General features: G+C 62.2%; 42 protein-coding genes and 1 pseudogene. 14 read left to right on the top strand and 29 right to left on the bottom strand.

What is annotated here, in order from left to right:
- Positions 1-362: pseudogene (locus tag BFP93_RS29455) on the bottom strand (diguanylate cyclase); the annotation flags it as partial.
- A gap of 127 nt (positions 363-489) precedes the next feature.
- Entirely contained in the window at positions 490-1,515 is a 1,026-nt protein-coding gene (gene sohB, locus BFP93_RS26820; RefSeq protein WP_065895597.1) for a protease SohB, read from the bottom strand.
- A gap of 192 nt (positions 1,516-1,707) precedes the next feature.
- Here sohB and BFP93_RS26815 point away from each other — a divergent pair, with 192 nt between their 5' ends.
- On the top strand, positions 1,708-2,418 hold the full coding sequence (locus BFP93_RS26815) for a histidine phosphatase family protein (protein WP_065895596.1): 711 nt from the start codon (positions 1,708-1,710) through the stop codon (positions 2,416-2,418).
- A 56-nt stretch (positions 2,419-2,474) separates the two neighbouring features.
- Positions 2,475-2,789, top strand: coding sequence for an SCP2 sterol-binding domain-containing protein (locus tag BFP93_RS26810; protein ID WP_005788868.1), 315 nt, complete (start codon positions 2,475-2,477; stop codon positions 2,787-2,789).
- 260 nt (positions 2,790-3,049) lie between these two features.
- Here BFP93_RS26810 and BFP93_RS28975 read toward each other — a convergent pair whose 3' ends face one another.
- Positions 3,050-3,673: a hypothetical protein gene (locus BFP93_RS28975; RefSeq protein ID WP_065895595.1), complete on the bottom strand. Its 624-nt coding sequence runs from the start codon at positions 3,671-3,673 to the stop codon at positions 3,050-3,052.
- 37 nt (positions 3,674-3,710) lie between these two features.
- The gene (locus tag BFP93_RS26800; RefSeq protein WP_065895594.1) at positions 3,711-6,362 is read right to left on the bottom strand and encodes an MGH1-like glycoside hydrolase domain-containing protein; all 2,652 of its coding nucleotides are present in this window, start codon (positions 6,360-6,362) and stop codon (positions 3,711-3,713) included.
- A gap of 243 nt (positions 6,363-6,605) precedes the next feature.
- Here BFP93_RS26800 and BFP93_RS26795 point away from each other — a divergent pair, with 243 nt between their 5' ends.
- The gene (locus BFP93_RS26795) at positions 6,606-7,982 is read left to right on the top strand and encodes a 2-oxoadipate dioxygenase/decarboxylase HglS (protein WP_065895593.1); all 1,377 of its coding nucleotides are present in this window, start codon (positions 6,606-6,608) and stop codon (positions 7,980-7,982) included.
- 62 nt (positions 7,983-8,044) lie between these two features.
- Here the strand turns inward: BFP93_RS26795 and BFP93_RS26790 are convergent, their stop codons facing one another.
- Entirely contained in the window at positions 8,045-8,269 is a 225-nt protein-coding gene (locus tag BFP93_RS26790) for a DUF465 domain-containing protein (RefSeq protein WP_065888320.1), read from the bottom strand.
- Between the two features lie 175 nt (positions 8,270-8,444).
- Between BFP93_RS26790 and tkt the strand changes: the two genes are divergently transcribed.
- Positions 8,445-10,502: a transketolase gene (gene tkt, locus BFP93_RS26785; RefSeq protein ID WP_065895592.1), complete on the top strand. Its 2,058-nt coding sequence runs from the start codon at positions 8,445-8,447 to the stop codon at positions 10,500-10,502.
- A gap of 602 nt (positions 10,503-11,104) precedes the next feature.
- Here tkt and BFP93_RS26780 read toward each other — a convergent pair.
- The 6 genes from BFP93_RS26780 to BFP93_RS26755 form a co-directional block, all read right to left on the bottom strand.
- A complete protein-coding gene (locus BFP93_RS26780) occupies positions 11,105-11,986 on the bottom strand; it encodes a LysR family transcriptional regulator (RefSeq protein WP_065895591.1) in 882 nt (293 codons plus the stop codon).
- A gap of 196 nt (positions 11,987-12,182) precedes the next feature.
- Positions 12,183-12,800, bottom strand: a complete 618-nt coding sequence (gene ycaC, locus BFP93_RS26775; protein WP_065888317.1) for an isochorismate family cysteine hydrolase YcaC — start codon at positions 12,798-12,800, stop codon at positions 12,183-12,185.
- Between the two features lie 22 nt (positions 12,801-12,822).
- The gene (locus tag BFP93_RS26770; protein WP_065895590.1) at positions 12,823-14,661 is read right to left on the bottom strand and encodes an amidohydrolase; all 1,839 of its coding nucleotides are present in this window, start codon (positions 14,659-14,661) and stop codon (positions 12,823-12,825) included.
- Positions 14,658-15,248, bottom strand: coding sequence for an antibiotic biosynthesis monooxygenase (locus tag BFP93_RS26765; protein ID WP_065895589.1), 591 nt, complete (start codon positions 15,246-15,248; stop codon positions 14,658-14,660). Before BFP93_RS26765 ends, BFP93_RS26770 begins: the two co-directional genes overlap by 4 nt.
- 94 nt (positions 15,249-15,342) lie before the next feature.
- Positions 15,343-16,146, bottom strand: a complete 804-nt coding sequence (locus BFP93_RS26760) for a hypothetical protein (protein ID WP_256095241.1) — start codon at positions 16,144-16,146, stop codon at positions 15,343-15,345.
- 319 nt (positions 16,147-16,465) lie between these two features.
- Complete coding sequence (locus BFP93_RS26755; RefSeq protein WP_065895588.1) at positions 16,466-17,374, bottom strand: LysR family transcriptional regulator; 909 nt, start codon at positions 17,372-17,374, stop codon at positions 16,466-16,468.
- A 204-nt stretch (positions 17,375-17,578) separates the two neighbouring features.
- Here BFP93_RS26755 and BFP93_RS26750 point away from each other — a divergent pair, with 204 nt between their 5' ends.
- The gene (locus tag BFP93_RS26750) at positions 17,579-17,977 is read left to right on the top strand and encodes a helix-turn-helix domain-containing protein (RefSeq protein ID WP_065895587.1); all 399 of its coding nucleotides are present in this window, start codon (positions 17,579-17,581) and stop codon (positions 17,975-17,977) included.
- Between the two features lie 58 nt (positions 17,978-18,035).
- Entirely contained in the window at positions 18,036-20,807 is a 2,772-nt protein-coding gene (locus tag BFP93_RS26745; protein ID WP_065895586.1) for an ATP-binding protein, read from the top strand.
- Here BFP93_RS26745 and BFP93_RS26740 read toward each other — a convergent pair.
- Both BFP93_RS26740 and BFP93_RS26735 read right to left on the bottom strand, forming a co-directional pair.
- Complete coding sequence (locus BFP93_RS26740) at positions 20,754-22,205, bottom strand: winged helix-turn-helix domain-containing protein (protein ID WP_065895585.1); 1,452 nt, start codon at positions 22,203-22,205, stop codon at positions 20,754-20,756. The two genes, BFP93_RS26745 and BFP93_RS26740, sit on opposite strands and share 54 nt — an antisense overlap.
- 150 nt (positions 22,206-22,355) lie before the next feature.
- The gene (locus BFP93_RS26735; RefSeq protein WP_065895584.1) at positions 22,356-23,306 is read right to left on the bottom strand and encodes a GlxA family transcriptional regulator; all 951 of its coding nucleotides are present in this window, start codon (positions 23,304-23,306) and stop codon (positions 22,356-22,358) included.
- A gap of 181 nt (positions 23,307-23,487) precedes the next feature.
- On the opposite strand from BFP93_RS26735, the gene BFP93_RS26730 reads away from it, so the two are divergent.
- The gene (locus tag BFP93_RS26730; protein WP_065895583.1) at positions 23,488-24,210 is read left to right on the top strand and encodes a pirin family protein; all 723 of its coding nucleotides are present in this window, start codon (positions 23,488-23,490) and stop codon (positions 24,208-24,210) included.
- A 120-nt stretch (positions 24,211-24,330) separates the two neighbouring features.
- Here the strand turns inward: BFP93_RS26730 and BFP93_RS28970 are convergent, their stop codons facing one another.
- The 3 genes from BFP93_RS28970 to BFP93_RS26715 all read right to left on the bottom strand — a co-directional run bounded on the left by BFP93_RS28970 (position 24,331) and on the right by BFP93_RS26715 (position 27,787).
- Positions 24,331-24,657 (bottom strand): hypothetical protein, encoded by a 327-nt coding sequence (locus BFP93_RS28970; RefSeq protein WP_176717587.1) that lies wholly within the window; start codon positions 24,655-24,657, stop codon positions 24,331-24,333.
- Between the two features lie 63 nt (positions 24,658-24,720).
- On the bottom strand, positions 24,721-26,073 hold the full coding sequence (locus BFP93_RS26720) for a Fic family protein (protein ID WP_065895581.1): 1,353 nt from the start codon (positions 26,071-26,073) through the stop codon (positions 24,721-24,723).
- 85 nt (positions 26,074-26,158) lie between these two features.
- The gene (locus BFP93_RS26715) at positions 26,159-27,787 is read right to left on the bottom strand and encodes a pyoverdine maturation tyrosinase PvdP (RefSeq protein WP_065895580.1); all 1,629 of its coding nucleotides are present in this window, start codon (positions 27,785-27,787) and stop codon (positions 26,159-26,161) included.
- A gap of 142 nt (positions 27,788-27,929) precedes the next feature.
- Between BFP93_RS26715 and pvdM the strand changes: the two genes are divergently transcribed.
- From pvdM to BFP93_RS26700, 3 genes are read left to right on the top strand one after another with little or no spacing between them, the layout of a single operon-like run.
- On the top strand, positions 27,930-29,291 hold the full coding sequence (gene pvdM / locus BFP93_RS26710) for a pyoverdine-tailoring dipeptidase-like protein PvdM (RefSeq protein ID WP_065895579.1): 1,362 nt from the start codon (positions 27,930-27,932) through the stop codon (positions 29,289-29,291).
- Positions 29,288-30,556 carry a pyoverdine-tailoring periplasmic protein PvdN gene (locus tag BFP93_RS26705; RefSeq protein WP_065895578.1) on the top strand — a complete coding sequence of 423 codons (1,269 nt, stop codon included), beginning with the start codon at positions 29,288-29,290 and terminating at the stop codon, positions 30,554-30,556. The genes pvdM and BFP93_RS26705 overlap by 4 nt, the downstream gene beginning before the upstream one ends.
- A gap of 28 nt (positions 30,557-30,584) precedes the next feature.
- Complete coding sequence (locus BFP93_RS26700) at positions 30,585-31,457, top strand: dihydropyoverdine dehydrogenase (RefSeq protein WP_065895577.1); 873 nt, start codon at positions 30,585-30,587, stop codon at positions 31,455-31,457.
- A gap of 284 nt (positions 31,458-31,741) precedes the next feature.
- Here BFP93_RS26700 and BFP93_RS26695 read toward each other — a convergent pair whose 3' ends face one another.
- Positions 31,742-33,073: an APC family permease gene (locus BFP93_RS26695; RefSeq protein ID WP_065895576.1), complete on the bottom strand. Its 1,332-nt coding sequence runs from the start codon at positions 33,071-33,073 to the stop codon at positions 31,742-31,744.
- Positions 33,074-33,375: 302 nt separating this feature from the next.
- On the opposite strand from BFP93_RS26695, the gene BFP93_RS26690 reads away from it, so the two are divergent.
- Positions 33,376-34,650 (top strand): glycoside hydrolase family 68 protein, encoded by a 1,275-nt coding sequence (locus BFP93_RS26690; protein ID WP_065895575.1) that lies wholly within the window; start codon positions 33,376-33,378, stop codon positions 34,648-34,650.
- A 222-nt stretch (positions 34,651-34,872) separates the two neighbouring features.
- Here the strand turns inward: BFP93_RS26690 and BFP93_RS26685 are convergent, their stop codons facing one another.
- The 10 genes from BFP93_RS26685 to BFP93_RS26640 all read right to left on the bottom strand — a co-directional run bounded on the left by BFP93_RS26685 (position 34,873) and on the right by BFP93_RS26640 (position 43,917).
- Complete coding sequence (locus tag BFP93_RS26685) at positions 34,873-35,502, bottom strand: LysE family translocator (protein WP_065895574.1); 630 nt, start codon at positions 35,500-35,502, stop codon at positions 34,873-34,875.
- Positions 35,503-35,918: 416 nt separating this feature from the next.
- A complete protein-coding gene (locus BFP93_RS26680; protein WP_065895573.1) occupies positions 35,919-36,521 on the bottom strand; it encodes a hypothetical protein in 603 nt (200 codons plus the stop codon).
- Positions 36,521-37,219, bottom strand: a complete 699-nt coding sequence (locus BFP93_RS26675; protein WP_065895572.1) for a hypothetical protein — start codon at positions 37,217-37,219, stop codon at positions 36,521-36,523. The genes BFP93_RS26680 and BFP93_RS26675 overlap by 1 nt, the downstream gene beginning before the upstream one ends.
- Before the next feature lie 95 nt (positions 37,220-37,314).
- Positions 37,315-38,076, bottom strand: coding sequence for a phosphate ABC transporter ATP-binding protein PstB (gene pstB, locus BFP93_RS26670; RefSeq protein WP_065888298.1), 762 nt, complete (start codon positions 38,074-38,076; stop codon positions 37,315-37,317).
- Between the two features lie 76 nt (positions 38,077-38,152).
- Positions 38,153-39,046, bottom strand: coding sequence for a phosphate ABC transporter permease PstA (gene pstA, locus BFP93_RS26665; protein WP_065895571.1), 894 nt, complete (start codon positions 39,044-39,046; stop codon positions 38,153-38,155).
- Entirely contained in the window at positions 39,043-40,011 is a 969-nt protein-coding gene (pstC, locus tag BFP93_RS26660) for a phosphate ABC transporter permease subunit PstC (protein ID WP_065888296.1), read from the bottom strand. The genes pstA and pstC overlap by 4 nt, the downstream gene beginning before the upstream one ends.
- 74 nt (positions 40,012-40,085) lie before the next feature.
- The gene (pstS, locus tag BFP93_RS26655; RefSeq protein ID WP_065895570.1) at positions 40,086-41,114 is read right to left on the bottom strand and encodes a phosphate ABC transporter substrate-binding protein PstS; all 1,029 of its coding nucleotides are present in this window, start codon (positions 41,112-41,114) and stop codon (positions 40,086-40,088) included.
- Between the two features lie 204 nt (positions 41,115-41,318).
- A complete protein-coding gene (locus BFP93_RS26650) occupies positions 41,319-42,080 on the bottom strand; it encodes an SDR family oxidoreductase (protein WP_065895569.1) in 762 nt (253 codons plus the stop codon).
- A 29-nt stretch (positions 42,081-42,109) separates the two neighbouring features.
- Positions 42,110-42,937, bottom strand: coding sequence for a DMT family transporter (locus tag BFP93_RS26645; protein ID WP_065895568.1), 828 nt, complete (start codon positions 42,935-42,937; stop codon positions 42,110-42,112).
- Between the two features lie 74 nt (positions 42,938-43,011).
- Complete coding sequence (locus BFP93_RS26640) at positions 43,012-43,917, bottom strand: LysR substrate-binding domain-containing protein (protein WP_065895567.1); 906 nt, start codon at positions 43,915-43,917, stop codon at positions 43,012-43,014.
- A 221-nt stretch (positions 43,918-44,138) separates the two neighbouring features.
- Here BFP93_RS26640 and BFP93_RS26635 point away from each other — a divergent pair, with 221 nt between their 5' ends.
- Positions 44,139-44,429, top strand: a complete 291-nt coding sequence (locus BFP93_RS26635; protein WP_065895566.1) for a type II toxin-antitoxin system ParD family antitoxin — start codon at positions 44,139-44,141, stop codon at positions 44,427-44,429.
- A 2-nt stretch (positions 44,430-44,431) separates the two neighbouring features.
- Complete coding sequence (locus tag BFP93_RS26630; protein WP_065895565.1) at positions 44,432-44,788, top strand: type II toxin-antitoxin system RelE/ParE family toxin; 357 nt, start codon at positions 44,432-44,434, stop codon at positions 44,786-44,788.
- A gap of 111 nt (positions 44,789-44,899) precedes the next feature.
- On the opposite strand, the gene BFP93_RS26625 is transcribed toward BFP93_RS26630, so the two are convergent.
- Together BFP93_RS26625 and BFP93_RS26620 are read right to left on the bottom strand one after the other, a co-directional pair.
- Positions 44,900-46,075 carry a sensor histidine kinase gene (locus tag BFP93_RS26625; RefSeq protein WP_370671684.1) on the bottom strand — a complete coding sequence of 392 codons (1,176 nt, stop codon included), beginning with the start codon at positions 46,073-46,075 and terminating at the stop codon, positions 44,900-44,902.
- Positions 46,076-46,095: 20 nt separating this feature from the next.
- A complete protein-coding gene (locus BFP93_RS26620; RefSeq protein ID WP_065895563.1) occupies positions 46,096-46,785 on the bottom strand; it encodes a response regulator in 690 nt (229 codons plus the stop codon).
- A 233-nt stretch (positions 46,786-47,018) separates the two neighbouring features.
- Between BFP93_RS26620 and BFP93_RS26615 the strand changes: the two genes are divergently transcribed.
- Entirely contained in the window at positions 47,019-48,239 is a 1,221-nt protein-coding gene (locus BFP93_RS26615; protein ID WP_065895562.1) for an alginate lyase family protein, read from the top strand.
- Positions 48,240-48,412 lie beyond the last annotated feature (173 nt).

The raw sequence follows: 48,412 nt of genomic DNA, 5'->3' as shown, positions 1-48,412 counted from the left end.
CCCGCCGCAATCAAGCGATTGGAAGACATCAGCCAGCCGCCCTGCTGGTCGTAGATGGTGATGCCGCTCAGTTGCGGCATCAGCGGCTGTTGTCGACGGATCAACGCGTTGATGCGCTCGATCTGCGCCGGGCCACTGCCTTCGGTTTCCAGGCGCTCGACCAGCCCCAGCAACAGCAGCGCGCTTTGCCGCACGATGCCTTCGGTGTAGGTGTTGAGCGCCTGGGTCAGGTTCAAGCCATGCACGTCCACTTCCGCCAGCGCCCGCTCACGGGAAGACAGGACTTTCCAGATCGTCAACGAAGTCAGGGAACAGCCGATGACCAACAGCAAAAGCATCACAAGACGGGTATCACGCTTCACGTCAGCACCTTAAGGAAGCCTGGTAGGTATTCCAGCCATCATTCGAACGTCGGTACTCACAGCGGCCACCGGTTCCGGTGGCGCACGCATACAAGCGGACTGAAGGCCCGCCCCCATTGAGCAGCCTTTACCAGAACCGCTGCTGGGTCAGCCGGCTCCACCAGGTCAGCAACACCCGATCCACCGAACCACTGGCCGCCAGCCCTACACGCTCCTGCAGGCTTTTACGCTCGGCATAGTGCAGGTGGAACACCTCGGCCGTCTTGGCCTTGGTCGCCAGGTATTCGTCGCTGGTTTGCAGTTCGTCGACCAGTTGTTTATCGAGCGCTGCAACACCCAGCCACACTTCTCCGGTCGCGACGTCATCGATGGCCAGCTGCGGGCGATAGCGCGACACAAAGTTCTTGAACAACTGATGGGTGATGTCCAGGTCTTCCTGGAACTTTTCGCGGCCCTTCTCGGTGTTTTCGCCAAACACCGTCAGGGTGCGTTTGTATTCGCCGGCGGTCAGCACTTCAAAGTCGATGTCGTGCTTTTTCAGCAGGCGGTTGACGTTGGGCAACTGCGCCACCACGCCGATGGAGCCGAGGATGGCAAAGGGTGCGCTGATGATCTTCTCGCCGATGCACGCCATCATGTAGCCGCCGCTGGCCGCGACCTTGTCGATGCACACGGTCAACGGCACGCCCGCCTGGCGGATACGCGCCAGTTGCGACGACGCCAGGCCGTAGCTGTGCACCATGCCGCCGCCGCTTTCCAGGCGCAGCACCACTTCGTCTTTTGGCGTGGCCAGGCTTAGCAATGCGGTGACTTCATGGCGCAGGCTTTCGGTGGCCGAGGCCTTGATGTCACCGTCGAAATCCAGCACGAACACCCGCGGCTTGGCCTCAGGCTTGTTCTTGCCCTGCTTTTTCTCGGCTTTGCTTTCGGATTTGCGCAGGGCCTTGAGCTGGTCCTTGTCGAGCAGCGACGATTCGAGGCGCTCGCGCAGGCCCTTGTAGAAATCGTTCAGCTTGCTGACCTGCAATTGGCCGGCGGCTTTACGACGCCCTTTGCTGCGCAGGGCCGCGAAGCTGATCAACACCACCAGAATAGCGACCACCAGGGTGACGGTCTTCGCCAGAAAGCTCGCGTATTCGGCCAAAAAATCCATATGTCTCCTTAAGAATGCACTGCGCCAGGCGCGGATGGCCCAGCATACCGGCGCCAATGCCTGCGGACCAGTGCCCAGACCGCCAGCAGCGCACCTCTAACGGACTTTTAAAACAAGCGTATGTTTTTTCATTGACAGCTCGCGGGCATCCTCATAACCTCGCCAGACTTTCAACGTACCGGGAAAACGGACGTGGGCAGCATCTATCTGATTCGACATGGCCAGGCCTCCTTCGGTGCAGACGACTATGACGTCCTGTCGCCCGTCGGCGTGGAACAGGCCCAGGTACTCGGTCGCCACCTGGCAGAGCTGGGGCTGACGTTCGATCGCTGCCTGTCGGGCGACCTGCGCCGCCAGCAGCACACCGCCACCGCCACGTTCGATCAATACCGCGCCCTCGGCCTGCCGGTTCCGCCCCTGGAAATCGACAGCGCATTTAATGAATTTGACGGCGAGGCGATCATTCGCGGCCTGCTCCCCGACCTGCTTGGCGAGGAACCCGACGCCGTGCACATCCTGCGCAATGGCGCGCAGAACCGCAGCGAATTCCAGCGCATCTTCGCCCTGATCATCGAACGCTGGCTGGCCGGCACCTACGATCCACCGGGGCTGGAAAGCTGGCTGGGTTTCGTGGAGCGTGTGCAGGGTGGCCTGCAACGCATTCTGGAAGCGGCCGACAACAGCGACAAAATCGCCGTGTTCACTTCCGGCGGCACCATCACCGCCCTGCTCCACCTGATTACCCGAATGCCGGTCGCCCAGGCGTTCGAACTGAACTGGCAAATTGTTAACACCTCGCTCAACCAGCTGAAATTCCGTGGTCGCGAGGTGGTACTGGCTTCCTTCAACAGTCATGCCCACTTGCAGCTGTTGAAGGCGCCGCAGTTCATCACTTTCCGATGAACTGCGGCCAACCGTGACCCCAAGGTCACTGGACTCCACCCTAAAGGATCGAAACCATGACTGACGTAGCCAAAGCTGTAGAAGCAATGAAAGCCAAATTCAACCCAAGCGCTGCCGAAGGCCTGGACCTGGTATTCGGTTTCCGTATCGACGACACCAAGAATTTCTCGCTGGTGGTCAAGGACAAGACCTGTGAACTGCAGGAAGGCGAAAACCCGGACGCCCAAGTGACCCTGGTCATGGACAGCGAAACCCTGGAAGGCATCGTCGACGGTTCCACCGACGGCATGCAGGCCTTCATGGGCGGCAAACTGCGCACCGAAGGCGACATGATGCTGGCGATGAAACTGAGCGAGTTGTTCCCTTCCTGATCACCCAGGTTGTAACGCGCCTTAAACGAAAAATCCCGCCAATGGCGTAATGTTGTTCAGTCAAGGCTTTTTGTAGGAACGAGGGGGGCGCCTAGCTCTTGCTCGCGAAAAACTCACAGGCGCCGCGTTTATTCAGGACGCACGCGTTATCGTTGACGTTTTTCGCGAGCAAGCTCGCTCCTACACGGGGCGATATACGCTTGACTGAACGGCTTACGCTGAAGGCGGGATTTTTTCATTTAAACGCACAGGCCCGGCTGTCAGCCACCTGCGGCGGCGTCGACCTTTTTGAACTGTTCCAGATCCCGTGGCTTGCCCTCGGTACCGTACCGGTTGATGAGACGCCCCTCCCCCGGCTTCAATTGGAACTCCCCGGACTCCACATCGCGGCCGATCACCAGCACATACTTGTTGCGCCCAACGCGCACATAAACATTATAGAAATCCACCAGCTGATCCTCAGTGATGAAAATACTGTAGGCATAACGCGCACGACGGGCCAGGTTGGGCCACTGCGCCTCCAGTACAGCGACATCCCCGTCCTCACCCACGATGTCCATCGCACGAATGGCTTCTTCAACCAGGGCGTCATTGGCATCGGCGCTTATGGCCACAGGTTTGAGCCGGGTCATCTTGCGCACCGAATCAGGGTCCGCTCCCCGTACTTCGTCGTCCAGCGACAGTGTCACTGACTCGAGACGGTACGTACCGTTTTTGACCCATTTGGAGGCATCGACGCTTTCTGAATCCTGACAGCGCAGACACGCTGCCCTCATCGAGGCCGCACTGGCGCTGCCGACAGACAGGCAGGAGACCAATACACCGGCGCCCAGCAAGATGCCCAAGCGGCTGGCCGGACTTGAAAGGGTGACGCACTTAAGCATGATCTACATCCATGTAAGGTTGGGGGGGTGGGCAAATCTACCTGATTGATGCCTTGAGCGGAACATTGAGCAACAACGCCACCAACGCACTCCACCCCGTCTGATGCGACGCCCCCAGGCCACGCCCGGTTTCGCCGTGGAAATACTCATGGAACAACACCAGATCGCGACTGGCCGGGTCCGCCTCCAATTGCGCATACCCCGCCATCGAAGGGCGCAGGCCGTTTTCATCGCGTAGAAACAAGCGCGTGAGGCGCTGGCTGAGGCTGTTTGCCACTTCCTCAAGGGACGCCAGATAACCGCTGCCAGTGGGGTACTCCACCGAGAAATTATCCGCATAGTAGCGGTGAAACTCGCGCAGCGATTCGATCAGCATGTAGTTCACCGGCATCCACAACGGCCCGCGCCAATTGGAGTTGCCGCCGTACAAGCGTGAGTCGGACTCGCCGGGCTGGTAGCGCGCACACAGGATGTCGCCGTTCATCTTCAGCGCCAGCGGCTGTTCGGCAAAGGCCTTGGATAACGAGCGCACGCCAAACGTCGACAGAAACTCATGGTCATCGAGCATGCGCCGCAGCAGGTCCTTGGTGCGCTCGCCACGCAGCAAGGCGAGCAACAGGCGGTTGCCCTGCCCCGGTTCGTTCCAGCGCGACACCAGCTTGGCCAGGTCCGGCCGGTGTTTCATAAAACCCAGCAGTCGCTCACGCAGGCCTTGCAGCCCTTCGTGCTCGCGCTGCTCCAGCACCAACACGGCAAACAATGGCATCAGGCCGACGATGGAGCGCAGCCGCACCGGCTCGTTCTGGCCGTCCGGGCGGTGCAGCACATCGTAGAAGAACTGGTCCTGCTCATCCCACAAGCCTTCGGCGCTGTCGTCCACGCGGTTGATCGCGCCGGCGATGTACAGGAAGTGCTCAAAGAACTTCACCGCGATATCCACGTACACCCCATTGCGCTTGGCCAGTTCCAGGCCGATGCGCATCAGGTCCAGGGCATACGCTGCGACCCACGCGGTGCCGTCGGCCTGATCCAGCTGGTAGCCGGGCGGCAAGGTGGCCGAGCGGTCGAACAAGGCGATGTTGTCCAGGCCCAGGAAGCCGCCCTGGAACAGGTTGCGGCCCTCGGCGTCCTTGCGGTTGACCCACCAGGAAAAATTCAGCAGCAGCTTGTGGAAAATCCGCTCGAGAAAGTCCATGTCGCCCACGCCGGTCAGCGCCTTGTCCTGCTGATACACGCGCCAACTGGCCCAGGCGTGTACCGGCGGGTTGGCGTCGTCGAAACGCCATTCATACGCCGGCAGCTGGCCATTGGGGTGCATAAAGCGATCTTTAACCAGCAACAATAACTGTTGCTTGGCATACCCCGGATCAATCAGCGCCATTGCCACGGCCTGGAAGCCCTGGTCCCAGGACGCGTACCACGGGTATTCCCAGGTGTCGGGCATGGACAAAATGTCGAAATTGGACAAGTGCCGCCAATGGGTATTGCGGATGTGCAGGCGCTCGGGCGGCGGCGCGGGTTGGGCCGGGTCGCCGTCGAGCCACTGGTTTACATCAAAGTAGTAGAGCTGCTTGGACCACAGCAACCCGGCCAGGGCCTGGCGCTGCACATTGCGCGCGTCAGCATCGGCAATGCCTTGCTGCAAGGCGGCGTAGAAGTCGTCCGCCTCTTGGCGGCGCAGCTCGAACAGCTTGCGTGCATTGACCTCGGGCGCGTCCACCGGCGCAAACCGCAGGTACAGGGTTTTGCTCTCCTGGCCCGCCAGTTCGAGGCTGAAACGCGCGGCGACCTTCGTGCCCGTGTCGCGGCGAATTGCCGAGTCCGCGCCGCCCACCACATAGTCGTTGATGCCATCCTTGAACGGCCCCGGCGCCGGTTGCCCATCGAGCTTGGGGAGGTTGCTTTCGTTTTCGCAGAACAGCCACTCCAGCCCGTCCTGGCCCCAGGCGCTGAGGTGACGGTCAGTCAGCTCATGATGCCGGGCCAGCACCCGCTCACCGTCCAGGCGCAACTGCGGCTTGGGCGCGTCAAAGGTCCAGCTCCAGTCATTGCGCGCCCACAGTTGGGGCAACACCTGCACACGCGTCGGCTGGTCCGCGCGGTTGTGCACGGTGACGCGCATGAAAATATCGTCAGGCTGATGCTTGGCGTATTCGACCGTTACATCACAGTAGCGGTTGTCTTCGAATACGCCGGTGTCGAGCACTTCGTACTCGGCATCCTCAAGCCCACGGCGGGCATTTTCGGCGATCAGGTCGGTGTAGGGAAACGCCGCATGGGGATATTTGTAGAGCATGCGCATATAGGCATGGCTGGGCACGCCGTCGACAAAAAAGTACAGCTCCTTGACGTCTTCTCCGTGGTTGCCCTCGGCGTTGTTGAGGCCGAACAGGCGCTCCTTGAGGATGCTGTCACGCTCGTTCCACAGCGCCAAACCCAGGCACCAGCGTTGCGCCTTGTCGCTGAAACCGGCCAGGCCGTCCTCGCCCCAACGGTAGGCGCGGCTGCGGGCGTGTTCGTGGGGGAAGTAGGCCCAGGCGTCGCCGTCGGCGCTGTAGTCCTCGCGCACCGTGCCCCATTGGCGTTCACTCAAGTAAGGCCCCCACTCGCGCCAGCGTTCGGCATCCTCTGTTGCCAGCCGCCGGCCTTCGAGGGTGTCGAGTATCGGGTGTGTGGGTGTGGCCGTCATTGAGTGCTCCATCGCCTGCCGGATGAGCAGCAGTGTAGAACCCAATGACGCCCGGATGCACATGAAGACTCAGGCGGGCCTGGTCGGCGGTGCCGGTGTGTTTGCCCGATTGTGGTCATGTTCATCTCATCTCATTCATTTGCAGAATGAAGTCCAGAGGATTCTTCGTTTGCAAGCCGGCGTGGCGCTCAACAAAATCGGGACAAGGCCACTTTTGTCATCCCAGCCATCAGGAATTTTTCTATGCACGCCACTGCACATGTCAGCCCCGACGAGATCCGCAAGGGCTTTTCCAAGGCGATGTCCGACATGTACCGGGATGAAGTTCCGTTGTACGGTGCGCTGCTGGAGCTGGTGGCGCAGACCAATGCCCACGTGCTGGAGAGCGACCGGGGCCTGGCCGAGCACCTGCACCGTACCGGCGAAATCCAGCGCCTGGGCATGGAACGCCACGGTGCGATCCGCCTGGGCACCGCCGCCGAACTGGCGACCATCAGCCGCCTGTTTGCCGTGATGGGCATGCAACCGGTGGGCTACTACGACCTGACACCGGCGGGCGTGCCGGTGCACTCCACCGCCTTTCGCGCCGTGCATGAGCAGTCACTGCAAGCCAGCCCGTTCCGCGTGTTCACCTCGCTGCTGCGCCTGGAGCTGATCGAAAACCCCGCGCTGCGCAGCTTCGCCGAAACCGCCCTGGCCAAGCGCTCGATCTTCACCCCAGGCGCCCTGGCGTTGATCGAGCAGGCCGAAACCGACGGCGGCCTCGATGCCGAGGATGCCGAGGCCTTTATTCGCCAGGCGCTGGAGACTTTTCGCTGGCACCACAGCGCTACCGTCACGGCCGAACAGTATCGGCAACTCAGCGACCAGCATCGACTGATCGCCGACGTGGTGGCCTTCAAGGGCCCGCACATCAACCACCTCACCCCGCGCACCCTGGACATCGATCAGGTACAGGCCGCCATGCCCGCCCACGGCATCACCCCCAAAGCCGTGATCGAAGGCCCACCGCGACGCCATTGCCCGATCCTGCTGCGCCAGACCAGCTTCAAGGCCCTCGATGAACCCATTGCCTTTACCGATGCCCAGGGCAGCCACAGCGCGCGCTTCGGTGAAATCGAACAACGCGGCGTCGCGCTCACGCCCAAGGGCCGCGCCCTGTACGACCAGCTGCTGAATGCCGCCCGCGATGAACTCGGCGCGGCACCCAACGAGGCCAATGCCGCGCGCTACGAGCAATTGCTGGAGCAACACTTCCAGGCATTCCCGGACAACCACACGCAGATGCGCGAACAAGGCCTGGCCTACTTTCGCTATTTCCCCAGCGAAAAAGGCCTCGCAGCCCGCGGCCAGCCCGAATCACCGCGTACGCTGCAGGCCTTGCTCAGCGCAGGGCACGTGGAGGTGGAACCGCTGGTGTACGAGGACTTCCTGCCGGTGAGCGCAGCGGGGATCTTCCAGTCGAACCTGGGCGATGCCGCGCAGAGCCACTACGCGGCCCATTCAAACAAAGCCGAGTTCGAAAAGGCGCTGGGCCGCAGCACGATTGACGAGTTGCAGTTATATGACGAAACGCAGCAGCGTTCCGTGGAGGCGTGTGTGAGAGCACTGCTGGTATAAAAAAGCTGCCGGTATAAAACGCTGCAGATATAACCAGAGCGTCCACCGGCAGCGATTTTTGCTTAACCCAACTTCGCGACAATTTCGTCTTTGATCAGCAACCGTTTCTTCTTCAACTTCTCCACGTCCTCATCACTGGCGCTTGCCGATTCCGCCTTCAGCACCTCCCCGTCGGCAGCGTCGTATTGCGTAAGCAGCGAGTCCAGCCGTTTGTCCCCCGCCCTGCGCTCGTGGACAACTTCCTTGCTCAACCCCAAGTCCTGATACAGGTCGTGTTTCACTGGCATGACTTACCTCCACAAGTTGATCAATGGCCTACCCCTTGAAGCTAGCCCATTGACCGGGGTGTTGTCATGTTTGCAGTCGATACAGCCCCGTTCGTCGCAACCCTGGCGATGGGATCAAACCTTTTGGCCTGCCCTGCCCTCCACTGTAGATCGCCACTCGAGGGAGACCGGTTTCATGAATCACACCGCAACCGCCGCCGACACGCAATGCATCAACACTATCCGCACCCTGGCCATGGATGCCGTGCAGAAGGCCAACTCGGGCCACCCCGGTACGCCGATGGGTCTGGCCCCGGTGGGCTATACGCTGTGGAGTCGTTTCCTGCGCTATCACCCGGAGCATCCCGACTGGCCCAACCGTGACCGCTTTGTGTTGTCGGTGGGGCATGCGTCGATGCTGCTGTATTCGCTGCTGCACCTGGCCGGCGTGGTGGAGATCGACGCCCACGGCAAGCGTTCCGGCGAGCCGGCGGTCAGCCTGGACGACATCAAGCAGTTCCGCCAGATGAGTTCCAAGACCCCGGGGCACCCCGAGTACCGCATAACCACCGGCGTGGAAACCACCACCGGCCCCCTGGGCCAGGGTTGCGCCAACAGCGTGGGCATGGCCATGGCCGAGCGTTGGCTGGCCAAGCGATTCAACCGCGACGGCCAGGTGCTGTTCGATTACGACGTCTACACCCTGTGCGGTGATGGCGACATGATGGAAGGCATCAGCAGCGAAGCGGCGTCAATGGCCGGGCATTTGCAGCTCGATAACCTGTGCTGGATCTACGACAACAACACCATCAGCATCGAGGGTCACACCGAACTGGCCTTCAGTGAAGATGTGATCAAGCGCTTCCAGGCGTATGGCTGGCACACCGTGCATGTCACCGATGCCAATGATCTGCAGGCATTGAGTGTGGCGCTTCAAACCTTCAAGGCCAATACCGGCGCACCGACCCTGATTGTGGTCGACAGCGTGATCGGCTACGGCTCGCCGCACAAACACAACACCGCCGCCGCCCATGGCGAGCCGTTGGGCGAAGACGAAATTCGCCTGACCAAGGCCGCCTATGGCTGGCCTGAGGACGCCAGCTTCCTGGTGCCCGATGAAGCGCGCACAACGTTGCGCGATGCACTCGTTGAGCGTGCCGAGCCGCTGTTCGCCGAGTGGAACCAGACCTTGGCCGCCCTCGACCCGCAACGCGCCGATGAGCTGCAGCGCATGCGCGCCGGGGAAATGCCCGAGCACTGGCAGGCCGACCTGCCGAGCTTTGCGGCCGATGCCAAGGGCGTCGCCAGCCGCGCATCAGGCGGCGAGGTGCTGAACGCCTTCGCGCAGAATATTCCCTGGTTGCTGGGCGGTTCTGCGGATCTGTCGCCGTCGACCAAGACCAACCTCACGTTCGACGGCGCAGGCCGTTTCAGTGCCGACGACTACAGCGGGCGCAACCTGCACTTCGGCATACGCGAGCACGCCATGGGCGCGATTGCCAACGGCCTGGCGCTGTCCTACCTGCGGCCGTACACCTCGACGTTCCTGGTCTTCAGCGACTACATGAAACCGCCGATCCGGCTCGCGGCGATCATGGAGCTGCCGGTGGTGTTCGTGTTTACCCACGACTCCATCGGCGTGGGCGAAGACGGCCCGACGCATCAACCCATCGAACACCTGACCCAGCTGCGCGCCACCCCGGGCTTGCTGACCCTGCGCCCGGGGGATGCGAATGAAACCCTTGAGTTGTGGAAGGTGGCGCTGGCGCAAACCCATCGGCCAAGCTGCCTGGTGCTGTCGCGCCAGCCGCTGCCGACCCTGGACCGCAGCCGCTACGCGTCGGCCGCAGGTGCGGCCAAGGGCGCCTATGTGTTGGCGGGTGCGGACAAGCCCGAGGTGATCCTGCTCGCCACTGGCAGTGAAGTCAGCCTGGCGGTTGCGGCCTATGAACAACTCACCGGCGAAGGCATTGCCGCGCAGGTGGTGTCGATGCCCAGCTGGGAACTGTTTGAAGACCAGGATCAGGCCTACCGCGACAGCGTCTTGCCGCCGACCGTGAAAGCCCGCGTGGTGGTCGAGCAGGCCGGCCCCCTGGGCTGGGATCGCTACGTCGGACAGGCCGGGGCCAAAGTGGTGATGAACAGCTTTGGCGCCTCGGCGCCGCTGGCGAAGTTGCAGGAAAAGTTCGGCTTCACCGTGGAAAATGTGGTGGGGTTGGCCAAGCAGCAAATCCAGCACAACCGGGCGGAATAAACCGCGCCAATGCGCAGGGGGCTTGCCCCCGATAGCGAAGTGTCAGTCACGGATGATGTGACTGATGCACCGCCATCGGGGTATAGGTATCTACACAACGTTTCAGACCGTAGCAGCCGACGGTAACCACGATGCGAAGCGAGTCGCTCTTGATCTTGATCTGCTTTTGATCTTAGGCGCCCCGTTAAACCACGCTGGCCGAACGCAGGCTTGAATCCGTGGGTAACCCGGCAGGACGCCGGGTTAGCCGCACTGGGCCAGGGATGGCCCATTGCGGCGGCCCACGGATTCAAGCCTGCGTTCGGGCACACCGAGCATTAGCGAGGTGCCGAGTGGTGGGGCAAGAGCGTTTTGCTTACTTTTGCGCTTTTCAAAAGTGAGCCGCTGTAAAAGCGGAACCCATAGCAGCCGTTACCGCAGAAACGGATATGTACTCGGTCCAATCCAGCATCCTGGTCGGCTCAGAGGCCGCCATCGGGGCCAAGTCGAATCGTCGCACCGCCCCTCCCACATTTGCACCGGGATCGACACAGCATAGCGGTCGGCTCCAAGGCCGCCGTGCCTTGATCTTGGGCGCCCCGTTAAACACTGCGGGCAGTCGCTCAGCAACCGCCGGCCAGGCGTTCGCGCAGGAACTCGACCAGCGCCTGCACCGGCCGCGAACTCTGCCGGTGCTGGGGGTACACCGCCGACAAGGTCAGGGCTTCGGGGGCGAACGCGTCCAGTACGCTGACCAGGCGGCCGTCCTTCAACGCATCGCCGACGATAAAGGTCGGCAGGTAGGTCACGCCCAGTCCGGCAATCGCGGCGTCGCGCAGCAAATCGCCGTTATTGACGCGCATGCGCCCGCTCACATGCAGCGCTTGCAGCTTGCCCTTGAAACGCCATTGCACCTGGCGACCGTGCCCGTAGGGCAGGCAATCGTGATCGGCGAGGTCATCGGGTTTGTGCGGCGTACCGCGCAGGGCCAGGTAGTCGGGGCTGGCGCAGTAGACGCGCGGGATGCTGGCAATACGTCGGGCGATCAAGGTGGAATCTTCCAGGGTGCCGATGCGCAGTACCAGATCGTAGCCTTCACCGATCAGGTCCACCGGGCGGTCGCTGAGGTCGACTTCCACCGCGACTTCCGGATAGCGCTGCAGGAACAACGGCAGCAGGCACCCCAAATGCGCCATGGCAAACGACAGCGGCGCGCTGAGGCGAAGGGTGCCGCGCGGTTCACTGTTCTGGCCGGCGATACCCTGTTCCACTTGCTCGACGTCACTGAGCAGGCGCAAGGCCGATTCGTAGTAGCTCTGGCCCAGCGGCGTGACATCCAGGCGGCGCGTGGAGCGATTGAGCAGGCGCACACCGAGGCGGTCTTCCAGCTGGATCAGGCGGCGGCTGACGAACTGCTTGGACAGGCCCAACTGCTCGGCGGCCGCAGTAAAACTGCCGGACTCCATGACCTGGCAGAACAGGCGCATGTCTTCGAAGGGGTTCATTGTCGCTTCTCGGTGGACGATGGGCTGTTTTATAACCGGTCAGTGACCACACCACAAACCCAATGTGAAACACAATCAAATGTGGGAGGGGGCTTGCCCCCGATGGCGGTGGTTCAGACACAGCAACTGTGACTGTTGCACCGCTATCGGGGGCAAGCCCCCTCCCACAGGGATTATCTACAGCTTTGAGACCGGGTTACTTGGCCGTGAACGCCGAGTAGCTGTTCATCAGGTTGCGGTAGTTGGGGATGCGCGGCGACAGCAGGTTGGCCAGGCCTTCCATGTCGTTGCGCCAGTCAACCTGCAGCTCGCAGGCCACGGCGAACCAGTTCACCAGTTGCGCACCGGCAGCGGTCATACGCGCCCAGGCTGCTTGTTGCACGGTTTCGTTGAAGGTACCGGAAGCGTCAGTAACCACGAACACCTCGAAGCCTTCATCGAGGGCGCACAGGGTCGGGAACGCGACGCACACATCGGTCACCACACCGGCAATGATGATCTGCTTGCGGCCGGTGGCCTTGACGGCCTTGACGAAATCTTCGTTGTCCCAGGCGTTGATCTGGCCAGGGCGAGCGATGTACGGCGCATCAGGGAACAGTGCCTTGAGTTCCGGCACCAGCGGGCCGTTGGGGCCGGCTTCAAAGCTGGTGGTCAGGATGGTCGGCAGGTTGAAGAACTTCGCCACGTCGGCCAGGGCCAGCACGTTGTTCTTGAATTCGTTGGGGGAGAAATCCTGCACCAGTGAGATCAGGCCGGTCTGGTGATCGACCAGCAGGACAACCGCGTCGTCTTTGTTCAAGCGCTTGTAAGTCATGGGTTAACTCCGTTGGTGTTGGTTAGAAGGCAAAGCACGAGCAGCCGAACGCGCCCCAGAAGCCCTGGAAGTCGCTGACCGGCACGCTGGAAAAACGGGCTTTTTCATGGCGGTGGGCATGCACGCCGCAGGGGCCGCTGCACTGGTGTACTTGAGCTTGCAGCGGTGAAGTCGGCCGCCAGTGCCCCGGCACCTTGACCACCGGCGACCAGTCCGGCAGCACCGGAACCCGTGGCGGTGCGTAATCGTCGAAGTCGCCGGCGCCATATACCACCTTGCCGCCGACCACGGTCAGTACCGACTCGATCCACTTGATGGCTTCTTCGTCGACGCTGAAAAAATCCGCCGACAACGCTGCAACGTCGGCCAGTTGACCGACCTTGATCTGGCCCTTCTTGCCCTGCTCGGACGAGAACCAGGCGCTGCCGTGGGTAAACAGCTCCAGTGCGGTGAGGCGCGGCAGGCCCTCGGCGTGCAGCTCCAGGCCACCGACGGTGCGGCCGCTGACCATCCAGTACAGCGATGTCCACGGGTTGTAGCTCGACACCCGCGTGGCATCGGTGCCCGCGCCTACCGGTACGCCTTCAGCGAGCATGCGCTTGATCGGCGGCGTCGCTTCGGCGGCCTTGGCACCGTAGCGCTCAACGAAGTATTCGCCTTGGAACGCCATGCGGTCCTGGATCGCAATACCGCCGCCGAGGGCACGCACGCGCTCGATGTTTTTCGGCGTGATGGTTTCGGCGTGGTCGAAAAACCACGGCAGGCCATTGAACGGAATGTCACGGTTGACCTTCTCGAACACGTCGAGCATGCGCGAGATGGATTCGTCGTAAGTGGCATGCAGACGGAACGGCCAGCGCTGTTCCACCAGGTGGCGCACCACCGGTTCCAGCTCCTGCTCCATGGTCAGCGGCAGGTCCGGACGCGGTTCGAGGAAGTCTTCGAAGTCGGCGGCGGAAAACACCAGCATCTCGCCGGCACCGTTGTGGCGCAGGTAGTCATCGCCCTGATGCAGGGTGACGCTGCCGGTCCAGTGCTTGAAGTCGCTGAGCTCTTCCTTGGGCTTCTGGGTGAACAGGTTGTAGGCGATGCGCACCGTCAACTGCTGGTCCCTGGCCAGTTGCTCGATCACCGCGTAGTCGTCGGGATAGTTCTGGAAACCGCCGCCGGCGTCGATGGCGCTGGTCAGGCCCAAGCGATTGAGCTCACGCATGAACTGGCGGGTGGAGTTGACCTGGTACTCCAACGGCAGTTTCGGGCCTTTGGCCAGGGTCGAGTACAGAATCATCGCGTTGGGCCGCGCCACCAGCATGCCGGTGGGGTTGCCGTTGCTGTCACGCACGATCTCGCCGCCCGGTGGGTTCGGCGTGTCCTTGGTGTAGCCGGCCACGCGCAACGCCGCACGGTTGAGCAAGGCGCGGTCGTACAGGTGCAGCACGAATACCGGCGTGTCCGGCGCGGCCTGGTTGAGTTCTTCAAGGGTGGGCATGCGCTTTTCGGCGAACTGGAATTCGTTCCAGCCGCCCACCACGCGCACCCATTGCGGCGTGGGGGTGCGGTCGGCCTGGTCCTTGAGCATGCGCAGGGCATCGGCCAGGGACGGCACGCCTTCCCAACGCAACTCGAGGTTGTAGTTCAGCCCGCCGCGGATCAGGTGCAGGTGCGAGTCGTTGAGGCCGGGAATCACGGTACGGCCCTTGAGGTCGATGACCTCGGTGGTGCTGCCGCGCAGGGCCATGGCTTCACCGTCGGTGCCCACGGCGACGAAGCGCCCGTCACGAATGGCGACCGCGCTGGCGCGAGGGTTTTCCCGGTCCACGGTGTGGAACTGGCCATTGAACAGAATCAGATCGGCGTTCATGGGGTTTCCTTTACAGAGGCTTCAAGCCAGGGAGCGAACAGGCGAGTGGCCGCCGGCATCAGCAGGTAAACCACCAGCAGCACGATGGTCAGGGTGACCAGGAAGGTGGAGACCACGTAGTTGGACAGAAACGGATGCAAACGCAGGATCGGCCCCCAGATAAACGGCAGGAGCAGGGTTTGCGGCAGGATCACACACAGGCTCACCACCGCCTGCTTCCAGCGCGGCGGCTTGGCGGCTCCGTCGGCCTGGGGGGCGAACCAGAATTCATTGGCGGCGCCGACTTCAGTCTGGTCGCCGTCGGCCAGCATTGGCGCCGCTTCATCGATCAGGGCCTGGCGTTGCGGGGAGTCGAGCCACAACTCCAGGGCGTCGGTGGAGCGGTAGCGCAGTACGCAGGTAAACAGGGCCATGCCGCTCTGCTGGCTGCGCACGACGTCAACGCCAAGGTGGCCGGGGCGTTCACCGGCGGTGCGGACGATGCGGCGCAGCCAGGCTTCGTACTCGGTTTCACGGCCGGGCTTGACCCGGTGCTTGACGACCAGCGTGACGACTTCGTCGGGGCTGATGTTGGGTGTTGGGTCCATGATGGGTGTTTCCCCCCGGTGCATTTAGCGATGGGGGGAGTGTGCTGGGCAAAGGCGGTGGAGAATTGAATGTATGTGCTGTTTGCCGCGACGCTCAGCCTGGCTTTTGGTAACCGACGCCCTGGAAGGAGAACTTGAGCGCCTTACCCTCGCCGTTCACTCGAGTCACTTGCAGATCGCCGGTGATCGAATTGCGGAACCGACCATACAATCCCTCGCTCTTGACTGAACCCACCTTGATATTGCCTTGGTCATCCGTGGTGAAAGGCGCGGAAAAGCTGCCTGCGGTCGGCGCTATCTGCGAACTGCGATCGATCTCCTTACCGTAGTGTTCGACGAACCCGCTATAGCTCGTGGTCAAGCTGACCTTGCGATCGACGTAAAGGTCTTTGACGTGTTGCCTGGGCCCGAGATGCTCGGGGTCCGTGACGTCCTGGATATACCCGCTCAACCGCTGCGGATTCTGCGGGTCTTGCTCCACCGTGAGGTTGTATTGATGACCGAACGTGAAATCCACCGTTGTACTGTTGCTCGCCCCCGGGCCACCGTCCGCGTCGCAACTGCCGTCCGGAGCGGTAAAGTGCGACCCGAACCCGGAAAACGGCACCTGCGCCTTGCCGTCCTCCCCTGGCTGCAGCCCGATATACCCGTCGCCGAGGGAATTACCCTGTGCGTCATTAATGCCGAACTGCATCGCGTAATAAATCCCCGCAGGCTCGCTAGGGGTTCTTTGCGGGCCCGCGCCAATACTGATTGGAAAAGTAAGGTTGCTCACCCCCTGGCCTGATCCGGGAACCGTGTAGGAAACGAGGTACATCCCATCGGGTGCTGAGGCCTCCTTCTTAATCTCCAGACGCGGATCGCTCACCCTGTCCAGTTTTGAGGTCTCGACAGTCACCGGCACAGCCCCCGGCGTGGAGACGACAGAGCGGGTTGAGCCCGCGACGCCAGCGCCCGAATCAGCGCTCGCGGGTATTGACTCCGGGTGCCGCGACGCCGAAGCGGGCGCGTCATGACCCGGCTGTGGTGTAACCGGTGGAATAACCTGTGGCCTCTGAGAGATATACATAGTCGCTACCCGCCCCTGCTTGAAAGTTGACCCATGGTAGGCGGGCCAACCCCAGGCGGGCAGCCGGAAAAAGCGTGCGCATCGTTAGGACTTTGCTGTATGTCGAGGCCGGCCAGGTGAGACCGCGTTCGGCGCCGGGGCTGAACCGCTAAACCTCTGCGGCCATATGTTGCGCAATCTTGCCCCGCAACCAGCGCTCGGCCGGGTCATTGTCATGCACCCCGCTCCACACCATCGACAGCTCTGCCGCATCAATCGCGAACGGCGGGTCTTCGGCCCGCAGGCGGGTGCCCTCGGTCAATGCACACGCCGCGTAATCGGGCACGGTCGCGATAATCTGCGAACCGGCCAGCAATGCGCGCAGCCCGCTGAACTGCGGCACCGCCAGCACTACCCGCCGCGAACGGCCGATGCGTGCGAGGTCCAGGTCGATATTGCCGCTCAAATCACCCGAGAACGACACCATGGCATGGGGCCTGGCGCAGTAATCGTCCAGGCTCAGCGGCGCCTCGCCATCATCGCCGCGCAGCACCTTGCAGGGAATATCGCGCAGCTTCCTGCGCTTGGCGTTGGCCGGCAGTTCGGTGGTGTAGCTCACCCCTACCGAGATTTCACCGCTGGCCAGCAACGACGACATCAACAGGTAATTGGCCCGGCGCACCACCACGATGATGCCGGGTGCTGCTTCGCGCAGGTGACTGAGCAAGGGCGGAAACAGCCCGAACTCGGCGTCGTCGGACAGGCCGATGCGAAACACCGCGCAGCTGGTGGAGGGGTCGAAATCCTTGGCACGGCTGACGGCGCCCGAAATGGTGTCCATGGCCGGTTGCAGTTCCTTGAGTATCGCCACCGCCCGTGGCGTGGGTTCCATGCCGCGACCGTTGCGCAGCAGCAACGGGTCGTCGAACAAGTCACGCAGGCGGCCCAGTGCCGCGCTCACCGCCGGCTGGCCCATAAAGAGTTTCTCGGCGACCCGGGTCAGGTTCTTCTCGAACATCAGGGCTTCGAAAATCACCAGCAGGTTCATGTCGACGCGGCGCAGGTCGTTGCGGTTCATGGCGGTATCCAGACGGTTTGCAGGGGGTCAGGGAAGCACGCCCGCAACGCTCGCGATTGCACACCTGTGCTGTCTTTTCCCCGCCGGCACCTGGCGAAATTAACAACGATTAACTCGTCAGCCAGGCGGTCCGGCAACAAGATGAACGGCGTCTACACTGCATCCATTCAACGGGAAAGCTCCCATCGACTGCGGATATTTGTCATGGCCCGACTCGAGCAATATGCCCCTCGTCTATCCGCCACCGGAGGCCTGTGCCCCCGGCGCGAGCGTATCGCCAAGCAACTGATCCTCGCCAACCTCGGCGAAAGCCTGAGCATCGCCGAGCTGGCCCAGGCGTGCGCGTTGTCGCGCAGTCACTTTTCCCGCGCCTTCAAGTGTTCCACCGGGGTGTCGCCCCAGGAGTGGATTCGCAACCAGCGCATCCTGCGCGCCAAGGAACTGATCACCGGTTCTTCCCTGAGCCTTACGCAGATCAGCCTGGAATGCGGCTTTTGCGACCAGGCGCACTTCTGTCACATGTTCACGCGCAGCGAGGGCGTGAACCCGATGACCTGGCGAAACCACCACTCGCGCTCCAAGCCCGAGGTGATCGCAGCCTAGTGGTCTTCAAGCGCCTGGAATATGCTTGCCCATCCGTTACTCTTGAACCTGGGCAGCCATGAATGAGTTGAACGACCAGGCCGTGCACTTCGGCCCCTACCGCATCCATCCGCGCGAGCGCCTGGTGCTGGAGGCCGGTCGCCCGCTGCGCCTGGGACGGCGGGCGGTGGATATTCTGCTGATCCTGCTGGAGCACGCCGGCAATGTGGTGAGCAAGCAGGAGCTGATCGCGCGGGTCTGGCCCAAAAGCGTGGTGGAAGATGGCAACCTGCGGGTGCACATGGCCGCGTTGCGCAAGGCCCTGGGCGACGGCCAGGCGGGGCAGCGCTATATCGTCACGGTCGCCCAGCGCGGCTACAGTTTTGTCGCGCCACTGAGCATCGAACCGATGACGCTACCCACCGACGGCGCGCCCCAACGCCCTGGCCACAACCTGCCGCTGCGGCGCACGCGCATGATCGGCCGCCAGGCCCTGATCGATGCGCTGGTGCAGCAACTGCCGCAGCAACGTTTCATCACCCTGACCGGCGCCGGTGGCATCGGCAAGACCACCGTCGCGCTGCGCGTCGCGGAATTGCTGATCGGGCATTACCGCGATGGAATTCATCTGCTGGACCTGGCGCCGCTCAGTGCCGCGTCGATGATTCTGCCCAACCTCGCCGCCTTGCTGGGCGCCGCACCCGGGGAGAATGCGCCGCTGGCAAGCCTCGCCCGCAGCTTGCAGGCACGCCAGTTGCTGCTGGTGATCGACAACTGCGAGCACCTGCTCGACGACATTGCTCTGATCAGCGAAACCCTGTTGCGCCATGCGCCGCACCTGCACATCCTCGCCACCAGTCGTGAAGCGCTGCGCGCCGAAGGTGAGTCGGTGCAACGCCTGGAGCCGCTGAGTTGCCCGCCCGCCACCGGCAACCGCGCCCAGGCCCTGGGTTACCCGGCCATGCAATTGCTGATCGAGCGGGCCATGGCCCATCAGGACAGCTTTGCCCTGAGCGATGCCGACCTGCCGCTGGCCATCGATATCTGCCAGCGCCTGGACGGCATTCCCCTGGCAATCGAGCTGGTGGCCGCGCAGATCGAGCGTTTTGGCTTGCCGGGGCTGCTGGTGCAGATGGAGGACAACTTCCGCCTGCTGACCCGCGGACGGCGCAACGCCCTGCCCCGCCAGCAAACCTTGCGGGCCACGCTCGACTGGAGCTTTGACCTGCTCACCGAAGGCGAAAAAATCTGCCTGCGCAGGCTGGCGGTGTTTCGTCGGGGCTTCAGCCTGGTCAGCGCGGCGGCGGTGATCGCCGGGGAACACGTGGCCCTGGCCGAAGTGCTCGGCTCCATCACGCAACTGGTGGCCAAGTCGCTGCTGAATGTGGACGCCGGCGAGGAAGAGATGGTCTATCGCCTGCTGGATATCACCCGCACGTATGCCCTGGAAAAGCTCAGCCTCGCGGGCGAACTGCAAGCCACGCGCGAACGCCATGCGGCACGCTGCCTGGCGCTGATGGAACAGGCCCGCGGTGATTGGGAACTGATCGCCACCCAGCCCTGGATCGAGCGCTACGCACCGTTGCGCGAAGACGTGCGCGCCGCCCTCGACTGGGGATTTGCCGACGACGCGGGGCACTTGCTGGCGATCCGCCTGACGGTCAGTGCGATGCCCCTGTGGCAGGAACTGTCGTTGCTGCGCGAGCATGCCGGTTATGTGGACAAGGCGCTGGCGCTGATCGATCAGGTCGAAGCGCCCTGTACGCAATTGACCCTGCAACTGCAATTGGCCCTGGGCAGCCTCTCCTACCACGCCCTGGGCGCCGCGCCGCAGACCATTGCGGCGTTTGTCGGTGCCGCGCGCCTGGCCGAAGAACGCCAGGACCTGGCCGGCCAGTTACGCGCGGTCTCCGGGCATATGGCGGTGAACCTGTGTGCCGGGCGCTATGACCAGGCGCTGCAACAGAGCCTGCAATTTGATCGCCTCGACCCGCGCACCGAGCCGCTGCTGGACCTGAGTACCCAACGCCTGCGCGCCCTCGCCCGGCATTACACCGGCGATCAGGCACGGGCACGGCATCATGCCGAGCAGGTGCTGCAACGGATGAGCCACAGCGGCCACGTGAACCGCTTCGCCCACGGCGTCGGCGTGCAGTACGACCAGAGCGTCGCGTCCCTGACCGTCCTGGCGCGCATCCTTTGGCTGCAAGGCTTCCCCGAACGCGCCTGGCGCACCGCGAGCCAGGCACTGGAGCTGGCGCTGCAGATCAACCACGGCACCTCGATCTGCTACACCCTGGCCTTGGCTGGTGTAGTCATCGCCCGCTACAACGGTGCCGACGACGAGGCACAGGCCATGCAACGCCTGTTGCTTGAGCAGGCGCACAAGCATTCGGTGCAACTGTTCCAGACCTGGGCCGGGCACTATGCCGGCATCCTGGGCGACCAGGATCTGCAGGGTCTGGGACTGATCGAGGACACCCTGGTCACCTTCGACATGCGGCAGGTCGATGAGCCGGGCATGCACCGCGCGCGCAGTGGCGCGGCGGGCTGGTGCGCGCCGGAAATCCTGCGGGTGTACGCCGGGCAGGTGTCGCTCCAGGGGGATACCCACGGTGCTGAAACGCTGCTGCTCGAAGCCCTTGGCCTGGCACGCCGGCAAGGTGCCCTGGCCTGGGAGTTGCGCTGTGCGGGCTGCCTGGCGCAACGCTGGCAGCAACAAGGGCGCAGGCAAGCCGCCAGGGATTTGCTGGAGCCGATCTACGCTCGATTTACCGAAGGCTTCGCCACCCGCGATCTACTGCGCGCACGCCGCCTGCTCGACGAGTTGCAGGACAAACGGCCGGCCTGAAAACTCACCCAGGCACTGCCCATAACCTTGCTGCAAGCGCTCGACCTGAAGCGGATCGCGCAACTGCGCCAGGGCGTAGCTGCGCACGCTATTGAGCAGGCGATAGCGCGTCGGGCCCGGGCCAGGCTCGGCGGTCAGCAGCGACAGATTGACCAGACGCGCCAGCAGGTAAGACAAATCAGCGTGCTCAAGCTCGGTCCCGCTGACCATTTCACGCAAGGTGGGCAGGGTCACCGCCATCTTGAACAGGCCCAACTGCAGGAACAGCCAGCACTCCGGCAGGCTCAGGCGCTCGTAGCTCCAGTCCAGCGCGGCGGTCATTGAGCGATGGCGTTCCACCGCCGTGCGACGACCGTGGCTCAGCCCGTGCAGGCCGCTGCGCAATTGCCGCTGCACACCGCCGATACCCAGGGCGTCAACCTGGGCGGCCGCCAGTTCGAGGGCCAACGGGATACCGTCCAGGCGCCGGCAAATATCACGCAGCGGCATCAACTCCTGGGGCCGCAACACAAAACCCTGCTGACTGGCGCGCGCCCGTGCGACGAACAACTGCACCGCGGGACAGGCCATGGCCTGCTCGACACTGCCCAGCGCCGACGGCGACGGCACGCCCAACGGCGGCACGCGCATCACCCATTCGCCCGGCACCAGCAAGGCCTCGCGACTGCTGACCAGCACGCTGACCTCCGGCGCCCTTTCGTGCAGCGCGCGCAGCAGCTTGCGACAGGCACCGAGCAGCAGGTCGGCCCCATCGAATACCAGCAGCAATCGGCGCGCGGCCAACCGTCGGCACAGCTCATCGAGGCTGTCGACCGCGTCCAACTGCAAGAGCGTGGCCAGGTGCCCGAGCAGTTCGCCCAGCGTGCGCAGGTCGCCCAGGTCGACCCACCACACCCCGTCGCGATAGCGTGGCAACACGCGTTCGGCGAGCGCCAGGGCCAGGGTACTTTTGCCGATACCGCCCACTCCGGTCAGGGTCAACAGCCGCTGCCCGGCCATGCGCCGTACCAGCATGCCTACCAACTCATCGCGACCGACCACGGGGCTCAGCCGCGCCGCCAGGTTGTGCTCTGCCGGCAACGTCGGCAGCGCGCCTTGCACGGGCGCAGCGAAGCAATAACCGCGCTGCGGATGATTGAGGATCAAAGGCTGCACATCCACGGCGCGACGCAACGCGGCAATGTGCACGCGCAGGTTATTGTCTTCAACCACGCTGTTGGGCCAGACCCGTTCGATCAAGGTCGCCTTGCTGATGAAGTGCCCCGGCGCTTCCAGCAACACCGCGAGGATATCCAGGGCGCGCCCGCCCAGCGGCACCGGCCAGCCGGCCTTGCTGACCAGACGCTGGTGCCGATGAAACGTATAGGCGCCGAAGCTCACCGCCGCAGAATGATTCATGTCCGTAACAGCGCTGAAACACCCGTGCTTGAGTGCCTGCGCATCCTTTTTCCGTGGGCTCGACGTTATCTTGCCAGCTGGCGATAACAGGACAATGCTGGCACGGGGAGCGATACGGACAATCGGGGGCCTCAGACGGACAGGGTGTCGTTAACTGAACTGTTGTCGGTATTGGGTAGGGTTCAGGCCGAGCTTTTCACTGAACAGAAAGCGCATATGCCGCACGCTGCCGAAGCCTGAGTGGAACGCCACGGTCTTGAGCGGCAGGTCGGTGGTTTCCAGTAACTGGCGGGCACGGTCGATGCGCGCGCCTTGCAGAAACGCCATGGGCGTCATCTGCACTTCCCTGGCGAACAGTCGCGCAAAGTGCCGCGCGCTCATGCCGGCAAGTTCGGCCATCGACTCGATGGTAAAGGGTTGGTCGAGCTGCGCCAGCACGTGGTGCTGCACCCGAGTGATCGCGGTTTCCTGGGGCGCCACGGCGGCGGTCATCGGGCTGAACTGGGCCTGGCCACCCTGGCGTTTCATCACCACCAGCAACACCTTGGCCACGTCCACCGCCACTTGCTTGCCATGGTCCTGGGCGACAATCGATAGGGCCAGGTCGATACCGGCCGTGACGCCACCCGAGGTGATCAAGCGTCGGTCCTGCAGGTAGATGCGATCGGTCTCGACGATGGCGTTCGGGAATGCCTTGATCAAGCGTTCGGTGTAATGCCAGTGGGTGGTCACGCGGTGCCCGTCGAGCAAGCCGGCGTGCCCGAGCACAAAGGCGCCGGTGCAGATCGAACCGAAACGCCGTGCCCGTGGCGCCATCGCCTTGAGCCAGGGCAGCAGCGCGGGATGGCATTCGTTATAGGCCCCCGGACCGCCAGGCACCAGCAGCACGTCATAGGCGTCCTGGGCCTGCTCCAGCAGCAGGTCGGTCTGCACCGTGACGCCATTGGAGGCGCGCAACGGCCCAGGCTCGGTGCCGATGGTGAGGATCCGGTAGTGGTCGGCCACCGGCAGGTAGCGGTTGGCAATCGAAAACACTTCAAGCGGCCCGGCCATGTCGAGCAGCAGGAAGTCCGGAAACAGCGCCATGGCCACGGTTTTCATAAGCGGGAAACGTCCATCGAGAAGAAAGGCGACGGGCATTATGGCATGCCTTTTACTGTCAACTCATAAGAGACAGTTATTCGGATTTCATCTTCTTAATGAATTAACCGTTAACCATTAACCTTCTTCTCAACGCAAGCGCCCTGCATCTCGCAGCCCGCGCTCACTTGAGGACTGGACCATGCTGACCCTTCGCAAAGCTTCCGAACGCGGCGCCGCCAATCACGGTTGGTTGAAGTCGTTCCACACCTTCTCCTTCGCCAACTACTGGAACCCGAATGAACAAGGGTTTTCCGACCTGCTGGTGATCAACGATGACCGCGTCGCCGCCGGCAAAGGCTTCGGCCAGCACCCGCACCGTGACATGGAGATTTTCTCCTATGTGCTCGAAGGCGCCCTGGAACACAAGGACACCCTGGGCACCGGTTCGGTGATCCGCCCCGGCGATGTGCAATTGATGAGCGCCGGCAGCGGCGTGGCCCACAGCGAGTTCAACCACAGTCACCGCCTGGGTGTGCACTTCCTGCAAATCTGGATCGTGCCCAATGAAGCCGGGGCCAAGCCGCGCTATCAGCAGGAGCACTTCAGCGAAGCGCAAAAACGCGGGCGCCTGCAACTGATCATCTCGCCGGATGGCGCCGACGGTTCGTTGAATGTTCGCCAGGATGCGCGGGTGTATGCCGGGCTGTTCGATGGTGATGAAAGCGCGCAACTGGACTTGCCGCCGGATCGCTATGCCTACATCCATGTGGCGCGCGGCAGCGTCGAGCTCAATGGCCAGCGCTTGCAGGAAGGCGACGGTGCGCGCGTACGGGACGAACGCCAGATTCGCCTGAGCCATGGCGAGGACGCCGAGGTGCTGGTGTTTGACCTGCGCCCCAATGAAGTGCCGCAGATGCCATGACGGTCGCAGTGATGGCCCGTGAGCGGGTCCATCGCTGGCGTCGATAGTCACCATCAGCGCAATGAAGTTCTCTTAAAAACTGCGACGCGTAACATCAAACCCATGCCAAACGGCACCTCACTAAAACACTTGGAGCACACCATCATGAAACGCCAACTCTTGCTTAGCCTCGCTTTCTCGGTACTCGCTGCAAACGCTTTCGCCCACCCGGTAGTCGCTGAAGGCGGCGCGGATCGCATGATTGAAACCCGTGTTGCCGAAGGTGGTGCGGATCGCTTGCAGGAACGTGGCCTGGCTGAGGGCGGAGCGGATCGCCTGCAGGAACGTGGCTTGGCCGAGGGCGGTGCGGATCGCCTGCAGGAACGCGGCCTGGCTGAGGGCGGTGCAGATCGTCTGCAGGAACGTGGCCTGGCCGAAGGCGGTGCTGAACGCCTGCTGAGCAACCACGTATAACCCCTGCTGTTGAAGGGAACCCAAACCGGCCTGATCAGCCGGTTTTTTTGTTTTCTATCAACCCGCGTTCGTCAGCTTCTTCAAGTTGAACTGCGCATCGTCGCGCGCGATGTACAGGTGGCTTTTTCCTTCCTGTACCTTGAATAGAAGTTTCATGCCGACCAGTTTTTCAAGATCCTTGCGTGCCGTATTTTCGGAAATGTCATAGTCATGGGTGAGTTCCCTGGGCGTATAGATGCGCCCAGGGTGTTGCAGCACTTTTTTCAGGAAATGGCCCTGTCGGTAGTTCAACCCTTCTTTTAAATCAAGCGAATCGAGCCAGCTCATCAGCTCTACGGCTTCTTGCCTTTTACCTTCGAAATACAGCATGAATTCGTTCATCGCGCGCTCGATGACCCGCAATTGATAAATGACGAAATAGGTCAAATCGAATCCATCGGTTTGCGTATGGATATACGAGCGCCCGTATTGCATCGGGGCTTCTTTGAGCAAGGCGCTGATGGAAATGTACTCAAAAGGCCAATAACCACTTTTGAGCATGAACCAATAGAACAACGCGCGCGCTGTCCGGCCGTTGCCGTCCCTGAAGGGGTGCTCATAACCCAGCATGAAATGAAGAATGATGGCTTTGACCAGCGGATGGATAAAGTGCCTGCCGCCTTGACCGTCATGGCGGTCATTGGCAAACCTGCAAAGTGCCTCAAGCCTGTCCGGTAGCAATGCAGCCTGAGGGGGTTGATGAACAATTTCATTCCCCGCGCCGCCGACAAAAATATCGTCGGTTTCCCTGATATGCCCGGGGCGAATATCGTCCTCGTCAATCCCTGCTGTCGCGATGCCATGGAACTCACAGATCAATGCGACAGACAGGTCTTCGCCCTGGTTGTACTTGGCATGTTTCATCAGTTGATAGTTATTGAGGATCATCCGCTCATCGTCATTCTGCGGCGGGCGCTCCTTGGCCAGCATGTCCTTGGCGATTTTGCGCGTGGTCGCGGCACCTTCCAGTTGGGCGCTGGAAATTGCCTCTTCCATCATCAAGGAGTCGACCAGGTACTGAGCGTTATCACGGTATTGAGGAGACGACGCTGCCGCCCCGCCTAAACGGGATGTCACCGACTCGACAGCGTGAATCACCGCATCGCTGAAATCCGTGGAGCACAAGAAAAAAGCACTGCCGCATTCGCTCTTGAGCTCAAGCGTCTTGCTCCCACAGGCCCGGGACATCTTGATGGCGGCCCAGGCCGCCTCTTTATTGATCCCCGGCGTCGGGTAACGGCGGAATTCGTCCCAGTGCAAATATCGGCCTTTGTCATCGACCGCCTTGAAAATGCGTGCAAGCTCGAAAACCTGCAAACCATGACGATCTAACAAAGCCGCGAAATCAGTGGGTTTATGGATTTTCGCCACGACTGAAACTCAATTTTGAAAAATTGATTTGATCGTTGCGCGCCAGTGCCGCGATGTCAAGAAACACGCAGCCAAAACACCGCACTCAGGCCTCGCGTTTGACCTTCAAATGCCGCGCATACCAGGGCCGCTTCGGCACGCGCTTGAACAGGCCTTTGAGCAGTTCCTCATCGGCGCCGAAGGTGATGCGCAGGGCCAGTTTCATGATTTCCGGGTCCATTTCCATCGAGCGGCCCTGCTGCAACCCCGGCGTGGTGCTGCAGCCGTGGGTATCCGGGCCGAGCCAGGGGTCGCCGACTTCAACCCAGCGTCCCGGTGCGAACCAGGCTACGCCGTTGACCTCAAGCCGGGTGACTTCGCCCGGATGGAACCGCTCGTGGGCGCGGAACCAGTCTTCGATGCGGTCATCGATCCAGCCGTGGAAGTGCCAGAACACCGGGTTCACGTGGGATGAAAACGGATCGCCGAGGAAGTCGTTTTCCGGTGCGTACCAGCGTGCGGCGAAGTCCGCAGGGTCGCGGGCAAACGGCACCGGGGCGCCGTTGGACGGGTCACGCGGCACAGAAGCCCAGCGCATGTGCAGCCAGTCGTGCAGGCCCAGCTCCATCTCCGAGCCCAATTGGCCCAGGGTCAGCCTGGCCAGGTAGCGTGGGTCGCGGTATTGGGATTCCCACACCTGGAAATTGCTGTGGTAGGTCTCGGCAGCCTTGATGTCGCTGACCCACTGGGTGTAATCGGCGTCATCCGGCGCCGACCAGCACGGCGGCAGCGCAAAGCCGTCGTGGTTATCGAAGTAGCGCACGAAGCCCGGGCGATCGCGCTCCAGCGCCGGCTGGGGCTCGGGGAAATGCGGCCATGACGGCAGGTCCTGCATGGAGCGGGCAGTGCCCAGCATATGGCGGTGCATGAAGAAAAAGTCGATGCCCGAGCCGTTACGGTCCTTGAGCTTGCCCCGTGCATCGCGCTCCCGGCCACGCGGCCCGGGTTGCCAGCCGATGCCGCGCAGGGCCTCGCGCTTTTCTTCGGAGAGCTTGTGCCATTGGTCACGGGTGGCGTGCCACAGCTGGTGAAACAGGCGATGTTCGGGGGCAATCAGCCAGGCCAGCAGGGTCGGGTTGAGGCCTATGCGCTGGCGGGCTTCGGGGAACAGCTGTTTGTGGGCGATGAATCGGTTGTCGCGCTCGGTCAATGCCAGGGGCCGCTCAAGGTCGAGGATCTGCCCACTGAGGGTGCCGCTGCCGGCATTGCCGAAGTCGGCCCAGACTTCATCGAGGGTCATCTTGAATTCGTAGGCCGGGATGCCCGCCGCCGAATCGCGGTCGATCAGCCGCCAATAGAGTAAGGCGCCCTCGCCCGTCAGCAGATCGCCCAATACGCGGTAGCGTGGCTCGCCGTCGGCCCGCAGGTTCTCGGCGGTGTCCAGGTAACCGCGCAAGCCACGGCCACGGGGCGCGATGTCCAGCAGCAGTTCCAGGCCCCGGGACGGCAAGCCCCTGAGGCCGGCATCGCGGCCTTCCAGGCGCAGGCTCCACACGCCGCGCAACGTATTCGCCAGGTGCTGGCCCTGGGTGTCGGCCAGCTCGACCGTGGCTTCGCCGGGGGTGACCGGGAATTCTTCTTCCCGCGTCAGCTCGCGATGGGCGTAAAAGGCCGCGGGCACCGCCGCGCCGGTCAGCGCCAGGCCTGCGATGAACCCACGTCGAGAGATCGTCATTGTCTACCTTAGGAAACGGCTTAATCAGAGCTAGAACGTTTGCAACCTGGGGAAATTTACCGCCCGGGCAGCGCCCGCTAAATTTCCCCGGTCATCGCTCGTTCTTCCCTGATAGCAAAGGCCTCAACTGACTGAGATGGCAATGACAAAACCACGTTCGAAAAAGGCGCTGTATATCGGCTTGCCGCTGGCACTGGCGGTCGCTGCCGGGGCCGGCTTTCTGGTCTGGGATCATTGGTTCAAAGGCAACGCCGGCTACCCGCTGGAGGTGATCAAGCAGGCCAATGAAATGCAGGATCGCCTGTTGTCGTTCGACAGCCATATCACCGTGCCCATGGACTTCGGCACCGCCGGCAATGAAGCCGACAAGGATGGCAGCGGCCAGTTCGACCTGGCCAAAGCGGCGCGCGGCCGATTATCCGGCGCGGCCCTGACCATTTTCGGCTGGCCGGAAATCTGGAACGGCCCCAACGCCCCGCACAAACCCACCGACGGTTTTGTCGAGGAAGCCCGCCATGAGCAGGAGGTGCGCTACACAATCATCTCCGGCATGGTCCGCGACTTCCCCCACCAGGTGGGCATCGCCTACACCCCGGACGACATGCGCCGCCTGCACGGCGAAGGCAAGTTCGCGATCTTTATCAGCATGCTCAACGCCTACCCGCTGGGTGACGACCTGAACCAGCTGGACCTGTGGGCGGCGCGCGGCATGCGCATGTTCGGCTTCAGCTACATCGGCAATAACGCCTGGTCGGACTCGTCGCGCCCGCTGCCGTTTTTCAATGACACCACCGACGCCCTCGAGGGCCTGTCGCCCATCGGCCAGCAAGCGGTGCAGCGCCTCAATGACCTGGGAGTGATCATCGACGTGTCGCAGATGTCGACCAAAGCCCTGGAACAGGTCGCGCAGTTAAGCCGTACACCGATGGTAGCGTCCCACTCGGCCCCCCGGGCGTCGGTGGACATTCCGCGCAACCTCAGCGACAAGGAACTGCAACTGATCAAGCGCAGCGGCGGCGTGGTGCAGGTGGTGGGCTTTCCTGCCTACCTGCGCCCCCTGAGCCAGCCGACCCAGGACAAGCTCAACGCCCTGCGCGCCCGCTTCGACTTGCCGCCGCTGCCGAACCTGGCGATGGCCTTGATGCCGGGCGATGCGATCATCGCCGCGTGGCCCGAACAGCGCTTCGGCCAGTACGCCAGCGAGCTGTACGCGATTCTCGAGGAAGAACCCAAGGCGACCCTCAAGGACTGGGGCGATGCCATCGACTACACCGTGCGCAAGATCGGCATCGACCACGTCGGCATCGCGTCGGACTTCAACGACGGCGGTGGCCTGCAGGGCTGGGAGAACGTTGGCGAAGTGCGCAACGTCACCGCCGAACTGATCCAGCGCGGTTATTCCGAAGCCGATATCGCCAAGCTGTGGGGAGGCAACTTCCTGCGGGTGTGGGAGCAGGTCCAGAAAGCCGCCAAACCCTTGGCCCATCAAGAAGTCAGCCCATGACCGACCGTCGCACATTCCTCAAGCAGGCCGGCGTATTGGCCGCCAGCCTGCCGCTGGGCAACACGCTGATTCCCCAGGCGCTGGCCGCCGCCACGAACGACCCATGGACAGGCTTGAAACAGCTGTTCAACCAGGACCCGGATTACCTGCATTTTTCCAACTTCCTGGTCGCGTCGCACCCCAGGCCGGTGCGCGAGGCCATTGAGCGCTACCGTGCGCAGATCGACCGCAACCCCGGCCTGGCGATGGACTGGGACCTGCAGGAAACCTGGAAACGCGAAGGCCAGGTGCGTGAATGGGCGGGCCGCTACCTGAACGCCACACCGCCACAGATCGCCCTGACCGGCAGCACCTCCGAAGGGCTGGCGATGATTTATGGCGGGATCAAGGTGCGCGCCGACCAGGAAATCCTCACCACCGAGCATGAGCATTACGCGACGCAGAACGTGCTGGATTTTCGCGTGCGCAGGGAAGGCACCCAGGTACGCCGCATCCGGCTGTTCGACAGCGCCAGCGGCGTGTCCGCCGATGAAGTGCTGGGCAATATCCAGCGCAATATTCGCCCCAACACCCGCGTACTGGGCATGACCTGGGTGCAGTCGGGCAGCGGTGTCAAATTGCCGATTGGCGAAATCGGCCAGTTGGTGAATGAATACAATCGCAACCGCGACGACAACGACCGCCTGCTCTACGTGGTCGACGGCGTGCACGGTTTCGGCGTGGAGAATCTCGACTTCCCCGCCATGCACTGCGACTTCTTCATCGCCGGCACCCACAAGTGGATGTTCGGCCCGCGCGGCACCGGCCTGGTGTGCGCTCGCAGCGCCGAAAACGCCTACGTCACACCGATGGTGCCGACCTTCTCCGAAGACAAGGATTTCGCCACCACCATGACGCCCGGCGGCTACCACGCGTTCGAGCATCGCTGGGCCGCCGACGAAGCCTTCAAGCTGCACCTGCAACTGGGCAAGGCAGCGGTGCAGGCGCGTATCCACGCACTCAACACCGAGCTTAAAGCGCAACTGCTGGCGCATCCGCAGATAGAACTGGTCACGCCGCGCAGTCCAGCGCTGTCGGCAGGTTTTACCTTCTTTCGGGTCAAGGGCCAGGACTGCGATGCGGTGGCCAGCTACATGATGAAAAACCGAGTGGTGATCGACGCCGTGGACCGTGATGTCGGGCCGGTGATCCGCACCTCCCCCGGCCTGCTCAACAGCTCGGATGAGATCCAGCGCTTCATGGCGTTGCTGAGCCAGCGGCTGTGACCTTTTTTTATTTGAACGAGACGCTCACATGACGCCATTTCGACTCAAACCCCTGACAGCCCTGGCGCTGACCGTACTGTGCGGCGCCCTGCTCCCGGGCATGGCCCAGGCGGCGGCACCGCAACCGGGCAAAGTCTTCAAGGGCTGCAAGGACTGCCCGGAAATGGTGGTATTGCCTGCGGGCACCTTCACCATGGGCACCCCGGAAGACGAAGTCGGCCGCGAACCGGACGAAGGCCCGATGCATGAAGTGACCTTCGCCAAGCCCTTCGCCATGAGCCGCTTCCACATTACCGCCGGTGAATGGGACAGCTATGTCCGCCAGACCGGGGTGAAGATCGCCAATGGTGATGATCGTCCCGGCCGCGAATGCATCGCCAGCAAGCCGCGCTACCCCCAGGGCCCGCGCCAGCCGGCGGTGTGCATGGACATGGACGACATTAAAAACTACGTGGCCTGGCTGTCGAAAAAAACCGGCCAGCAGTACCACATGGTCAGCGAAGCCCAACGCGAATACGCGGCCCGCGCCGGCACCCGCGGGCCGTTCCCCTTCCCGTTCGACGACGGCAAGGGCTACAGCATTGCCAGGCACGCCAACACCTACGGCCCGGCGGACGGCTACAGCTATTCGTCACCGGTGGGCAGCTACCCGCCGAACGCGTTTGGCATGTACGACATGCACGGCAATGTGTATGAACGGGTTGCCGATTGCGAACACCCGAACTACATCGGTGCACCGACTGACGGCAGTGCCTGGATGGAACCGAACTGCGAGTCCTACCAGATTCGCGGCAATGACTGGGGCGAGGCGCCAGTGTTCTCCCGCTCCGGCAACCGCAACAACATCTACCCGCAGACGCGCGGTGACTGGATTGGTTTCCGGGTAGTGCGCGATCTCTAAGCCATGCACCAATCCACTGTGGGAGGGTCAGTGAATGCTTCTGCAACTGACCCACCGCCATCGGCGGCAAGCCCCCTCCCACATTTGAGCGCCATGCGTCAGGAAGAATGTATTCACCAGCAGACGCGGCGTGACTGGATTGGTTTTCGGGCAGTACGCGAGCCCCAAGCCGTACACCAGTCCAATGTGGGAGGGGGCTTGCCCCCGATGAGGGAGGGTCAGTGCATGCATCTGCGCCTGACACACCGCCATCGGCGGCATGGGCCGCTACCCGTTTGGTGTACTCAACCCGCCTGCACCGCTGGCGTCGCCAATCGATTGCAGCCATACAGCACCATGCCCAACACAATCAGCGCCCCGCCTCGCATCCAGGTATCCAGGCTTTGCTGGCTGAGGAGGATCAGGCACGAAACAATCGCCAGCACCGGCACCCAGCTCGGCACGCGAAAATGCTGCTCCTCAATGGTGTCACGCCGCAATACCAGCACCGCCAGGTTGGTACTGAGAAACACGAACAGCAACAACAACACCACCGTCTCGGCCAATGCCGCCAGCGTGCCGGTCAGCGTCAGGGCTATGGCCACGGCCGTACTGGCAATGATCGCCACCCAGGGCGTACGGCGCTTGGGTAGCACGCGTGACAACGGCTCCGGCAACAGGCCCATGCGCGCCATGCCGTAGGTCAGGCGGCTGGCCATGACCATCGTCAGCAGCGCGCCATTGGCGACCGCGACCAAGGCAATGAAGGCAAACAGTTGCGGTGGAATATTCAGGCCCGAGGCGCGCACCACTTCGAGCAGCGGTGCCGACGTGGCTGTGAGCTTGTCCATCGGCAACACCACGGAGGCGGCGACACCAACCGCCATATACACGATACCCGCCACGATCAACGCGGCGAACAGCGCGCGCGGGTAAATCCTGCGCACACCCCGGATTTCTTCCGCCAGGTTGGCCGACGTCTCAAAGCCGACGAACGAATAGAATGCCAATAGTGCAGCGCCGAGCACGGCAAGCATCGGGTTGATGCCGGGCTTGAATTCGAACGCCCGCCCCAGGTTGGCCTCGCCGGCCTGCAAGCACCAGGCTGCGGCGACCACCACCAACAGCAGCCCGGACAGCTCCACGCACGTCATCACCATATTGGCGCCCAGCGATTCCTTGATCCCGCGCGCATTCAACAGCGCAATCACCAGCAAAAAGACCAGCGCCGCCACGTGGGGCGAGACGTTAACGAACGCCGCCAGGTAGTCACCGGCAAACGCCAGGGAGAGCCCGGCGGCGCTGGTCACGGCGGCGGCGAGCATGCAAAAGCCCACCAGGAACGAAATCAGCGGCGACTTGAACGCCTTTTCGGCGAACACCGAAGCAGCGCCTGCATGGGGGTATTTGGTCACCAACTCGGCGTACGAGCCGGCCGTGAGCATGGCGAAGAACAACGCCACCAGCAGCGGTACCCAGATCGCCCCGCCGACCTGGCCGGCAATGGTTCCGGCCAGCGCATACACGCCGGCGCCGAGCACGTCGCCCAGGATGAACAGGAACAACATCGGGCCGGTCACGGCGCGGCGCAGGGACGGCGTGGAAGGTTCGGCGTGGCTGGGTCTGGGTTCGGTCATGGGCGGCTCTGGCGGCGGGTTGCAGTCAGCGATCATCCGGCGCAGGCCGGCTGAGGCGGGGCTATCTGCAATGGAGAAGGCCTGCGGGGCCAAAGTTCCTTATTTAGTAGCGGCTCCCTTAGCTACCTCCCGGCCGAACGCGAACGTCTGTAAAAATCCATAGCTGAAACGTGTCAGCCAAGGCATCACGCAAAAATATGCATAAATGCATTTTAGCCCTTGACCCGAGGGAACCAGTCTTTTAAAGTCAAATGACTGTATATAAATACAGTATCAACTTAGCTTCACGGACGAGGTTACCTATGAAAAGCACCACTGAAAAATTTGGCAAAACACCCCACCTGCCCAGCCTGTGGACCCGCGCCGATGCGCTGAAAGTCCATGCGGACGACCCCACCACCACCCAGCCGCTGGTCAGTGCCGACTTCCCGGTGCTGAGCGACAAGGTGTTTATCTGGGACACCATGCCGCTGCGCGACATTGACGGAAATATCACTTCCGTCGATGGCTGGTCGGTGATCTTCACCCTGACCGCAGACCGTCACCCCAACGACCCGCAGTACCTCGATGAGAACGGTAACTACGACATCACCCGCGACTGGACCGATCGCCACGGTCGGGCAAAGATGTACTACTGGTACTCCCGCACCGGCAAGGACTGGAAACTCGGCGGCCGGGTCATGGCTGAAGGCGTTTCGCCAACGGTGCGCGAATGGGCCGGCACGCCGATCCTGCTGAACGAGCAAGGCGAGGTGGACCTGTACTACACCGCCGTCACACCCGGCGCGACCATCGTCAAGGTGCGTGGCCGCGTGGTGACCACCGAGCATGGCGTCAGCCTGGTGGGCTTCGAGAAGGTCAAGCCGCTGTTCGAGGCCGACGGCAAGATGTACCAGACCGAAGCGCAGAACGCCTTCTGGGGTTTCCGCGATCCATGGCCGTTCCGCGACCCGAAGGACGGCAAGCTGTACATGCTGTTCGAAGGCAACGTGGCCGGCGAGCGCGGCTCGCACAAGGTGGGCAAGGCAGAAATCGGCGATGTGCCGCCCGGTTATGAAGACGTCGGCAACTCGCGTTTCCAGACCGCCTGCGTTGGTATCGCCGTGGCCCGTGACGAAGACGGCGACGACTGGGAAATGCTGCCGCCGCTGCTGACCGCAGTCGGCGTCAACGACCAGACCGAACGTCCGCACTTCGTGTTCCAGGACGGCAAGTATTATCTGTTCACCATCAGCCACACTTTCACCTATGGCGACGGGGTAACCGGGCCGGACGGTGTGTACGGTTTTGTCGCCGACTCGCTGTTCGGCCCTTACGTGCCCTTGAACGGTTCCGGCCTGGTCCTGGGAAATCCGTCTTCCCAGCCCTTCCAGACCTACTCGCACTGCGTGATGCCCAACGGCCTGGTGACCTCCTTCATCGACAGCGTACCCACCGGCGAAGGCGGGACACAGGTGCGCATCGGCGGCACCGAGGCACCGACCGTGGGCATCAAGATCAAAGGGCAGCAGACATTCGTGGTCGCCGAGTATGACTACGGTTACATCCCGCCGATGGTTGACGTCACGCTCAAATAAGCAAGGTCAACAGACGTCGTAGCATGGCTTGATCATTCCCACGCTCTGCGTGGGAATGCCGCCCTGGACGCTCCGCGTCCTGCTTTACCTGCGCAAGGTGACGCGGAACGTCACGGGATGCATTCCCACGCGGAGCGTGGGAACGATCGAAATTCACAGGATAAAAAAGCCACTCGATCGAGTGGCTTTTTTATGCAAGTACGCACCGGCTACCCGTATAACTCATGCCGGCCGCGACGTGAACGCCAAGCGAACTGCCAGCAACACCAATACGAATGCCAGGCCCCGCGACTGCCACTTTGCGGACTCGCCGTGGTGGGACGCATAACCCCGGATGATTCCTCCCATCAGGCCCAGCACGACGTGAAAAATGATCGCGATCAAGGTTAATACCAACCCCAGCGTCACTATTTGCAGGGCGACCGCAGAACTGCCGCGCACAACGAACTGCGGCAAAAATACCATGAAAAACAGCAACGCTTTGGGGTTGAGCAAAGAGTTAAGCATCGCTCGGATGAACACCGACATCAGCGACGCCTGGAGGGTGGCATGCGTTGAACGTGCGGCACGCACCCGCAGGGCGTTCCAGGCCATCCAGAGCAGATAGAACGCACCGGCCCAGCGGATCAGGTCGAACGAGGGGGGCCACTGCGCTATGGCGGCCGTGAGGCCGGCTGCGGTGAGCGCGGTCAATACCAGGTCGGCCGCGCCGATTCCCAACGCAGCAGCGACGCCGCCACGCCAGCCGTAGCTGGCGCCGTGCGCAATCACGAAGGCCATGTTGGGGCCGGGAGACATCAGTAACAGCAACACGGCCCCCGCAAACAGCAAAAGCGTCGATGGCTCTAGCATGGGCGCTCCAGATCGCCGCAACGGGCGTTGTGAGGCGTGCTGCCATGGGGATGAGCTGCTTTTTCGAGGTCGGTGCACCCGACCGTAACGTGACTGAACATGCCTCAATCGATCCGACGCCGCTGGAACGGTTGCATCCTGCGCGCCGGGTTCGCCTCCCTGCTGTATGTAAATGCGAGCCTAAGCCCGCCATTTGATACACGCAAAGAATTGTCCTGAATACATTCAACCCGACCATTACATGATCGCTACATGATCGTTCCCACGCTCTGCGTGGGAATGCCGCCCTGGACGCTCCGCGTCCTGCTTTACCTGCGCAAGGTGACGCGGAGCGTCACGGGATGCATTCCCACGCGGAGCGAGGGAACGATCAACGCCCGCCATTTGATACACACAAAGAATTGTCCTGGATACATTCAACCGGACCATTGCCCACGCGCCAGGATCGAGGGGGCGACAGGCCTGCTCGGTTCAAGCGATAGCCCGGCATTGCGCGGCGCTTTGGGGCTGATCAGCCGCGGCCAACCGAGCTGCGCGCGGACAACGACCACGGCATCCAGGACTTTCTGCGTCCAGCGTATGTCCTGCGGATCGACCACGACAACGCGGAATCCATGATCAGCGCCTTCAATCTGCACGCCCTCGGAATCATCGACGTGCAAGTCGATGTCGAATGCCGGCGGATACTTCGAAGGCGCATTGCACAGCCCGTGCCCGGTCAGGGCGCGGTTATGCAGCACACTGTTGACCACTCCATCGACGCGGATTCCATAGAGCAACAGCCAGCGGCGGATGTAGGACGGTGTGCGACCGGACGAGGTATAGACCCAGACACTGCAACCCTGGCGACGCAAGTCGCGGATCAGGGCACGCGTGCCGATGCGCAACGGCTCCCCCAGCCAACGATGCACACAAGCCGGCAGCCAGCTGGTTTCGACAGCGCAGTGGTGCAGCTGACAGGCCAGCGTGTCATCGATATCAAATGAAATACGCAGGCGTTGACGCTTGAATCGGCGCATCAGTGGCCTCTCTCTCGCAGGGGCAGCCGCGCGCCGCTCAGGAAAAACTTGCCTGGATCAGGCGCCTGATGCTCCAGGAAGGCTGCATACTTTTTCTTGATCTTGGGCAATTCATACAACGCCTTGACACCATGTTTGGCAGAGTTGCGTATCACCGAGGATGGGTTGAAATAACCCTCGGCATTTTCCAGCGTCAGCACGAACGGCGGCAAACCTGCACGCATGAGCAAATAGCTGACGATGAGCGACCCACTGCGGTTGTTGCCTTCAATGAACAACTGCGGCTTGCTGAGGATGCGCACATAGACGCCGGCCGCACGCTTCCAGACCGATTCGCTGCGATACGCGCAATACCAGTTGAACAGGTCCTTGATACCGCCCTCGACGTTATTGAAGAAATGCTCCTCGGTCGCCGCCAGGTGCTGGGCGTACTCCACCCGCCGCGCCGGGTCTCGACCGCACAGCACCGTGGCGTTGATTTCCAGCATCAGGTTCAGCTGATGAAGATCAAACAGGTCCACGCCGCGTGCGACATAGTCGTCAATCAACGCATAGCCTTCAAGCACATTGAGCAGCACTTCGTCGGTCAAGGGGTCACGCGGCTCGGTGAAGTGCCGGCTAAGCTCGGCGAAGCGCTCCTGCACTTCGCGCAATGCGCGCTCAATGGCAGGTAAATCAAGGCGATGCGTTACAGACATTGAAACTCCTTGGAAACACGAGGTAAAAAATCTACCGATTCACGCCAAGTCCGTTTGGCGCTTGCATGTGGGCGGCCCAGGCCGGACGGTGTTACTCAGCTGAACTTGCCGCTGATGTAGTCTTCGGTCATTTGCTCGCGCGGCTTGCCGAAAATCTGCGCGGTCGGGCCCATTTCGACCAGATACCCCGTGCGCGTGCCCTGGGAAATATCCACCGAGAAAAACGCCGTGGTGTCCGCCACCCGGATCGCCTGTTGCATGTTGTGGGTCACCAGCGCGATGGTGTAATCCTTCTTCAGCTCGACCATCAGTTCCTCGACGCGTCGGGTGGCGATCGGGTCGAGCGCCGAGCACGGTTCATCCAGCAGCAACACTTCCGGCTCGGTGGCGATAGCGCGCGCGATACACAGGCGTTGCTGCTGGCCGCCGGAGAGCGACAAGCCGCTGACCTTGAGCTTGTCCTTGACCTCGTCCCACAGGGCGGCGCCCTGCAGCGCGTGTTTGACGCGGTCGCCCAGATCGCCCTTGTAGCGATTGAGGCGCAGACCGAAGGCGACGTTGTCGAAGATGCTCATCGAGAACGGGTTGGGCTGCTGGAACACCATGCCGATGTAACGGCGCACGACCACGGGATCAACGCCCTTGCCGTACACGTCCTGGCCGAGAAAATGCACATGCCCTTCGAAACGAAAGCCCTTGACCAGGTCATTCATGCGATTGAGGCTGCGCAGCACGGTGCTTTTGCCACAGCCGGAAGGCCCGATGAAGCCGGTGATCTTGTTTTTTTCGATCGGCACGTGGCTGTCACGCACGGCCATGAAGTTGCCGTAGAAAATCTTGTCCAGCTTGCAGTCCATGACCACAGGCGACTCGGTCACAAACGGAGCGGCTATTTGCGCAGTGGATACGTTCAAAATTCAGGTGCTCCCGCTTTTAGTACTTGGGTTTGCCGAAAATACGGCTCACGACATTCACGACCAGCACGATCATCACCAGCACCAGCGAGGCCGCCCACGCGAGTTCAAGCTGATTGTCGAAAGGCATGCCGGAGAAGTTGTAGATCAGCACGGCCAACGAGGCTGTCGGGTTCATGACGGCCAGGTTGCCGTCGTGGTAGATCCAGTAGTTGCTGAACAGCGCAGTGAACAGCAATGGCGCGGTTTCGCCCGCAGCGCGCGCCACGGCCAGCATGACGCCGGTCAGGATCGCCGGCAGGCCGGTAGGCAAGACGATCTTCCAGATCACCTGCGAACGGGTGCAGCCCATACCGTAGGCAGCGTCCTTCATGATCTTGGGCACCATGCGCATCGACTCTTCGGCCGTCAGCACCACGATTGGCAGCATCAGCACGGCCAGCGCCACGCCACCTGCCGGTGCCGAGTAGGTTCCGGTAGTCATCACCACCAGTGCGTAGGCAAACACCCCGGCCAGAATGGACGGCAAGCCGGTGAGCATCTTGGCGGCAAAGCGCGCAGCGCTCGCCAGTTTGCTGTCAGGCCCCAGTTCCGCTAGAAAGACGGCGGCCAGGATACCGACCGGCACGGCGATCGCCGCCGCAATGCCGACCATCACCAGGGTGCCGGCCATGGCGTTGCCGAAGCCGCCGCCGGTCTCGAAACCGGTCGGCGGCAATTCGGTGAAGAGCTCCAGGCTCAGGCGCGCACCGCCTCGGGTGATCAGCATATACAGCACGGAGATCAACGGTACGCTGGCCAGCAGCGCGCCGAACCAGACCAGCGTGGTCAAGACCAGGCTGCGCAGGGCGCGGCCTTCGAAGCGGCGCTGCAGGCTGGGCGGCGCGGCGGCAGGCGTGGTGAGGTTGGTCATTGTTTGGTCCCCCGCTGGGCGTAGAGCATGAGCATCGAACCCGCCACGTTGACCAGCAGCGTGATGAACATCAGCACCAGCGCCGCATACATCAACACCTCGATCTCGTTGGGCCCGGCCTCGGGAAAGTTCAGCGCCAGCAAGGCCGCCAGGGTATTGGCCGGTGCAAACAGAGACAGGGAAATGTTGTTTGCATTACCCACCAGCATCGCCAGGGCCATGGTTTCCCCCAGGGCGCGGCCGAGGCCCAGCACCAGGGAGCCGAAGATACCGGTGGCGGCCGACGGCACCATCACCTTGAGAATCGCTTCCCAGTGCGTCGTGCCCATGCCGTAGGCGGCCTGTTTGGTTTTCATCGGCACCGCGGTAAGCGCGTCCTGGGACACTGCGGCAATAGTCGGCAGGATCATGATCGCCAACACCAGCGCGGCCGGCAGCAGGCCCGGCCCGCTCAGGGATGTACCGAAAAAGGGAATCCAGCCAAGTTCCGTGTTCAGCCACGCCGTCAGCGGGCGGATGGCGGGGATAACTACATAGATGCCCCACAGGCCGTACACCACGCTGGGGATCGCCGCGAGCAATTCGACGATGGTGCGAAACACCGCAGCCAGCTTGGCGGGAAGGAAATCCTGGGTGAGAAAGATCGCCATGCTGACGCCAAAAAAGCCGGCGATCATCAACGCGATAAAAGCACTGTACAGCGTGCCCCAAATCGCCGGCAGAATGCCGTACTTGCCTTGGTTGACATCCCAGACGCTGCCCAGCAGCACGTCAAAACCGTGCTTTTCCATGCCTGGAAGGGCCTTGCGCCCTACTTCGAACACCAGCGCGAAGACCAGCGCCAACACCAGCACCACGCCGATGCGTGCAAGCGCACGGAACGTGCGATCCATCACGAAGTCCTTGGTGGACGGTGGCTGGCACGCAGAGTCCGGGTTACCCGGTACGACAAAAGGTGTGTTCATGGGTTAATTCCGAAACAGGGAAGAAGTGCTCCCGGCATGGCTGACTGCCCATCCCGGAAGCGACCTGGCACGCCTTACTGGATGTTGGCGGAGGCTTTGCGAACCTGCTCGACTACCGAAGCCGGCAGCGGGATGTAGCCCATGGAGTCAGCGATTTTCTGCCCTTCGGTCAGGCTGTACTCGACCATTTCACGCATGGCCTTGGCCTTGGCCGGGTTGCCGTTCTCCTTGCGGAAAATCATCCAGGTGTAGGACGTGATCGGGTAGGACTTGGCACCGTCCGGGTCCGGCAGCCAGGCCACCAGGCTTTCCGGCATCTTCACCGCAGCCAGTGCTTCTGCACCGCTTTCGGCATTGGGCACAACGTACTGGCCGGCCTTGTTCTGCAACTGGGCGAAGTCAACCTTGGCCAGTTTGGCGAAACCGTATTCGATATAGCCAATCGCGCCTGGCGTCTGGCGTACGGTGGCGGTCACACCGTCGTTCTTGGGCGACTTGATGAACTTGTCGGTGGCCGGCCAGTTGACGGTGTTGCCTTCACCCAATGCTTCTTTGAAGCCAGGGTTGATCGCCGCCAGGTGCTTGGTGAACACCGCGGTGGTGCCACTGGAATCCGCACGCACCACGACGGTGATGGGCGTAGCCGGCAGCTTCAGGTCCGGGTTGGCGGCAACGATCTTGGGATCGTTCCACTGAGTAATCTTGCCCAGGAAGATATCGGAGTACACATCGCGCGGCAGCTTCAGGCCCTTCGGGTTGCCCGGCAGGTTGTAGGCCAACACGATTTCACCGGCGGTCATCGGCAGCAGTTGCACGCCCTCGGCAACCTTAGCGATGTCTTCGTCTTTCATCGCGGAGTCACTGGCGGCGAAGTCGACGGTTTTGTTCAGGAAGTCCTGCACACCGGCCCCGCTCCCCTTGGACTGGTAGTCAACCGTGACGCCCGCGCTTTTCTTGCTGAAATCCTTGAACCAGGTGAGGTAGATCGGGGCCGGGAAACTGGCACCGGAACCGGTCAGGCGGATGCTTTCGGCAGCAAACACCGAGGTGGCGCTCAGGGAAACCGCGACGGCGAGTGCAGCAGACTTCATCAAGCTTTTCATTCAGGAACTCCGTGGTGTAATTTCGGGCTCCCGGGACTGTGCAGCAGCTTTGTTACGATTTTATGAAAAATCCATGGCAGGCGCGTTTTTGCCCCCTTTTGCCGGCGCAAACTGGCATTTTGCCGTGATTGCTTCGTAACAAATTGCGACTACCAGGCGAATTCGTCCCTTTCGAGCGCAAACGAGACGAAGACGCCCGCCGGCTTACTTGCCTCCCGTCACGTCAAGGAAGGTGCCGGTCACGAACGACGCTTCGGCGCCGGCCAGCCACAGAATGGCCTGTGCTACTTCCTCCGGTTGGCCGCCGCGCCCCATGGGAATCGAGTCCTTGACGCGATCGACGCGGCCCGGCTCGCCGCCGCTGGCGTGCATGTCGGTGTAGATGTGCCCGGGGCGAACACAGTTGACGCGTATGCCCTCGCGCGCCACTTCCTTGGAAAGCCCGATGGTAAACGTCTCCAGGGCGCCTTTTGATGCGGCATAGTCGATGTATTCGTTGGGACTGCCCAGGCGTGCGGCGCCCGAAGAGACATTGATCACCACCCCGCCCGGCCCGTTGTGCCGGTAAGCCATGCGCTTGACCGCCTGCTGGGCGCAGAGCATGGGGCCGATGGCATTGACCGCAAAGATGCGCTGCATGCGTTCATGGCCAAGATCCTCCAGGCGCGACTGGGTCGCCAGCACCCCGGCGTTATTGACCAGGACATCAATGCGCCCGAACGTGCGGTCGATGGCTGCGAACAACTGCGCGACCTGTTCGGGGTCCGCGCTGTCGGCCTGCACGGCCAGGGCCCTGCGCCCCGCTGCCTGCACATCCGCCACCACCGCCAGCGCCGCCGGTTCGTTGGCCACGTAGCTGATCGCGACGTCATAGCCCCTGGCGGCGGCCAGTCGAGCGGTGGCTGCACCCACGCCGCGACTGCCTCCGGTGATCAGGATCAGGGGTGCCTGTGTGACCTTGTCCATTTGAATGACCTCCTGCGTTGTTGGCTGTATCAGCCGATGATGAGGATGCCGGCTACGATCACGACACAGGCCAGGATGCGGCGCAGGGTGAGCGTCTCGCCGAGAAACAGGTAACCGATCAACAGCGCAAACAGCACGCTGGTTTCGCGCAATGCCGACACCGCGCCCAGGGGCGCTTCGTTCATGGCGTAGATAACGATTGCATAGGCCAGCAAGGAGACCAACCCGCCGAGCGCGGCGGTCAACAGGCCGGGCCGCACACTGAACAAGCTGCGGGCATCGCGCAGGCCGATATACACCATCGGCATCAGCACGCCCCACAAGGCGCACATCCACGCAGTGTAAGCCAGCGGCGCGCCGGAGAGCCTGGCACCGATGCCGTCGACGACGCTGTAGGCCGCGATGAAGCAGCCGGTGCCCAGCGCATAAGGCAGGCTGGGAACCGACAGGCTGCGCCCCTTGAAGGCCAGCGAAATGATCCCGCCGGAGACCAGCGTGATACCCAGCAACTGGCCGGGCGCGATGCGCTCGCCGGCAAACACGGCGGCCCCCAGGGTGATCAGCGCAGGCGATGACCCACGCGAAATCGGATAGACCTGCCCCAGGTCACCGACTCGATAGCTGCGCACCAGAAACAGGTTGTAGCCCACATGCAGTAATGCTGACAGCAGCGCATACCCCCAGCTCTCACTGGCGGGTATTGGCATGAACGCTGCGGCGACGCTGCAGGTGATGGCGATGGCAATGCACATTACCGTCATCGACCACAGCCGGTCGGCACCGCCACGCAGCAGCGCGTTCCAGCTGGCGTGCAGGAGCGCGGCGAAAAGAACCAGGCAAACAAGATGAATAGGCATGCGCCATGTTAGGCAGCCCGGCACCGGAACGACAGCGAAGTTTGCTCATTGCAGCATGAACGAATACTCATACCCTATTGAGCCGCCTGTTGCACTTTCAGTGCTTCGCCCATCAACCACTGGCGCAAGTTGAGGACGTGCGGCTGCGCCTCGATGCCCTTGGGGCAGACGAAATAGTAGGCCAGCGGCGATGGGAACGGCACATCGAACAGCCGTACCAGACGGCCATCGCTGATTTCGTTTTCTACGTGGCCGCTGCGCACCAACGCTACGCCCTGGCCGAGCAACGCGGCTTCGACCGTCATATTGCTGTCGCCGAACCTGACACTTTCCCTGAGCGGTGAAAACGCCAGCCCGACAGACTGGAACCACGCCTCCCATTTCGGCACCAGTTCGGCGCCATCGCGGGTCAGCAGCGGCAAACGCAACAACTCGGCCGGATCACGCGGGGTTCCGAGGCGTTGCAACAAGTCGGGGCTGGCCACCGGAAACACCTGCTCGCCGAACAAAAACTCCGAGTACAGACCAGGATAACTGCCCTTGCCCAGCCGAATCGCGACATCCGCCTGGCCCTGCGCAAAGTGGATGATCTTGTCGGTGGTGTCCAGCGACACCAACAGCTCGGGGTGCTGACGGGCCAGGCTCGGCAAGCGCGGAAACAGCCATTTGAGTGCGAACGAATAGGTGGTGCTGACGCTGAGCCGCACCCGGCCTTTTTGCTCGCGCAGGTCGCCCAGGGTTGCCTCCAGGCTGATGAAGAATTCGCGCACGATGGGCGCCAGCGTAGCCCCCGCCGCCGTGAGGCGTAGCGGTTGACCGCGTTCAAACAGCTGCAGCCCCCACAGCGTTTCCAGGTGCTTGAGCTGATGGCTGACCGCGCTCTGGCTCACATGCAGTTCCTGGGCGGCGGCCGTAAAGGTCGGATGCCGCGTGGCGGCTTCAAATGCGCGCAAGGTGGCGGTCGGCGGCAGGTCTCTCATAGGCAGGGTCTCGGTGAGTGGGCAGGAACAGGCAGGGCATGAGCTCAGGCTCATGTTAACCCGGTCCAAGGGTGATTACGCTGATGATGGTTGGGGCTGGCACTCGCTTTCATTATCCGAATCGCAAGCGAGAAGACGAATGGCGAGCCAATGCACTACATGCAAATGTCGCGATGGCATAATATGCCAACGATCGAATACGCCCCGCAGCGGAGCTCACCATGGGTACACGAAACGTCGTCCTCACCTCGCACCACGAACAGGTTATCCAGGACCTGGTTCAATCCGGCCGTTATCAGAATGCCAGCGAAGTCATGCGTGAGGGCTTGCGCCTCCTGGAACAGCGCGTTGCCGAAGAGGCCGCTAAACTTCAGGCCCTGCGGCAAGCTACCTCAATGGGCCTGATGGACCTTGAACAAGGCCGCTTCACGCCGCTGGCCGAAGTCGATATTGAACAGTTTCTCGACGGCTTGGGCCTGGAGGCGACGCGCCCTGCGCGGGGGAAAACCTGAGCATGCCGCACTATCGAATTTCCGATGCTGCACGTGGCGATATCGTCGATATTCTCCGGCACTCCCAGATGCAATTCGGTGAATCGGCGCGTAAGCGCTATCAGACGCTGATCCTGACGACCCTGCAAACCCTCGCCAAAACGCCCCATCACGTCGCCAGCCGCGCCCGCGATGAAATTGCACCGGGGCTTAGAAGCTATCACCTCAGTCATTCGCGCCAACACGCAAACCCACGCCATGCAACGGTGAAGAACCCTCGCCATATCGTGTTTTACCGGCTAGCGCACGATAAAGCGGTTGAAGTCGTCAGGTGTCTTCACGACGCAATGGACGTGCAACTGCACCTGCCGGACGAGTGAAGTTGCCAACTTCAAACGACAAACATTTGCCTGCAAAGATGGACCGGTACATCCGCCCCGCCACACCCGACGACCTGCATGCACGCCTCGCACTGGACGCCTACGCCGCCCCTACACCGGAAACTGCGCCCTGATCAGCGTGCCACCCTCGGCCAGGTTGCTGGCGGTCAAGGCGCCGCCATGGGCCTGGCAGATTGCCCTGGCGATGGACAAGCCCAGCCCGCTGCCGCCCGAGTAACGCGCCCGGGAGCGTTCCGCCCGCCAAAAGCGATCAAATACGCTGTCCAGGTGCTGTGCCTCGATACCCGGGCCGCGATCGCCGATTTCAATCACGATCAGGTCTTGAACCTGGCACGCCATGATATTCAACTCACCGCCGCCTGCCGCATAACGCAACAGGTTATCAACCAGAATGTTGATGACCTGCCCGAGGCGATCGCGATCGGCATGCACGCGCAGCCCCTCGGCCATAGTAATCTGCGTGCGAACACCGGCCTGATCCAACTGCGGCTCAAACCAGGCCAACCGTTCGGCCACCAGCGCCATCAGGGGAAAATCGCTGCGCTCGAGCACCAACCGGCCAGCCCGGGCCATCGACAGCAGGTGCAAATCATCCACCAGTTTGCTCAACTGATCGAGCTGACGCTTGACCATGCCCAACTGCGCGGCATCGCTGGGAAACACCTCGTCGAGCATACCCTGCACGCGCCCCATGGCGGCATTCAACGGCGTGCGCAGTTCGTGGGCAATGACCGCGCTGGACTCGCGCACATCACGCTCATAGCGCTCCAGTTGGGTGCTCATGCTGTTGAAGTCGCCGGCCAGCCGTTGCAACTCGTCGGGTGCATCGCGGTGGACCGGCAGGCGCGTCAGGAAATCCCCACCGGCGACGCGCCTGGCGCCCTGGGCAATCGTCGAAAACTGACTGGACAAGGGCCGCGAAAACCACAGGCCACAGGCAATGATGATGGGGATGGCGGCCAGCACCAGGCCAACCAGTACCAGCCAGTCCTGATTGGCGATCGCCGGCTGGAAATAGTCCAGCGGGTAGTACTGGGCCACCAATTGACGCAAGCGCGCCTCGTTGAGTCCTGGGTCGGCGCGCAGTTGCTGCAGCTCTTCGCGCAGCCCCGGCGGCAGGTGCTGCACAAAATCCCGATCCGACAACGTGATGTTGAGCCACATGCACACCGAGATCACCACCACGGCGCCGATCGCCAGCAGGCTCATGCGCATGCCGATCCAGCGCCACAGCGGTTTGTCGTTGATCGGTGATTTATCCGGCATGGGTTTATCCAACATGGTGTTTACCTGAACCGATAGCCAATGGAACGCACCGTCACCAGCACCCCGGCGATGCCATGGGATTCCAGCTTGCGGCGCAGGTTGTGCACATGGGTATCGACGACACGGGCCAGGGCTTCGCTTTCCGGCAGGCAGATTTCCAGCAGTTCGTCACGGGTGAAGGCTTTGGACGGAGTCTGGAGCAACGTCACCAGCAGCTTGAATTCCGTCGGCGTCAGCTCCAGCCATTGCGGTGCTGCATCGCCCTGCTCGATGGCTACGGTAAAAGCGTCAAGATCCACCCGCAGGTTCTCATGGCGCAACAGGTGTGCCACTGGCTGGTTGCCGGTGGTGCGTCGCAGCACCGCCTGTACCCTCGCCACCACTTCACGCGGGCTGTAGGGCTTGACCACATAATCATCTGCGCCGTAGCGCAAGGCGCCAAGCTTTTCCGGTTCGTCGCCCATGGCCGTGACCATGATCACCGGCGTGTCACTGCTGCGGCGCACGGCGGACAACACCTCGGTGCCACTCAAGCGCGGCAGCATCACGTCGAGCAATATCAGGTCGGGCTGCCAGCTCTTGTGCAGGTCGAGACCGCGCTGACCGTCTTCGGCCAAGGCCACCTCATAGCCATCCCGGCGCAGATAGGCTTCGAGAATGCTGGCGCTGTCGGCGTCGTCTTCGACAATGAGGATACGTTTTCCTGACACAAAGAAGCCTCTTGATGAAACCTTGATAATTTACGAATGGTTTATTGAAAGTCCGCTGCCAGGATTGCCCTGTGCCCGACTTTCGCGAACCGATCCTATGCTCACCACCGCACCGCTGTCCAAGCCTATCCACTCGCCTGAAAGGCTCCATGCAAGCGCCAGCCTTTTCATCCTTGGGGCCGAGCGTGGCCCTGTTCGTACGGCTGTCTACGCCGGATAAAGTTGGACACCCGATGATTTCTTTCAAGCACCTCTGCACGATGGCCGTGCTGCTCGGCGCGCTGTCGATAAGTATCGACAGTCAAGCCTCCTCCCCTCGGCCCGCCGATGCATTCGTCCATCCGGGCCTGCTCCAGACCCAGACGGACTTCACGCGAATACGCGAAAAACTGGCCAACCAAAACGCGCCATGGCTGGCCGGCTGGCAAAAGCTGATCGCCAATCCACATGCCTCATTGGCCTGGCAGGCCGATCCGCTGCCCGTGGTGTACCGCACTTCAGATGGCTTGAATAACGACAGCACACTGTTCAACGACGCCGCCGCAGCCTATGCACTGGCCCTGCGCTGGCAGATCTCGCAAGACCCCGCCTATGCCGACAAGGCCGTGGGCATTTTGAACCAGTGGTCTTCCACCCTCACCGCGATCAAGGGCGAGCCCGACAAGTCCCTGGCGGCAGGCTTGGCCGGTTATCAACTGGCCAACGCGGCCGAACTGCTGCGCAGCTACCCGAAGTGGCAGGCGACAGACTTTCATCGATTTCAGGGCATGCTGCTCAGCGTGTTCTATCCCATCAATCATGACTTCCTGCTGCACCACGATGGGAGCCCGCCTGATCGTCACGGCGCCCGTTGGGACCTGGCCAACATGAACTCGATACTGGCCATCGGCGTACTGACGGATCGCCGCGACCTCTACAACGAGGCCGTCGACTACTTCAAGCACGGCAGCGGTAACGGCGCCATCGAACACGCCGTCTGGAAGCTCCACGGCAATGGCCTGGGTCAAGTCCAGGAAAGCGGGCGGGATCAGGCATACGCCCTGCTCGACATCGCCTTGCTCGGCAGCTTCTGCCAAATGGCCTGGAGCCAGGGCGACGACCTGTTCGGCTACCAGAACAACCGCGTACTGCAGGGCGCCGAGTACGTGGCCCAGTACAACCTGGGCCAGGACGTACCGTTTACCCCTTTGCTCGATCGCAGGTTCAAACAGAGCGTCGTCTCGCCCAACCATCGGGGCGAAATCCGTCCGATATGGGAGCTGCTTTACAACCATTACGTCGTGCGCAAAAGCCTCAGCGCGCCGAATGTGAAAGCCATGGCGAATAAGGCCCAGGTGGAAGGTGGCGGCGGCGATTATGGCCGAGACAGCGGCGGTTACGAGCAACTGGGGTATGGAACATTGCTGTATTCGTTGGGCGAATATGGCGTGTCAGATGCTGAATTGGTGCCGTAAGCGACGCCGGGGCCGAACGGCCCGGATCGTGGCTATGCATAGCGGTCAACGGTAACCACGATGCGAAGCGAGTCGCTCGTGATCTTGATCTGCTTTTGATCCTAGGCGCCCCGTTAAACCACGCTGGCCGAACGCAGGCTTGAATCCGTGGGCAACCCGGCAGGACGCCGGGT

The sequence above is a fragment of the Pseudomonas sp. 44 R 15 genome (assembly GCF_900004965.1).
Taxonomy (GTDB): domain Bacteria; phylum Pseudomonadota; class Gammaproteobacteria; order Pseudomonadales; family Pseudomonadaceae; genus Aquipseudomonas; species Aquipseudomonas orientalis_A.
The sequence above is the reverse complement of the archived record's forward strand: the minus strand, read 5'-3'. Positions and strand labels throughout refer to the sequence as shown.

What these genes read in the sequence shown, in the direction of transcription:
- BFP93_RS26735 (WP_065895584.1), bottom strand. Translation starts at nt 23,306, where the DNA reads ATGAAAACCGTGGCCATGGCGCTGTTTCCGGACTTCCTGCTGCTCGAC.
- BFP93_RS26745 (WP_065895586.1), top strand. Translation starts at nt 18,036, where the DNA reads ATGAATGAGTTGAACGACCAGGCCGTGCACTTCGGCCCCTACCGCATC.
- BFP93_RS26800 (WP_065895594.1), bottom strand. Translation starts at nt 6,362, where the DNA reads ATGACGGCCACACCCACACACCCGATACTCGACACCCTCGAAGGCCGG.
- BFP93_RS26780 (WP_065895591.1), bottom strand. Translation starts at nt 11,986, where the DNA reads ATGAACCCCTTCGAAGACATGCGCCTGTTCTGCCAGGTCATGGAGTCC.
- BFP93_RS26795 (WP_065895593.1), top strand. Translation starts at nt 6,606, where the DNA reads ATGCACGCCACTGCACATGTCAGCCCCGACGAGATCCGCAAGGGCTTT.
- BFP93_RS26755 (WP_065895588.1), bottom strand. Translation starts at nt 17,374, where the DNA reads ATGAACCGCAACGACCTGCGCCGCGTCGACATGAACCTGCTGGTGATT.
- pstS (WP_065895570.1), bottom strand. Translation starts at nt 41,114, where the DNA reads ATGAAAAGCTTGATGAAGTCTGCTGCACTCGCCGTCGCGGTTTCCCTG.
- pstB (WP_065888298.1), bottom strand. Translation starts at nt 38,076, where the DNA reads ATGGACTGCAAGCTGGACAAGATTTTCTACGGCAACTTCATGGCCGTG.
- pvdM (WP_065895579.1), top strand. Translation starts at nt 27,930, where the DNA reads ATGACAAAACCACGTTCGAAAAAGGCGCTGTATATCGGCTTGCCGCTG.
- BFP93_RS26695 (WP_065895576.1), bottom strand. Translation starts at nt 33,073, where the DNA reads ATGACCGAACCCAGACCCAGCCACGCCGAACCTTCCACGCCGTCCCTG.
- BFP93_RS26615 (WP_065895562.1), top strand. Translation starts at nt 47,019, where the DNA reads ATGATTTCTTTCAAGCACCTCTGCACGATGGCCGTGCTGCTCGGCGCG.
- BFP93_RS26640 (WP_065895567.1), bottom strand. Translation starts at nt 43,917, where the DNA reads ATGAGAGACCTGCCGCCGACCGCCACCTTGCGCGCATTTGAAGCCGCC.
- BFP93_RS26650 (WP_065895569.1), bottom strand. Translation starts at nt 42,080, where the DNA reads ATGGACAAGGTCACACAGGCACCCCTGATCCTGATCACCGGAGGCAGT.
- BFP93_RS26635 (WP_065895566.1), top strand. Translation starts at nt 44,139, where the DNA reads ATGGGTACACGAAACGTCGTCCTCACCTCGCACCACGAACAGGTTATC.
- BFP93_RS26690 (WP_065895575.1), top strand. Translation starts at nt 33,376, where the DNA reads ATGAAAAGCACCACTGAAAAATTTGGCAAAACACCCCACCTGCCCAGC.
- ycaC (WP_065888317.1), bottom strand. Translation starts at nt 12,800, where the DNA reads ATGACTTACAAGCGCTTGAACAAAGACGACGCGGTTGTCCTGCTGGTC.
- BFP93_RS26700 (WP_065895577.1), top strand. Translation starts at nt 30,585, where the DNA reads ATGACGCCATTTCGACTCAAACCCCTGACAGCCCTGGCGCTGACCGTA.
- BFP93_RS26810 (WP_005788868.1), top strand. Translation starts at nt 2,475, where the DNA reads ATGACTGACGTAGCCAAAGCTGTAGAAGCAATGAAAGCCAAATTCAAC.
- BFP93_RS28975 (WP_065895595.1), bottom strand. Translation starts at nt 3,673, where the DNA reads ATGCTTAAGTGCGTCACCCTTTCAAGTCCGGCCAGCCGCTTGGGCATC.
- BFP93_RS26675 (WP_065895572.1), bottom strand. Translation starts at nt 37,219, where the DNA reads ATGTCTGTAACGCATCGCCTTGATTTACCTGCCATTGAGCGCGCATTG.
- BFP93_RS26750 (WP_065895587.1), top strand. Translation starts at nt 17,579, where the DNA reads ATGGCCCGACTCGAGCAATATGCCCCTCGTCTATCCGCCACCGGAGGC.
- pstC (WP_065888296.1), bottom strand. Translation starts at nt 40,011, where the DNA reads ATGAACACACCTTTTGTCGTACCGGGTAACCCGGACTCTGCGTGCCAG.
- BFP93_RS26790 (WP_065888320.1), bottom strand. Translation starts at nt 8,269, where the DNA reads ATGCCAGTGAAACACGACCTGTATCAGGACTTGGGGTTGAGCAAGGAA.
- BFP93_RS26740 (WP_065895585.1), bottom strand. Translation starts at nt 22,205, where the DNA reads ATGAATCATTCTGCGGCGGTGAGCTTCGGCGCCTATACGTTTCATCGG.
- BFP93_RS26645 (WP_065895568.1), bottom strand. Translation starts at nt 42,937, where the DNA reads ATGCCTATTCATCTTGTTTGCCTGGTTCTTTTCGCCGCGCTCCTGCAC.
- BFP93_RS26685 (WP_065895574.1), bottom strand. Translation starts at nt 35,502, where the DNA reads ATGCTAGAGCCATCGACGCTTTTGCTGTTTGCGGGGGCCGTGTTGCTG.
- tkt (WP_065895592.1), top strand. Translation starts at nt 8,445, where the DNA reads ATGAATCACACCGCAACCGCCGCCGACACGCAATGCATCAACACTATC.
- BFP93_RS26715 (WP_065895580.1), bottom strand. Translation starts at nt 27,787, where the DNA reads ATGACGATCTCTCGACGTGGGTTCATCGCAGGCCTGGCGCTGACCGGC.
- BFP93_RS26680 (WP_065895573.1), bottom strand. Translation starts at nt 36,521, where the DNA reads ATGCGCCGATTCAAGCGTCAACGCCTGCGTATTTCATTTGATATCGAT.
- pstA (WP_065895571.1), bottom strand. Translation starts at nt 39,046, where the DNA reads ATGACCAACCTCACCACGCCTGCCGCCGCGCCGCCCAGCCTGCAGCGC.
- sohB (WP_065895597.1), bottom strand. Translation starts at nt 1,515, where the DNA reads ATGGATTTTTTGGCCGAATACGCGAGCTTTCTGGCGAAGACCGTCACC.
- BFP93_RS26770 (WP_065895590.1), bottom strand. Translation starts at nt 14,661, where the DNA reads ATGAACGCCGATCTGATTCTGTTCAATGGCCAGTTCCACACCGTGGAC.
- BFP93_RS26630 (WP_065895565.1), top strand. Translation starts at nt 44,432, where the DNA reads ATGCCGCACTATCGAATTTCCGATGCTGCACGTGGCGATATCGTCGAT.
- BFP93_RS26765 (WP_065895589.1), bottom strand. Translation starts at nt 15,248, where the DNA reads ATGGACCCAACACCCAACATCAGCCCCGACGAAGTCGTCACGCTGGTC.
- BFP93_RS26730 (WP_065895583.1), top strand. Translation starts at nt 23,488, where the DNA reads ATGCTGACCCTTCGCAAAGCTTCCGAACGCGGCGCCGCCAATCACGGT.
- BFP93_RS26625 (WP_370671684.1), bottom strand. Translation starts at nt 46,075, where the DNA reads ATGCCGGATAAATCACCGATCAACGACAAACCGCTGTGGCGCTGGATC.
- BFP93_RS26705 (WP_065895578.1), top strand. Translation starts at nt 29,288, where the DNA reads ATGACCGACCGTCGCACATTCCTCAAGCAGGCCGGCGTATTGGCCGCC.